Origin of the sequence: Rhizobium sp. BK399, from assembly GCF_014194695.1 — a bacterium.
Classification (GTDB): domain Bacteria; phylum Pseudomonadota; class Alphaproteobacteria; order Rhizobiales; family Rhizobiaceae; genus Rhizobium.
Map to the genome: position 1 here is coordinate 112,604 of NZ_JACIAH010000007.1, position 57,671 is coordinate 170,274.

The 57,671-nt window shown below is 60.9% G+C and carries 51 protein-coding genes (2 of these 51 running past the window's edge); 13 read left to right on the top strand and 38 right to left on the bottom strand.

The window, feature by feature from the left end:
* The 4 genes in view from FHT97_RS16525 to FHT97_RS16540 are tightly spaced (at most 33 nt apart) and all read right to left on the bottom strand, a layout consistent with a single transcriptional unit that may run on beyond the window.
* Positions 1-255, bottom strand: the start of a protein-coding gene (locus FHT97_RS16525; protein WP_183863670.1) for a 3-methyl-2-oxobutanoate hydroxymethyltransferase. It extends 543 nt beyond the left edge of the window; only the first 255 of its 798 coding nucleotides appear in the window; its start codon is at positions 253-255; the stop codon falls past the left edge of the window.
* A 29-nt stretch (positions 256-284) separates the two neighbouring features.
* Positions 285-1,511, bottom strand: a complete 1,227-nt coding sequence (locus tag FHT97_RS16530; protein ID WP_183863671.1) for an FAD-dependent oxidoreductase — start codon at positions 1,509-1,511, stop codon at positions 285-287.
* Positions 1,512-1,521: 10 nt separating this feature from the next.
* Positions 1,522-1,836: a MocE family 2Fe-2S type ferredoxin gene (locus FHT97_RS16535; protein WP_016556536.1), complete on the bottom strand. Its 315-nt coding sequence runs from the start codon at positions 1,834-1,836 to the stop codon at positions 1,522-1,524.
* A gap of 33 nt (positions 1,837-1,869) precedes the next feature.
* A complete protein-coding gene (locus tag FHT97_RS16540) occupies positions 1,870-2,958 on the bottom strand; it encodes a fatty acid desaturase family protein (RefSeq protein ID WP_183863672.1) in 1,089 nt (362 codons plus the stop codon).
* A 145-nt stretch (positions 2,959-3,103) separates the two neighbouring features.
* On the opposite strand from FHT97_RS16540, the gene FHT97_RS16545 reads away from it, so the two are divergent.
* Complete coding sequence (locus FHT97_RS16545) at positions 3,104-4,132, top strand: LacI family DNA-binding transcriptional regulator (protein ID WP_183755225.1); 1,029 nt, start codon at positions 3,104-3,106, stop codon at positions 4,130-4,132.
* Positions 4,133-4,264: 132 nt separating this feature from the next.
* Positions 4,265-5,893, top strand: a complete 1,629-nt coding sequence (locus FHT97_RS16550) for a phosphoethanolamine--lipid A transferase (protein ID WP_183863673.1) — start codon at positions 4,265-4,267, stop codon at positions 5,891-5,893.
* Here FHT97_RS16550 and FHT97_RS16555 read toward each other — a convergent pair whose 3' ends face one another.
* Positions 5,894-6,538: a ThuA domain-containing protein gene (locus FHT97_RS16555; RefSeq protein ID WP_183863674.1), complete on the bottom strand. Its 645-nt coding sequence runs from the start codon at positions 6,536-6,538 to the stop codon at positions 5,894-5,896.
* A 188-nt stretch (positions 6,539-6,726) separates the two neighbouring features.
* Between FHT97_RS16555 and FHT97_RS16560 the strand changes: the two genes are divergently transcribed.
* Entirely contained in the window at positions 6,727-6,873 is a 147-nt protein-coding gene (locus tag FHT97_RS16560; RefSeq protein WP_183863675.1) for a hypothetical protein, read from the top strand.
* 7 nt (positions 6,874-6,880) lie between these two features.
* Here FHT97_RS16560 and FHT97_RS16565 read toward each other — a convergent pair whose 3' ends face one another.
* Complete coding sequence (locus FHT97_RS16565; RefSeq protein WP_183755222.1) at positions 6,881-7,147, bottom strand: BON domain-containing protein; 267 nt, start codon at positions 7,145-7,147, stop codon at positions 6,881-6,883.
* 191 nt (positions 7,148-7,338) lie between these two features.
* Between FHT97_RS16565 and dxr the strand changes: the two genes are divergently transcribed.
* On the top strand, positions 7,339-8,532 hold the full coding sequence (gene dxr / locus FHT97_RS16570) for a 1-deoxy-D-xylulose-5-phosphate reductoisomerase (RefSeq protein WP_183863676.1): 1,194 nt from the start codon (positions 7,339-7,341) through the stop codon (positions 8,530-8,532).
* Between the two features lie 33 nt (positions 8,533-8,565).
* Here the strand turns inward: dxr and hemA are convergent, their stop codons facing one another.
* From hemA to FHT97_RS16590, 4 genes are all read right to left on the bottom strand, one after another.
* A complete protein-coding gene (hemA, locus tag FHT97_RS16575) occupies positions 8,566-9,780 on the bottom strand; it encodes a 5-aminolevulinate synthase (RefSeq protein WP_183863821.1) in 1,215 nt (404 codons plus the stop codon).
* Between the two features lie 193 nt (positions 9,781-9,973).
* Positions 9,974-10,771: a xanthine dehydrogenase family protein subunit M gene (locus FHT97_RS16580; protein WP_183863677.1), complete on the bottom strand. Its 798-nt coding sequence runs from the start codon at positions 10,769-10,771 to the stop codon at positions 9,974-9,976.
* Positions 10,772-10,783: 12 nt separating this feature from the next.
* Entirely contained in the window at positions 10,784-13,129 is a 2,346-nt protein-coding gene (locus FHT97_RS16585) for a xanthine dehydrogenase family protein molybdopterin-binding subunit (protein ID WP_183863678.1), read from the bottom strand.
* 82 nt (positions 13,130-13,211) lie between these two features.
* Complete coding sequence (locus FHT97_RS16590; protein WP_183755217.1) at positions 13,212-13,703, bottom strand: (2Fe-2S)-binding protein; 492 nt, start codon at positions 13,701-13,703, stop codon at positions 13,212-13,214.
* 268 nt (positions 13,704-13,971) lie between these two features.
* Here FHT97_RS16590 and FHT97_RS16595 point away from each other — a divergent pair, with 268 nt between their 5' ends.
* The 3 genes from FHT97_RS16595 (at position 13,972) to FHT97_RS16605 (ending at position 22,515) form a co-directional block, all read left to right on the top strand.
* Entirely contained in the window at positions 13,972-14,235 is a 264-nt protein-coding gene (locus FHT97_RS16595) for a glycine zipper domain-containing protein (RefSeq protein ID WP_183755331.1), read from the top strand.
* 169 nt (positions 14,236-14,404) lie between these two features.
* Positions 14,405-16,336: an autotransporter assembly complex family protein gene (locus FHT97_RS16600; protein ID WP_183863679.1), complete on the top strand. Its 1,932-nt coding sequence runs from the start codon at positions 14,405-14,407 to the stop codon at positions 16,334-16,336.
* A 56-nt stretch (positions 16,337-16,392) separates the two neighbouring features.
* On the top strand, positions 16,393-22,515 hold the full coding sequence (locus FHT97_RS16605) for a translocation/assembly module TamB domain-containing protein (RefSeq protein WP_246712658.1): 6,123 nt from the start codon (positions 16,393-16,395) through the stop codon (positions 22,513-22,515).
* On the opposite strand, the gene FHT97_RS16610 is transcribed toward FHT97_RS16605, so the two are convergent.
* Positions 22,512-22,940 carry an Lrp/AsnC family transcriptional regulator gene (locus tag FHT97_RS16610; protein ID WP_183755215.1) on the bottom strand — a complete coding sequence of 143 codons (429 nt, stop codon included), beginning with the start codon at positions 22,938-22,940 and terminating at the stop codon, positions 22,512-22,514. The two genes, FHT97_RS16605 and FHT97_RS16610, sit on opposite strands and share 4 nt — an antisense overlap.
* Before the next feature lie 128 nt (positions 22,941-23,068).
* Between FHT97_RS16610 and rocF the strand changes: the two genes are divergently transcribed.
* The 4 genes from rocF (at position 23,069) to FHT97_RS16630 (ending at position 28,020) form a co-directional block, all read left to right on the top strand.
* Positions 23,069-24,004, top strand: a complete 936-nt coding sequence (gene rocF / locus FHT97_RS16615) for an arginase (RefSeq protein WP_183863680.1) — start codon at positions 23,069-23,071, stop codon at positions 24,002-24,004.
* A gap of 12 nt (positions 24,005-24,016) precedes the next feature.
* On the top strand, positions 24,017-25,216 hold the full coding sequence (gene rocD / locus FHT97_RS16620; RefSeq protein ID WP_183863681.1) for an ornithine--oxo-acid transaminase: 1,200 nt from the start codon (positions 24,017-24,019) through the stop codon (positions 25,214-25,216).
* 265 nt (positions 25,217-25,481) lie between these two features.
* Entirely contained in the window at positions 25,482-25,958 is a 477-nt protein-coding gene (locus FHT97_RS16625; RefSeq protein ID WP_183863682.1) for a chemotaxis protein CheW, read from the top strand.
* Between the two features lie 307 nt (positions 25,959-26,265).
* Complete coding sequence (locus FHT97_RS16630; RefSeq protein WP_183863683.1) at positions 26,266-28,020, top strand: methyl-accepting chemotaxis protein; 1,755 nt, start codon at positions 26,266-26,268, stop codon at positions 28,018-28,020.
* A 75-nt stretch (positions 28,021-28,095) separates the two neighbouring features.
* Here FHT97_RS16630 and FHT97_RS16635 read toward each other — a convergent pair whose 3' ends face one another.
* The 19 genes from FHT97_RS16635 to FHT97_RS16725 form a co-directional block, all read right to left on the bottom strand.
* Positions 28,096-28,341 (bottom strand): formate dehydrogenase subunit delta, encoded by a 246-nt coding sequence (locus tag FHT97_RS16635; RefSeq protein WP_016556555.1) that lies wholly within the window; start codon positions 28,339-28,341, stop codon positions 28,096-28,098.
* Complete coding sequence (gene fdhD, locus FHT97_RS16640) at positions 28,331-29,155, bottom strand: formate dehydrogenase accessory sulfurtransferase FdhD (protein ID WP_183863823.1); 825 nt, start codon at positions 29,153-29,155, stop codon at positions 28,331-28,333. Before fdhD ends, FHT97_RS16635 begins: the two co-directional genes overlap by 11 nt.
* Before the next feature lie 2 nt (positions 29,156-29,157).
* Entirely contained in the window at positions 29,158-32,037 is a 2,880-nt protein-coding gene (gene fdhF / locus FHT97_RS16645) for a formate dehydrogenase subunit alpha (RefSeq protein WP_183863684.1), read from the bottom strand.
* A 4-nt stretch (positions 32,038-32,041) separates the two neighbouring features.
* Complete coding sequence (locus FHT97_RS16650) at positions 32,042-33,598, bottom strand: NADH-quinone oxidoreductase subunit NuoF (RefSeq protein ID WP_183863685.1); 1,557 nt, start codon at positions 33,596-33,598, stop codon at positions 32,042-32,044.
* Positions 33,595-34,074 carry a formate dehydrogenase subunit gamma gene (locus tag FHT97_RS16655; RefSeq protein ID WP_183755208.1) on the bottom strand — a complete coding sequence of 160 codons (480 nt, stop codon included), beginning with the start codon at positions 34,072-34,074 and terminating at the stop codon, positions 33,595-33,597. Before FHT97_RS16655 ends, FHT97_RS16650 begins: the two co-directional genes overlap by 4 nt.
* 169 nt (positions 34,075-34,243) lie before the next feature.
* Positions 34,244-35,137 (bottom strand): LysR family transcriptional regulator, encoded by an 894-nt coding sequence (locus FHT97_RS16660; protein ID WP_183755207.1) that lies wholly within the window; start codon positions 35,135-35,137, stop codon positions 34,244-34,246.
* A gap of 70 nt (positions 35,138-35,207) precedes the next feature.
* Positions 35,208-35,549 carry a metalloregulator ArsR/SmtB family transcription factor gene (locus FHT97_RS16665; RefSeq protein ID WP_183863686.1) on the bottom strand — a complete coding sequence of 114 codons (342 nt, stop codon included), beginning with the start codon at positions 35,547-35,549 and terminating at the stop codon, positions 35,208-35,210.
* A 106-nt stretch (positions 35,550-35,655) separates the two neighbouring features.
* Entirely contained in the window at positions 35,656-36,426 is a 771-nt protein-coding gene (locus tag FHT97_RS16670; RefSeq protein ID WP_183863687.1) for an SDR family oxidoreductase, read from the bottom strand.
* Between the two features lie 64 nt (positions 36,427-36,490).
* A complete protein-coding gene (soxR, locus tag FHT97_RS16675) occupies positions 36,491-36,958 on the bottom strand; it encodes a redox-sensitive transcriptional activator SoxR (protein WP_016556563.1) in 468 nt (155 codons plus the stop codon).
* Positions 36,959-37,102: 144 nt separating this feature from the next.
* Positions 37,103-37,510 (bottom strand): F0F1 ATP synthase subunit epsilon, encoded by a 408-nt coding sequence (locus tag FHT97_RS16680; protein ID WP_016556564.1) that lies wholly within the window; start codon positions 37,508-37,510, stop codon positions 37,103-37,105.
* On the bottom strand, positions 37,510-37,746 hold the full coding sequence (locus FHT97_RS16685) for a hypothetical protein (RefSeq protein ID WP_016556565.1): 237 nt from the start codon (positions 37,744-37,746) through the stop codon (positions 37,510-37,512). Before FHT97_RS16685 ends, FHT97_RS16680 begins: the two co-directional genes overlap by 1 nt.
* Entirely contained in the window at positions 37,746-39,194 is a 1,449-nt protein-coding gene (gene atpD, locus FHT97_RS16690) for a F0F1 ATP synthase subunit beta (RefSeq protein WP_183863688.1), read from the bottom strand. The genes FHT97_RS16685 and atpD overlap by 1 nt, the downstream gene beginning before the upstream one ends.
* Before the next feature lie 23 nt (positions 39,195-39,217).
* Positions 39,218-40,102, bottom strand: a complete 885-nt coding sequence (locus tag FHT97_RS16695) for a F0F1 ATP synthase subunit gamma (RefSeq protein WP_183863689.1) — start codon at positions 40,100-40,102, stop codon at positions 39,218-39,220.
* A gap of 25 nt (positions 40,103-40,127) precedes the next feature.
* Positions 40,128-41,657 carry a F0F1 ATP synthase subunit alpha gene (gene atpA, locus FHT97_RS16700; RefSeq protein ID WP_016556568.1) on the bottom strand — a complete coding sequence of 510 codons (1,530 nt, stop codon included), beginning with the start codon at positions 41,655-41,657 and terminating at the stop codon, positions 40,128-40,130.
* Complete coding sequence (locus FHT97_RS16705) at positions 41,657-42,217, bottom strand: F0F1 ATP synthase subunit delta (protein WP_183863690.1); 561 nt, start codon at positions 42,215-42,217, stop codon at positions 41,657-41,659. The genes atpA and FHT97_RS16705 overlap by 1 nt, the downstream gene beginning before the upstream one ends.
* A gap of 260 nt (positions 42,218-42,477) precedes the next feature.
* Positions 42,478-42,867 (bottom strand): DUF4345 domain-containing protein, encoded by a 390-nt coding sequence (locus FHT97_RS16710; protein ID WP_183755201.1) that lies wholly within the window; start codon positions 42,865-42,867, stop codon positions 42,478-42,480.
* Between the two features lie 77 nt (positions 42,868-42,944).
* Positions 42,945-45,161, bottom strand: a complete 2,217-nt coding sequence (locus tag FHT97_RS16715) for a primosomal protein N' (protein ID WP_183863691.1) — start codon at positions 45,159-45,161, stop codon at positions 42,945-42,947.
* A gap of 60 nt (positions 45,162-45,221) precedes the next feature.
* Complete coding sequence (locus tag FHT97_RS16720) at positions 45,222-46,358, bottom strand: AAA family ATPase (protein WP_183863692.1); 1,137 nt, start codon at positions 46,356-46,358, stop codon at positions 45,222-45,224.
* Between the two features lie 21 nt (positions 46,359-46,379).
* Positions 46,380-47,327 (bottom strand): 1-acyl-sn-glycerol-3-phosphate acyltransferase, encoded by a 948-nt coding sequence (locus FHT97_RS16725; protein ID WP_183863693.1) that lies wholly within the window; start codon positions 47,325-47,327, stop codon positions 46,380-46,382.
* 141 nt (positions 47,328-47,468) lie between these two features.
* Here FHT97_RS16725 and FHT97_RS16730 point away from each other — a divergent pair, with 141 nt between their 5' ends.
* Together FHT97_RS16730 and FHT97_RS16735 are read left to right on the top strand one after the other, a co-directional pair.
* A complete protein-coding gene (locus tag FHT97_RS16730; protein ID WP_183863694.1) occupies positions 47,469-48,404 on the top strand; it encodes a tyrosine recombinase XerC in 936 nt (311 codons plus the stop codon).
* Between the two features lie 80 nt (positions 48,405-48,484).
* Entirely contained in the window at positions 48,485-49,564 is a 1,080-nt protein-coding gene (locus tag FHT97_RS16735) for a TraB/GumN family protein (protein ID WP_183863695.1), read from the top strand.
* On the opposite strand, the gene FHT97_RS16740 is transcribed toward FHT97_RS16735, so the two are convergent.
* The 8 genes from FHT97_RS16740 to FHT97_RS16775 form a co-directional block, all read right to left on the bottom strand.
* Positions 49,561-50,064, bottom strand: a complete 504-nt coding sequence (locus FHT97_RS16740) for a cytochrome b/b6 domain-containing protein (protein WP_183863696.1) — start codon at positions 50,062-50,064, stop codon at positions 49,561-49,563. The two genes, FHT97_RS16735 and FHT97_RS16740, sit on opposite strands and share 4 nt — an antisense overlap.
* 95 nt (positions 50,065-50,159) lie before the next feature.
* Positions 50,160-51,566, bottom strand: coding sequence for a dihydrolipoyl dehydrogenase (gene lpdA / locus FHT97_RS16745; RefSeq protein ID WP_183863697.1), 1,407 nt, complete (start codon positions 51,564-51,566; stop codon positions 50,160-50,162).
* A 26-nt stretch (positions 51,567-51,592) separates the two neighbouring features.
* Complete coding sequence (locus FHT97_RS16750) at positions 51,593-52,231, bottom strand: LysE family transporter (protein ID WP_183863698.1); 639 nt, start codon at positions 52,229-52,231, stop codon at positions 51,593-51,595.
* Positions 52,232-52,251: 20 nt separating this feature from the next.
* Positions 52,252-53,004: an SDR family oxidoreductase gene (locus tag FHT97_RS16755; protein WP_183863699.1), complete on the bottom strand. Its 753-nt coding sequence runs from the start codon at positions 53,002-53,004 to the stop codon at positions 52,252-52,254.
* Positions 53,001-53,453 (bottom strand): hypothetical protein, encoded by a 453-nt coding sequence (locus tag FHT97_RS16760; RefSeq protein WP_246712659.1) that lies wholly within the window; start codon positions 53,451-53,453, stop codon positions 53,001-53,003. The genes FHT97_RS16755 and FHT97_RS16760 overlap by 4 nt, the downstream gene beginning before the upstream one ends.
* 150 nt (positions 53,454-53,603) lie before the next feature.
* Positions 53,604-54,845 (bottom strand): 2-oxoglutarate dehydrogenase complex dihydrolipoyllysine-residue succinyltransferase, encoded by a 1,242-nt coding sequence (odhB, locus tag FHT97_RS16765; RefSeq protein WP_183863701.1) that lies wholly within the window; start codon positions 54,843-54,845, stop codon positions 53,604-53,606.
* Between the two features lie 29 nt (positions 54,846-54,874).
* On the bottom strand, positions 54,875-55,192 hold the full coding sequence (locus tag FHT97_RS16770) for a YciI family protein (RefSeq protein WP_183755189.1): 318 nt from the start codon (positions 55,190-55,192) through the stop codon (positions 54,875-54,877).
* Between the two features lie 12 nt (positions 55,193-55,204).
* On the bottom strand, positions 55,205-57,671 hold the 3' portion of the coding sequence (locus FHT97_RS16775) for a 2-oxoglutarate dehydrogenase E1 component (RefSeq protein ID WP_183863702.1). The gene runs 518 nt beyond the window's last position; 2,467 of the gene's 2,985 nt are visible here — the last part of the coding sequence; its start codon lies beyond the right edge, outside the window — the gene reads right to left on this strand; its stop codon occupies positions 55,205-55,207.

Here is a 57,671-nt window from a genome sequence, read left to right on the forward strand (position 1 = left end):
CACGGCGGAGCGCAGGATCTCATCCGGGGTCGCACCGCTCTGGCCGTATTCGCCGCCGGGAATCGCAAAGCGCCCGGGGGCGGCATCACGAAATCGCGGATCGAAGAGGAGTTCTGGCGGGACGGAAATCAGGTCGATGCCGGCCGCCTCGGCGGCCTCGGCCTCCTCGAGTGACACGACGCGCAACATGCTGAGCTGCCGCTTGCCCTTCATCGACAGGAGATCATGCACAGTCGGTCGCAGTTGTTTGCCCATCACCAATACCTTGAGAATGCCACCGCCCGTCAGGCGGCCAGGAGAGATTTCAGTTTGACGCTGCTTGCGACCAGCGCGGCCGGATCCGGATGCGCGCGCGCCGCGATCAGCATCTCGGCAAGCCGGATATCGCGGGCGACGATGTTGCCGCGACCGATGCCGCTGGCCGCCAGCAGCCGGCCGGCCTGATCGAGATGAAAGAGAATGAAGGCGCCGTCGCCGAGGTCCCGGCGCAAGTGCTGGACGGCGCCCTCTGCCAGGCCGGCAATCTGCAGCGTTACGTCATATTGGTCGGACCAGAACCAGGGAACGGCGGACACGGCTTCGCCGAGCCCCATCATGTTGGCGGCGGCCAGAGCCCCCTGCTCCTGCGCATTCCGCCAGGATTCGAGCCGTACGCGGCGGCCGCCATAGATCGCCAGCGGAAAAGAGCAGCAGTCGCCGGCTGCGTAGACATCAGGCGCCGAACTGCGCAGAAATTCGTCCACGGCAATGCCATTGTCGATCTGGAGACCGGCGCGCGCCGCAAGCTCCGTATTCGGTGTGGCGCCAATCCCGACGAGCACGAGATCCGCGCTGATCGTGTCGCCATCGGCGAGGTGGATGATCGCCTTGCTACCCTCCTCGGCCATCGCCGTGATCGCGACGCCACAGCGGATGTCGACGCCCTCAAGCAGATGCCGCTCGCAGATCGCGCCTGCGACCTCCTCCGCCACGCCGCGCTTCAGCACGCGCTCCAGGCCTTCGAGAACCGTCACCTCGGTTCCGAGCGCGCGCGCCGTTGCGGCAAGCTCGAGGCCGATAAAACCGCCGCCGATGATCAGGATATGCTTTCCGGGCATCATCGCTTTGCGAAGAGCTTCCGCGTCCGCATGGGTGCGGAGCGCGCGGATGTGCTTGCTATTCTCGGCAATCCCGGGAAATGCCCGCGCGCGAGCGCCGGTCGCGAGCAGAATCCTGTCATAAGTGATGGAGCTGCCGTCGGAAAGCGTAACCGCCTTTGCCTCGGGATCAACGTCCTCTACCGTCACGCCGGTCAGCAGGCGGATGCCACTCGCCGCATATCTCTCCGGCTCGGCGATAAACTTCGGCCCCGCGGCCCCTCCAACGACCGCCTTTGAAAGCGGCGGTCGTTCATAGGGCGCAAGGGATTCGCTTCCAATCAGCGTGATCTCGCCGTCAAACTCTTTTTCGCGCAGGGCAAACGCCGCGCGTGCGCCGCATTCCCCGGCCCCGACGATGACGAAATGGGTCATGACGGCCTCCTCAGATGGAAATGAAGACAGCGCCGTCTTCGACCTTCACGGGGTAGGTAGCGAGGTTGACGCAGACCGGCGCTCCCTTGGCCTGCCCCGTCTTGTAGTTGAAGCGGCCATTGTGCTTGGGACACTCGATGATCTCGTCCATGACGAGGCCATCGGCCAAATGGACCTGCTCGTGGGTGCAGAGCCCGTCTGTTGCGAAGAACTCGTCATCCGGACTGCGGTAGACGGCAAACGTTCTGCCCTGATGATCGAACCGCATGACATCTTCCTCGTCGATGTCCTCGACCGCACAGACCTCGATCCAATTTCCGCTCATCTTGTCCTCCCATGCTTCATGTCTGGTGCTGCTCTATTGGGCGGCCGGCGCAAGCTCGGCATGGAACTCCTCGCGATAAGGCCGCGCTGTCGTTGGCAGCTCACGCTTGAGGAAATAGTCTTCGTTGCGCAGCTGGCGCAGGAACGCCGGGATCATCTCTCGATAGCCTGACCACATCGACGGGTTTGCCGCGGGCAGGTCGTGCTTGATCATGGCATGCAGGCGCGGCAACGCATGATAGGGCACCATCGGGAACATGTGATGCTCGACGTGGTAGTTCATGTTCCAGTAGATGAACCGGCTGATCGGATTCATATGGACGGTGCGGCTGTTCAGACGATGGTCGATGACATTGTCAGCGAGGCCACCGTGCTGCAGCAGGCCGGTCAATACGTGATGCCATGCCCCATAGAGCCGCGGCAGACCGATCAACACCAGCGGCAGGACAGACCCCATCGCAATAGCGGCGGCAATCGCCACGACATAGATGGCGAGCCAGATGCGGGCGATGAAGATGGCGCGCGGCTGCTCCATCTCGGGGATGAAGGTTTTCTCTTCCGCACTGATGACGCCGAAGGCATTGCGCAGCATGTCCACCATGGCATGCCAGACATCGAGAATGCCGAAGAAATTGAGGATCAGCCGCAGCAGATCCGGCGGGCGCATCACGGCAATTTCGGGATCCCGGCCAACGATCACCGTATCGGTGTGATGGCGCGTATGGCTCCAGCGCCAGGTCACCGGATTGCGCATGATCATGAAGCAGGCGATCTGATAGACCGCATCGTTCATCCAGCGCGTCTTGAAAGCTGTGCCATGACCGCACTCATGCCAGCGGCTATCGGATGCCGAACCGTAAAGCACTCCATAGGCAAGGAAAAAGGGCACACAGAGCCAGGAGCCCCAGAAATAGACGCCAAGCCCGGCAAGTAGAATCATCGCACCGAGCCAAATGATCGTGTCGCGAATGGCCGGCGCGTCGGAGCGCTGCATCAGCGCCTTCATCTCCTTGCGCGGAACCTCGGTGTGATACCACTCGGCGGCCGCCAGGCCCATATCGACGGCCGTCCGGCCGCTTTCGCCGAGCAGGCTATAGTCCCGCTTCCTCGTCTGATCCGCCATCGCAACCTCCCGCATGTCATTCCTCCCGGCCTGTGCAGACGAGAGTATGTTGACTTTCACCAAGCGACAATGCAGCCTTGATGTATTCTATCAAAACCCATCATTGCGACACCTCTCAATGATGGATTCTTGCAAAGGGCCGACGGTGAAGCGACCAACGATCCAGGATCTGGCGGATGCCTCCGGCGTCAGCGTAGCAACAGTCGATCGCGTGCTGAACGGTCGTCATCGCGTTCGTGAGGAGACGGCGCGAAGGGTCTATAACGCAGCTGCCTCAATCGGCTACCATGCGGTCGGCCTGCTCAGACAGCGCGTTTTTCAGGATCTCCCGCACCATCGGCTGGGCTTTCTTTTGCAGCGTCCGACGCAATCCTTCTATCAGACGCTCGCCCGCGAAATCGAACATGCCGCGCATGCCCACACAACGTCTCGCATCACCGCTCAGGTCGAATATGCGACGGCATCGACGCCGGCCGCGATAATCGAAACCTTGAAGCTTCTTGCCAGCCGCAACCAGGCCATCGCCTTGGTCGGCCCCGACTATCCTGCCGTCGCCGCCGAAGTGGAAGCGTTAAAGGCCAGGGGAATCCCGACCTTCTCGATCCTGTCCGATCTCGCAAGCGGCGTGCGGCAGGGCTACGTCGGATTGAACAATCGAAAGGTCGGTCGCACCGCAGCCTGGATGATCGCAAAGGCCGCCAAGCGGCCAGGAAAGGTCGTCTGTTTCGTCGGCAGCCACCGCTACCACGGACACGAGTTGCGCGAGATCGGCTTCCGCTCGTATTTCCGCGAGAACGCTCCTGAGTTCGAAGTTCTCGAGACGCTGATCAATCTCGAAACGCCCGAGATAACCCATGAGGCCACCGTCAATCTCCTCAAGGAACATCCGGATCTGGTCGGATTCTACGTCTGCGGTGGCGGAATGGAAGGCGCGATCTCTGCTGTGCGCGAGGAGGGCCTCGCAGGCAAGCTCGTCGTCGTCGTCAACGAACTGACGCCGGATTCGCACTCGGCCCTCGCCGATGATGTTGTGACCATGGCCATAGCCACGCCCGTCAAAAGCCTATGCAGCGAACTGGTCACCTTGATGACGGCATCCATCGGATCAGAAGGCGACGCTGTCCCCGGACAGTCGTTTCTGCCGTTCCACATCTACACTTCAGAGAATATTTAGCTGCCCTCAACCAATTTCGACTGCGCTCGGCCCCTTCAGGTATGCGTCAGTTTTATGACAGATAGTAAGCAACTGCTGCGGTGAACTGAAGTTCGCCCGTGCGAACAACAAGACACCGAAGGCCCCCGCCTCTTGAAACGACAGTCGCCTTATCGGCCACAAATTGGCAGCATTTCGCTGTCCGCCATCACGGCGCTCTATCTCGTCCTGTTCACCAACCGGACTTTCTGGGGAAAGGTTCACGCCTACCTCGGCGCGACACCGATCGCGGTCGCCGCCCTCTACCTCGCGGTATCTGTTCTGTTCGTGGCCTTTGCCACGGCCTTCTCGGCAAAGTACGTCATCAAACCGGTCCTGATCTTCCTCGTTCTCGCGGCTTCGCTTGCCGCGTGGTTTACCGACTCCTTCGGCGTGATTGTCGATTCGGACATGATCCGAAACGCGATGGAAACCACACCTGCAGAAGCAAATCACCTGATCACGCCGGATTTCCTTTGGCATGTCCTTCTGTTCGCTGTCATCCCGATCGTGTTGATCCTGTGGGTCAGGGTGGTTCACCGCCCGGTGCTGCAGAAGCTCTGGTGGAACAGTGTGACGATCGTCGGCTGCCTCGTGATATTCGGCGCCGTCGCGGGCGTCTACGCCAAGGAATACACCGCGGCAATCCGGCAGCACCGCGATATCGTTAAGAGCCTGAATCCCGTCACCCCGATCGTTAGCACCACACGATACTTTATCCAGGCCCGCAAGGAAGCGCGGCTTGTCGTCAAGCCGCTCGGCACCGACGCCAAAGTCGTTCCAGTCATGGACGCCCACAAGCCGCGCGTGACGATCATCGTTGCTGGAGAGACGGCAAGGGCGATGAACTTTTCGCTCGGCGGTTACCGTCGCGACACCAACCCCGAGCTTCGGAAGCAGGGCGTTACCTACTTCCCGCAGACGACGAGCTGTGGCACTGCGACGGCTACGTCGATCCCTTGCATGTTCTCGCAGTTCACGCGCGCGAACTTCACCCACACGAAGGGTATGGAGAACGAGGGCTTGATGGATGTCCTCGCCCACGCTGGGATCGATGTGGCCTGGTTCGACAACAACACCGGCAGCAAGGGCGCCGCAGCGCGCATCAACTTCGTCAACCTCGCGAATTCGACCGACCCACGTTTCTGCAAGAACCGTGAATGCCAGGATGGCATCTTTTTCGACAAACTGGACGCATGGCTGAACGGCGTGACGAAGGATAGCGTGCTTGTGCTGCATCAGATCGGCAGCCATGGGCCAGCCTACTATCTGCGCTATCCAAAGGAATTCCGGAGGTTTATGCCTGAGTGCGAGACGGCCGAGCTAGGGAAGTGCAAGGACGATGAGATCGTCAATGCCTATGACAACTCGATCCTCTACACCGACCATTTCCTTTCCACCGTCATCGATAGGCTCAAGGCCCGCAGCGACAAGATCGCCAGCGGATTGATCTACATGTCGGATCACGGCGAGTCGCTCGGCGAAAAGGGTCTCTACCTTCACGGCACACCCTACATCCTTGCTCCCGAGGAGCAGACACACGTTCCGTTCCTCGTCTGGCTCGACCCCGATTTCACGGCTTCGATGGCGCTCGACAAGACATGTCTTGGCCAGTCGGCTGCGCAGCCCACATCCCACGACAACCTGTTCCACAGCGTGCTCGGGATGATGAATGTCTCGACATCCGCCTATAACGCGAAGCTCGACGTCTTTGCTGGATGCAGGACAGGCCGGACCTCCTAGCTAGGAGCGCGCCGCCCACGAAAGACCGCGACGAAGAATGAGGCGCATGTAAGGGTGATCGAACTCGCTCGCGACATGGCCAAGTGCCGTGTAGAACACGCGTCCCGCGCCGAAGTGGCGCTTGAAGGCGACCGGCATCGTGACGTTGCGGGCGGCCGCATCATACTTCCCGGAAAAGCTCGTCGTCGCCAGAATATCGACCGACGGATCATAGTGAAGATAATATTGCTCTGACCGGTAATCGAAATCGGGAATACCTTCCATCACCGGGTCGTGCTGGCGCGTCACGTTGACGCGAAAGTCGATGATGTTGCCGGGATGGGCGACCCAGGTAACGCCGGAGACATAGCGGAAGGGCGCACTTTCCTTGAACGAGGTCGCAAGCGCCCCGTGATGTCCGCCGAGGCCGAGACCGCCACGCACGGCCTCCACCAAGCCATCGGCATGCGCTTTCTCGAGCTTCTCGCCGGTAATCACGGGCACAAGCAAATCGGCCTTCGCGATCGCGGCCGAGCCAAAGATGTCCAGCTCGGGGGTCACCTCGACGGCAAAACCATCGTCTCGCAACAGTTCGGCGACACGGTGCGCACAGGCTTCAGGTTCATGACCGCTCCAGCCGCCCCATACGATAATCGCTTTGCGCATACCCACCTCCATTTGCAAATGCATCAAGCCACGGCGTTGAAACAGGTGGCCCTATCTTTACCCTTTACGACAGGAGCGGCGACACAAGCCAGTGCCAGGCGAGGAGATCACATTTTCTGACAGCCATCGGAAGTCGGAACTTTCCGACCTGTACGGCGTTTGAGGCGTAAAAGAGAGGAGTGCTCGACATGCGTATGAAGCTGACGTTGCTTGCATTCGCATATCTTGTTGTCAGCGGCCTGCTGCTCGCAACCGCCTACAAATCGACAGGGCCAATTACCACGCCGAAGACGGACAGAGTGGCCGTTTTCGAAATGGAACGCTTCGCTGGCTGAGGGTTAGCTACGCTATCTTGATATCATTGCGCACGGGTCGTGTTCCGGCGATGGCTCGTGCGACGGCCGTTGCGCGCTCGATTTCTGCCGCGGTGGCAACCAGGCCGGTCAATACAACAGCGCCATCATCGAGCGTCACGTTTACATCCGCAGCGTCAATCCCACCAGCGACAGCCAGAGCATTCGCCACGGCCTCCTCGAGCGCTGCATCCTTGTCAGCCCCGGACTCCGGCTCATAAGGCTCGCCAAAGAACGTCGGTTGCTTGAAAACCATCTGCCTTCCTCCTGCTTCGACCATAACAAAACGCGGCAATCAGCCAGTTGGTTTCGCTCCGCGGCAAGAGATCGCTGACGAAGGCAGTGACATCCTGCTGGGCGTCAGATTTCTGCTGCGCCGCACACTTGCCGCCTATTTCAATCCCCTGTACAGCCAGAGCCAATGCAAGTGTTTTGGCGAAATCACCGATGATAGCAGGCGAAAGCGCGCCGAGGCGCCTTAGTATTTTTGGCTCAACCGGCTCGATCGGACAAAATACGCTCGACGTTGTCGAGCAATTGGGCGGACGGGACTGCTACGAGATCGCTGTCGTCACCGGCAACGAGAACGTCCAGTTGCTGGCGCAGCAGGCAAAATCGTCTGGCGCCAGGTTTGCGGTCACCGCAAGCGACGACAAGTATCACTCGCTGAAGGAAGAACTGTCCGGCAGCGGCATCGCCGTGGCTGCCGGCGTATCGGGCCTGGCGGAAGCCGCGGACCTCGAGGCGGATTGGGTCATGGCCGCCATTGTCGGTACGGCCGGACTGGCGCCGACGCTTGCCGCGGCCCGTAAGGGCGCCACGATTGCGCTCGCCAACAAGGAATGCCTGGTGTCGGCCGGCGATCTGTTCGTCGATGCCGTGGCGAAGGGCGGCGGACGGCTGATCCCGGTCGACAGCGAACACAGCGCGATCTTCCAGTCTCTGGACGAGGATCAGCGGCACGCCGTCGAACGGATCATCCTGACGGCTTCGGGCGGTCCGTTCCGCACCTGGTCGCGCGCCGACATGGCGAATGTGACTGCGGCGACGGCGCGAGCGCACCCCAACTGGTCAATGGGATTGAAGATCTCGGTCGGCAGCGCCTCGATGTTCAACAAGGCGCTGGAGATGATCGAGGCGAAGCATCTCTTCGGCGTGCGGCCCGATCAGATCGAAGTAATCGTGCATCCGCAGTCGATCATCCACTCCATGGTCGGCTACACCGACGGGTCGATCATCGCGCAGCTCGGTTGCCCCGACATGCGCACGGCGATCGGCTACGCGCTCGACTACCCGCGCCGACCAACATTGAATGTCGAGCGGCTGGATTTCGCCAAGCTCTCGCGCTTGGACTTCGAGGCACCTGACGAAGAACGCTTTCCGGCACTGAGGCTGGCGCGCACCGCGCTGGAGCGCGGCGGACTGCAGGGCGCCATCATGAACGCGGCCGAGGAAATTGCGTTTCATGCCTTCGTCGAGGAACGGATCGGTTTCCTTGCGATGGCCGATATTGCCGAAGCGGTGATGGACAAGATGATCGCAACCGGCGAAGCGACGACGATGGACGACGTCTTTGCTGCTGACGCCGAGGCCCGCAGGCTTGCCGCAGAACTGGTAGCCTTCAACGAAAAGGCCGCCTGACGGCGGCCTTGCTTTCCCAAATAACGCGAACCCTTAGGCCACGTGCCGGGCCAATGCACAGCGCGACCAGAGCGAATGCAGCGCCTCGACCAGATGTTCGATGTCCGTATCGCTGTGCAGCGGCGTCGGGGTGATGCGCAGGCGCTCGGTCTTCTTCGGCACCGTCGGGTAGTTGATCGGCTGGACGTAGACACCGCAATTGTCGAGCAGCAGATCCGAGATCCACTTGCACTTGGCGGCATCGCCGACCATCACCGGCACGATATGGCTCGGGTTCGGCATATGCGGAATGCCGCGCTGATCGAGCAGTGCCCTCAGCTTGCGGACCCGCTCCTGATGCCGCGCCCGCTCGAACGGGCTGACCTTCAGATGCTGGATCGAGGCAACCGCACCGGCGGCAAGCGCCGGTGGCAGCGCCGTCGTGAAAATGAAGCCGGAGGCGAAGGAGCGGATGAAGTCGCAGAGCGCCGTCGAGGCAGCGATGTAGCCGCCCATGACGCCGAACGCCTTGCCGAGCGTGCCCTCGATCACCGTCAGGCGATCCATCAGGCCTTCGCGCTCGGCAATGCCGCCGCCGCGCGGTCCGTACATGCCGACGGCATGGACTTCGTCGAGATAGGTCATTGCACCGTACTTGTCGGCGAGATCGCAGATTTCCTTGATTGGCGCGATATCCCCATCCATCGAATAGACGGATTCGAACGCGATCAGCTTCGGCGCCTTCGGATCGGCAGCCGCCAGCTTGGCTTCGAGATCGGCGACGTCGTTGTGCTTCCAAATCACCTTGTCGCACTTGGCATAGCGGATGCCTTCGATCATCGAGGCGTGGTTCAGCGCGTCCGAGAAGATGATGAGGCCGGGGATCTTGGCACCGAGCGTACCGAGTGCCGCCCAGTTCGAGACATAGCCCGAGGTGAAGATCAGCGCCGCTTCCTTGCCGTGGAGGTCGGCCAGCTCGCGCTCAAGCAGAACGTGGTAGTGGGTGGTGCCAGAGATATTCCGGGTGCCTCCCGCACCCGCGCCACAGTGATCAATGGCATTCTTCATTGCCTCGATCACTTTCGGGTTCTGGCCCATGCCGAGATAGTCATTGGAGCACCAGACTGTGACGTCCTGCGGGCCGTTCTCCGTGTGTCGCGTGGCGCGCGGAAAGCTGCCGCGGTGACGCTCAAGATCGGCAAAAACGCGATAACGGCCTTCCGTGTGAAGCCCATCCAGCTCGTTTTTAAAGAACGCTTCGAAATCCATCATCTGCTCCAGTATCGTGCGAGCGTTTTTTTGCCAACGGACGCGCGCACGTCAACCCTTTGCCCTCGCTTTACCATTAACTGCGTCAAAAGGCCCATACTCTTGAATTATTTTAATTCGAAAAAGCTCATTTTGAGGCAGATGGCAGAAAAATGCGAGGCAGCTTGCCTGCCTCGCATTTGCGCGGGTTCCGTCAAGTGGCGGCGGAAACGGCGCGTTTAGCCATCACTTTGATGAGGTTGGCGCGGTATTCCGCACTGGCATGCAGGTCCGACATCAACCCTGTCGGATTGACATCGACACCAGCGACGGAGCCGGCAGACCAGTTGGCGTTAAGAGCTGTTTCCATGGCCGGCTCGCGGAAGACGCCATTCGAACCAGCCCCAGTGACGGCGACCCTTACGCCCCCAGCACCTTTGGCAACGAAAACCCCGGTCATTGCGTAGCGCGACGCCGGATTTGGAAACTTCGAATAGCCGGCCTTGTCGGGAGCCTCGAAGCTGACCGCAGTGAGCAGTTCGCCGTCCTCCAATGCCGTCTCGAACAGACCCGTGAAGAAATCGTCGGCAGGGATCTCGCGCTTGTTGGTGATGATGCGGGCATTGAGCGCCAGCATGGCCGACGGGTAGTCCGCAGCAGGGTCGTTGTTGGCGATCGAGCCGCCGATCGTGCCCATGTGCCGGACATGCGGATCGCCGATCATGCCGGCGAGGTCGCAAATCGCGGGACAAACCGCACGCAGAGCCGCCGATGCGGCAACTTCGGCATGCGGAGTCGCCGCCCCGATGGTCACCTTGCGACCATCGACCTTGATTCCCTGCATCGCGGGAATATGCCTGAGATCGACGAGATCGCTCGGCGCGGCGAGGCGTTGCTTCATCGTCGGGATCAGTGTCATGCCACCGGAAACATATTTGCCCTCCGATGTGCCCGAAATCATCCTCACGGCTTCATCGACCGAGGACGCACGGTGATAGTTGGTCTGATACATCGTCGTTCCTCCTCAATGAACCGCGCGCGCTGCCATCCACACCTTCTGCGGCGTGGCCGGCATCGTCAGCATGTTGTTGCCGATGGCATCGGTGATGGCGTTGATGAGCGCCGGCGGAGATCCGATGGCACCAGCCTCGCCGCAGCCCTTGATACCAAGCGGATTGCTCGGGGACGGCGTTACCTGATGCGAGACCTTGAACGACGGCAGATCATCGGCGCGCGGCATGGCGTAATCCATGAAACTTGCCGTCAACAGCTGCCCATTCTCGTCATAATGCACGGCCTCGAGCAGAGCCTGACCGATGCCCTGTGCGATACCGCCATGCACCTGGCCTTCAACGATCATCGGGTTGATGATGTTGCCGAAATCGTCCGCCGCGACGAACTGGATGATCTCCGTCTTGCCGGTTTCCGGATCGACTTCGACTTCGCAGATGTAACAGCCGGCCGGGAAGGTGAAGTTGGATGGGTCGTAGAAGGCGGTCTCCTTCAGCCCCGGCTCCATGCCGCTCGGCAGGTTGTGTGCGGTGTAGGAGGCGAGCGCCACCTGGAACCACGGCAGGCTCTTGTCGGTGCCGGCAACCTTCACCTCGCCGTTCTCGATGACGATATCGCCCTCGTCGGCTTCCATCAGGTGAGCGGCGATCTTCTTGGCCTTGGCTTCGACCTTGTCGAGCGCCTTGACCACGGCCGACATGCCTACGGCGCCGGAGCGTGAGCCATAGGTGCCCATGCCCATCTGCACCTTGTCGGTGTCGCCGTGGACAATCGACACGCTGTCCAGCGGAACACCGAGACGATCCGAAATGAGCTGCGCGAAGGTCGTTTCATGCCCCTGTCCGTGGCTGTGCGACCCGGTGAGCACCTCGATGGTGCCAACCGCATTGACCCGTACCTCGGCGGATTCCCATAGACCGACGCCCGCACCAAGCGAGCCGACCGCCTGCGAGGGAGCGATGCCGCACGCCTCGATGTAGCAGCTCATGCCGAGGCCGCGCTTCAGGCCGCGGCTTGCCGCCTCTGCCTTGCGCGCCGCGAAGCCGTTCCAGTCGGCGGCCTGCATGGCGGCATTGAGTGATGCCTCGTAGTCACCGGCGTCATAGTTCATGATGACAGGCGTCTGGTGCGGGAAGGAGCGGATGAAGTTCTTCCGCCGCAGCTCGGCCGGCGAAATGCCAAGCTCGCGGGCTGCCGTTTCCATCGTCCGCTCGAGCAGGTAGGTGGCCTCGGGGCGACCAGCGCCACGATAGGCATCAACCGGCGCGGTGTTGGTATAAACCGTACGCACATTGGCATGGATGGCCGGAATATCGTACTGGCCGGACAGCAACGTTGCGTAGAGGTAGGTCGGAACCGCCGACGAAAACAGCGACATGTAGGCACCGAGATTGCAGATGGTATCGACTTTTAGCCCAATGATGCGGTGGTCGCTGTCAAAGGCCATCTTTACCTTGGAGACATGGTCGCGGCCATGGGCGTCTGTCAGGAAGGCCTCGGTTCGGTCCGAATTCCATTTCACCGGCACGCCTGTCTTCTTGGAAGCCCAGAGACAGACGATCTCTTCCGGGTAGATGTAGATCTTCGATCCAAATCCGCCGCCAACGTCAGGAGCAATCACCCGCAGCTTGTTCTCGGGCGCGACGTTGTAGAAGGCACTCATCACGAGACGGGCGACGTGCGGGTTCTGGCTAGTCGTGTAGCAGGTGTAGTGATCTTCGGCGGCGTCGTAGATCCCGAGCGCAGCACGCGGCTCCATCGGATTGGGCGACAAGCGGTTGTTGTGGATCTCTATTTCCGTGACATGCGCCGCTGCGGAAATAGCCTTGTCGGTTGCAGCACCGTCGCCGAGTTCCCAATCGAAGATCAGATTGTTCCGAGCTTCCGGATGGATCTGGGGTGCACCGGACTTCAGTGCGTCGACAGCCTCGACGACAACGGGCAATTCGTCGTAGTCGATTACGACGGCCTCTGCGGCGTCCCTGGCCTCTGCGAGCGAGTCGGCAACCACGATGGCAACAGCATCGCCAACGTAGCGGACAGTCTCGACCGCCAGCGGACGCCAAGCCCCCATCTTCATTGGCGAACCATCCTTCGAATGAATCATCCAGCCGCAGATGAGGTTGCCGATGCCGTCTGCAAGCAGCTGCTTGCCGTCAAGCACGTCGATGACGCCCGGCATGGCCTTGGCCGAAGCCGCATCGATTCCCGTGATCCTGGCGTGTGCATGTGGACTGCGGATGAAATAGGCGAATTTCATGCCCGGCACGACCATGTCGTCCGTGTAGCGGCCCTTGCCGGTCAAGAACCGTTTATCTTCCTTGCGTGCGACGCGTGCACCAATTCCTTCAACACCCATGATGTCCTCCCAATGGGGTTTCGGGCCTGGCATTCCGCCAAAGCGAATCGTATTCGGCAGTCAGCCAGACAATTCCTGAGAGCTATTCGGCCGCCTGCTTGGCGGTGCCGTGCATCTGTTCGTTGGCAGACAGGACGGCTTTGACGATGTTGTGATAGCCGGTGCACCGACAGATATTGCCGTCGAGTTCATGGCGGACCGTCTGTTCGTCCAGCTGGCCGCCGTGGCGCGAAATCATGTCGACGGCCGTCATCACCATACCCGGCGTGCAGAAGCCGCATTGCAGACCGTGATGCTCCTTGAAGGCGGCCTGGACAGGATGCAATTCACCGTTGCTGGCGAGCCCCTCGATAGTGGTGACCGTGGAACCCGACGCTTGGACAGCAAGGATCGAACAGCTCTTCACCGACTTGCCATCCATGTGAACGACACAGGCACCGCATTGGTTTGTATCACAGCCGACGTGGGTTCCCGTCAGGCCGAGTTTTTCGCGAATAAAATGGACAAGAAGCGTACGCTCTTCACAGTCACCGCTGACTGCCCGGCCGTTCACCGTCAGTTTCACTTTCGCCATGATTTCCTCCTCGCGCCTCCTCCAGGCACGGACGGTATCATTTGACGTTTTCGCTTTAGGATCAACCACTACTTTCGGGAGGTTAGTTAAATTCGCCGTGTCCGGTTGCGTCGAATTTGGACGAAAGTTGCAGCTCCATTGTGCGAAAGGTGGGCATCGAAGGCAGGCTGCTCTTTTTGCGCCACAGTTTGACGACTAGCATGACAAAAACAAGAATCAGGGACGGCCACCGCTCTTTCGAGGGCGACCAACCTAGGAGAAGAATTTGATTAAGAAGATTGTTGCATTCGCTTTGATTGGATTTTCGATTGCAAGCTGCACGCCGACCCAGCAGGGCGCCGGTATCGGCGCTGCCTCCGGCGCAATTATCGGGGGTGCAGTAACAGGCAATGTTCGTGGCGCTGCGGTTGGCGCGGCGATCGGCGGTGTATCTGGCGCCCTCATCGGCCGTGTCGCCGAGCAGCCGGGACAGTGTTATTACCGCGACCAGTACGGTCGCCGGTACATCGACGATTGCCGCGGCGGCTATTGAGCGGCGCAAAACTGTCTCGAAATCCCGGGTGTGAAGCCCGGGATTTCTCGTTTTTTCCACCATTTCAGCGGCCAGGCGATTTAAAACGGTACACGCCGAGGAAATTTGCCGCTAAGGTTGCCGCCGGCCGGGGGGCGCGAAGCAATTCTAGTGTAACCAAAAGCGGCGGATGCAGATTAGAGGGCAGGCACCGAAACCGGGTATAGCGTATCGGCGCGCAGGCACCATACTGGTGGTCGCGGCGGCATTCGCGTTTTCGCCGGCTTTGATCTCGGAGGCTTTCGCCTTCAAGCTTTTCGGCATCACATTGTGGGGCAAGGATGACGACTCGGCGGCCGACCAAGTGCCTGATCCTGTCCGCTACGATGTCACGCTCACGACCGACAGCAGCGATCCGGATCTCAAGGAAGCACTGGAAAACAGTTCACGTCTGGTGGGCGACAAGGATCGACCCGTGTCGGGCGACCTCGGCGTCGTCGTCAAGGCCAGAGACGATCGCGAACGGCTGATCGCCGCCCTTTATGAGAAGGCGCGCTACGGCGGCGTGGTGACAATCAGAGTCGACGGCAGGGATATCGACGCTCTTCCGCCCAATCCGACCTTCAATCGCTCACGCCCTGTCCCGGTTACGATCAACGTTGCTGCGGGTCCTGTCTTCAAAGTTCATGAGGTTCAGTTCGGCGGCGACGCCGCGCGCCGCAACCCCGCAGACTACGATCTTGCTCCCGGCGAGACGGCTGGCTCGTTGACCATCATCAAGGCCGGCGACACGATTGTCGAACAGTTGAAAAGCGAAGGCCGGCCGCTGGCGAAGCTGACGACTCGCAAAGTCGTCGCTGACCACAGGACGAACACCGTCGACATTGTTCTCGCCGCCGAAGGCGGTCCGGTCGCGCCGGTCGGCGACGTCGACGTCACGGGCGCAAAGGCCGTAAGACCGGGCTTCATCCAGCGCTACTCGCGGCTGAACAGGGGCGAGCAATATTCGCCCGAAGCATTGAAGAAAGCCGGAGAGCGACTGCGCGCATTGGGGGTCTTCTCCAGCGTGACCATTCACGAGGCAGACGCTCTGGCACCGGACGGCACATTGCCGATGACGATCGAGGTATCGGAGGGAAAGCAACGCTATCTCGGTATCGGCGCCCAGTATTCGACCACGGACGGCTTCGGGATCAACGGCTATTGGGGTCACCGCAATCTCTTCGGAGAAGCGGAAGCACTGCGCATCGAAGGGTCGGTGGGCCGCCTGGGCGAAACGACCAACGTTGGCGATCTCGACTATTCAGCAGGTGTCACCTTTACCAAGCCCGGCGCGTTCGTTCCGGCCGCGACCCTCCGGGCCAGCATCCTTGCCAAAACCGAGAACCCCGATGCCTACACCGCAAAGCTCGTCACTGCGTCCCTCGGCCTTTCCTACGAACTGTCCGACTTGGATACAATAACCGGCGCCGGCGAGGTGAGCTGGGAACGTGATGACGATGCCTTTGGCAACAACAGCTACCTGACCTTCTCACTGCCCTTGCAGTACGACCGCGACGCACGCGACAACAAGTTCGACCCGACCGAAGGCTATCGGGGAATGCTCAAGGCGACGCCAAGCTACGAGGCCTACAACGGCACCTTCTTCTCGAGCGTCGAGGGCTTGATCACCGGATATCACGCGTTGGGAGCGGAGGACCGCATCGTTCTTGCCGGCAAGCTTTCCGCAGGCTTTCTCGTAGGGGCAGACGACCTCCAGAACATTCCTGCTACACGCCGATTCTTCGCTGGCGGCGGCGGCTCGGTTCGCGGCTTTAGCTACCAGGAGATCTCGCCCAGGAACGCGGACAACGAAGAGACCGGCGGAGCATCCTATGTCACTGCATCGTTCGAGACCCGCGTAAAGATCACCGATACGATCGGCATAGTGCCGTTCATCGATGTGGGGACGGTTTCAGCCGACATCGCGCCCGATTTTTCCGACATTCGGGCGGGTGCGGGCATCGGCATTCGCTATGCGACGCCGTTTGGTCCATTGCGGCTTGATTTTGCCGTGCCACTCAACAAGTACGAGGATGGCACGGATTACGGTATCTACGCCGGCATCGGCCAGGCATTCTAACATACTGGCAACCCGCGGCGCCTTCGTGTGCCTTGAGCCGCCACAGAAACGGAGTAATGTCCGCGCCCATGCAGACACTGGCGAAAATCTTGAACTGGATCGTGCGGCTGCTCGGCTATTCCGTCGGCACCCTCCTCATCCTGCTTGCCATCGCCATCGGTGTTTTCGGCTTCACATCCTTTGGCGCGCGCATCATCACCGACAGGGTCGCCTCCAGCATCTCCAACCGGGACATGACCATCAAGGTTCAGGAGCCGGAGGGACTGCTGACGGGTGGCCTGCGGGCGAGCCAGATTGTGCTCTCCGACACCAAGGGCGTCTTCGCTCAGGTCGATGGCCTTGCCATAAGCTGGAATCCGCTCGCGCTCCTTACCGGCAGGTTCCATGCAAGAAGCATTGAAGCTACGGCTATTCACGTGCTGCGGCAGCCGGTGCGCACGCTACCGTCGCGCCCGGCCGCAACAGGCGAAGCCGACACCGGCTTTTCGTTGCCGGTCAAGATCGACATCGACAAGATCGCCCTGCCGGAAATCAACCTTGCTCAACCTCTGATCGGACGGGCTTTCTCGCTTGCCGCGGACGGCAGCATGCGGGCCGACAATGACGGGGGCAATGCGTCGATCAACGTGCATCGGCACGATGCCCCGGATGCCAAGCTGATCGCAGATGCCGCCTTCCTACCGGACCGCAATCAGTTGCGGCTCAAGGCAAAGCTGACGGAACCGAAGGGTGGGCTGCTCGCTGGCCTGCTGGGGCTGCCTGGCAACCCGGCGGTGGAGATTGGCTTGACGGGAGACGGACCCCTCTCGGATTGGCGGGGACAGCTGCAGGCCGCTCTCGATGGACAGCAACGCGCCTCGATCGAGGCGCATCACACCCTGACGCCGGAGAACCTTCATCACCTTGACCTGAAGGGCGGCGGCGACCTCAGCTCGCTGCTGCCGGCCGCCTTCCGTCCGCTCTTTGCGGGACAGACGAACATCGACGTCGCCGCGAACTTCGACAATAGGGGCAAGATCGACATCCAGACCGGCAATCTGGCGACCGGCGCCGTTGTCATCGCGGCATCAGGCACGCTCGATCCAAAAGGCAACAACAGTCTTAACGCCAATCTGTTGGGAACGTCCGGGCCGGTTGATTTCCGCTGGCCTCTGGCTGACGGTGAAGCCCGTCTCCTGGTAGCGGGTATCAATCTTTCGTTGACGGGCGACGCGAAGGCTTCCCGCCTTAATGCCAGCGCCTCGCTCGATTCGGCCGCCTTGCCACAGGCGACGATGGGCAACGTGAAGCTGACCGCCAAGAGCGACAACTTCAATCTCGCCGGTCGCACGGGAAGCGTTCAGATTACGCTTGCCGCAGGTGACACGTCATTCGTCAATCCCGACATCGATCGTGCCATCAAAGGCCCGGTCACGATCACGCTGCCGTTGCAGATCTCCCCGGACGCGCTCGGCTTCAACGGTGCCACGATCGAAAGCGCGGCAGCGAATGCAAACCTCAACGGCTCCTATAAGCTGAGCGCCAGCGCGATTACGGGCAACATCAAGCTGACTGCTCAACCGGCCGTACTGCCGCCGGCGGTCGCAACCCGTTTCAATGCTCCGATCGTCATCGAGGGTCAGGTTGCGGGAACGATTCCCTCGAAGTTCAACATCTCGAACCTCTCCATCAAGTCGAACGCGCTCGAAGCGACCGGCCAAGTGGTGCTCGACGAGGAGAACCTCGACGCCAACCTTTCCGGTCGCATTCCCAACGTTCAGGCGCTGCTGGAAACCGCATCGGGCGAGCTGAACTATCAGCTGAGCGCAAAGGGGAATGTCTCTGCTCTCGCGGTAGCGGCTAACATCAAGGGGCCGTCGCTCGTGATGGCCGGGCGTCAGGTCAAGCAACTCGAGCTCAATCTTTCCGGAACGGCCGACCCTAATGCGCCAAAGGCGCAAATCACGGCGAGGGGCGCGATCGACAACCAGCCAATCAACGTCGCCACGGCAGTTCAGATCGTCCACGGGAAGGTGCAGCTTCCGTCGATTGCCGGCGACGTTGGCAAAAACCGACTGACCGGCCACCTCGAACTGTCACCTGCTTTCGAGCCGACCGGACAGGCGACGTTTGACTTTCCGGATATCGGCCTTCTCGCGGCACTGGGCGGACAGAAGGCGGAAGGTGACCTGAAGGGATCGGTCGATATTGCCAACGACAGCGGTAAGATCGCCCTCAAAGTCGTCGCATCCGGCAGCGGCCTGAAGCGCGATACCTTTGCAATCGTCGGCCCCGATATCAACGTCGCTGTTACCGACCTCAAGGCTTTTGCCGCGACGGGCACAATCACCGCGCAGGAGCTTGCCTCCGGGCCTAACAAGGCGGAGAGCCTGGCGCTCAATTTCACGCAGCAGCAGAACCGGACAAACTTCGATCTCGGCGCCACCTATGACGCCAATCCGTTGGTCGCATCCGGCAGCGTCGAAGTGAACGCCGGCACGACGCTGCTTCGCCTGGACCGCTTCTTGGCCAAACCCCGCAACATCCAGGTAGAGCTTGCATCGCCGTCAGAGGTGTCGATCAGTGGCAGCACGGTGACGCTGAGCGCCGTCGAACTGAAGACCGGCGACGGCTCGGTTCACGTCAGCGGCACGGTCGGCGAAACTCTCGATATCAAGGCTGACATCCGGAACCTGCCCGCAAGCCTGGCCAATAGCTTCGTTCCGAAGCTCGATGCCGCAGGCACGATCTCGGGCAAGGTTGCCGTGACCGGAACGCCAGCGGCACCCATCGCCAATTTCGACCTGGATTGGAAGGACGCGGCCACGAGCCAGACAAAGGGCGCCGGCCTTTCGCCCCTGGCGATCGATGCAAGCGGGACGTTTGCCAACAACACGCTGGACTTTGAAACGAACGCCAACGGCAAAGGCGGAGTCTCGCTGAAAGCCGCCGGCAGTGTCGTCACTGGCGGCCCGGATGCGCAATCGCTGAAGGTCGATGCGGATATCATCAACATCCCAGCGGGCTTGGCGAACGCATTCGTTCCGGACCTGGCTGCCGAAGGTTCGATCTCGGGCAACGTCACCGCAGCCGGAAAGCTGCCAGCACCGACGCTGGACTTCAAACTGAATTGGAAGAATGCCGCAACGAGCCAGACCCGAAGTGCGAAGCTCTCATCGCTTGGGCTGACGGCGAGCGGCAATCTCAAGGACAACATTCTCAACTTCGATGCCGACGCACGTGGCAGCGGCGGCATGTCACTGCAGGCAAGCGGCAATTTCGTCGTCGCCGGCGCCGAGGCTCAAACACTGAAACTCGATGGGCAGATCGCCAACATTCCGGCCGCTCTCGCCAACGGGTTTGTTCCGAATCTTGCCGCAGAAGGCATGATATCGGGAACCATATCGGCCACCGGCAAGTTGCCGAAGCCAGCGGCAACCTTCGATCTCACCTGGAAAGACGCCGCCACCAGCCACACCAGGGCAGCGCGCCTTTCGGGCATGCGCTTGGCAGCGAAGGGCAACTTCGCCGATGAAAAATTGAACGTCCAGGTCGACCTTACGGCCAATGGCGGTATGGCGCTGAACGCCTCCGGCAATGTCTCGCTGGCAGGAACGACAATCGAAAACCTCACTGCTGATGCAACGATACGCAACGTTCCAGCGAGCCTCGCAAACGCCTTCGTATCCGGTCTCGGCGCCAGCGGCACGGTCTCGGGCACGGCATCCGCGTCAGGTACACTGCAACGGCCGACGGCAAGCTTCGACCTGACTTGGAAGGACCTCGCGACTGCCCAAACCAAGGCTGCTCGGCTCTCTAGCCTCGTGCTCGGCGCCAAGGGCACATTCGCCAACAATGTGCTCGACTTCCAGACAAATCTGACTGGCGATGCAGGTTCCGCTCTGTCGGCGAACGGCAAGGTTACTCTCGAAGGTACGACCGTGAAGAGCCTGCAGGCGGATGCGACACTGAGCAACCTTCCCGCCGCGCTGGTGAACAACTTTGCCCCCGATCTTGGTGCCGAGGGAACGATATCGGGCACGGCGACCGCGTCCGGCTCCCTCCCGATTCCCGCCGTCGATTTCAAGCTCAACTGGAACAATGCAGGGACCCGCCAGACCAGGGCGGCCGGCCTTTCGGGCCTCACGCTGAATGCGTCCGGCAATGTCGCGGATAACAAGATCGCCTTCGATGCCACCCTGACCAGCAGTCGCAGCAGCCTCCTGAGGGCAAAGGGAACGGCAAACCTGCAGGGAGCGAGCGTCCAGGGTCTATCGGTCGATGCCGACATCGCGAATCTTCCCGCGAGCCTCGCCAACGGATTTGTCCCTGGTCTGGGAGCGGAAGGGACCATCTCAGGCACGGCAAAGACGTCTGGGACTCCGAGCAATCCGATCATCGACTTCAACCTGGATTGGAAGGACGCGGCAACCACGCAGACACGGGCATCCGGCATCCGGCCGCTTTCAGTAAATGCAGGCGGAAAGCTTGCGAACGGTAGGCTCGATTTTACGACGAACCTCAGCGGCACCGGCGTGTCGATGAAGGCCGGCGGCAACTTCATCATCGCCGGGCAGAACGCCCAATCGCTGACGGTCAATGCTGACATCTCCAATCTTCCCGCCGGGCTTGCCAACGCATTCGTTCCTGGGCTTGCGGCCGAAGGCAATATTTCGGGCACCGTCAGGGCATCGGGCAGGCTGCCGGTGCCTGCTGTGGACTTCAACCTTGACTGGAGAGGGGCAGCGACTAGCCAGACCAGAAGTGCTGGGCTTTCGCCGCTTAGCATCGCTGCGAACGGAAGACTGCAGGACAACCGGCTGACCATCGACACCAATGTGGCCGGCGACAGCGGCCTATCCCTGCGCGGCGGCGGCAGCGTCACCATTACCGGCAATCGCGCCTTGGACATGCGCTTTTCCGGCAGTCTGCCATTCGCGGTCCTCGGCTCACAACTCGCGGCCCAGGGTTTCGTCGCCGATGGCACTGCCAACCTCAATCTGCAGATCGCCGGAACCGCCGCCGCCCCGTCCATCAACGGGACCGTGGCGACCAGCGGCGCGAGGTTCGTCGATGTCCGGCGCAACCTTGCGATCAACAATCTCGCGGCAGACATCCGGTTCAACGGCAACGAAGCCGTCATCTCCCGGCTCACCGGTCAGCTCGCCAGCGGCGGCAGCATCTCGGTTTCTGGCAGCGTCGGGATACAGCCCGCTTCCAATTTCCCCGCCAATATCGACGTCAGGCTCGATAGGGCCGTCTATGTCGATGGAACGCTCGTCGTGGCGACCGTCGATGGCACGATCGGCTTGCGCGGTCCGCTACTCGCAAACCCCACCCTGAACGGCAGGCTGCGGCTCGAAAGAGCCTCGATCACCGTCCCAGAGAGACTGCCGACCTCGCTGCGTGAGATCGACATCAGGCACATAAACGCCCCGAAAAGTGTTCTCGCCCAGCTGCGCGACGAGACCCAGCAAGGGGCACGCGCGAAGTCCAACACCATCAATCTCGATCTTCAGTTGGACGCACCCTCGCAGATCTTCGTGCGCGGCCGCGGTATCGATGCTGAACTCGGTGGTAGCGTCACGATTCGGGGAACGGCGGCGGCGCCGATCGTTTCGGGTGGTTTCACCATGCGGCGCGGGCGCATGACGATTCTCAACCGGCGCCTCGATTTCACCAACAGAAGCCGGATCAGCTTCGCCGGCGATCTCACCCCCGCCCTCGATATGGAAGCCAGCTCGACGTCCGGCTCAACGACACTGACGGTCAATGTGGCGGGACTGGCCACGGACCCCTCAATCACCTTCTCGTCGTCGCCGGCCTTGCCGCAGGACGAGGTTCTGGCGCAGCTGATCTTCGGCCAGTCGATGTCCAGGCTGTCGCCGGTTCAAATCGCCCAGCTCGCCGATGCAGTCAGCCAGCTGGCCGGCGGCCGTTCCGGATCGTTGTTCCAGGGCCTTCGCAACCAGCTCGGCGTCGATGACTTCGACGTCAGTACCGATGCCAAAGGCCGCACCAGTGTCAGCGTTGGCCGCTATCTCAACGACCGGACCTATTTCGAACTGCAGCAGACCACCGGCAAGGGCGGCGCCAAGGCGATCATCAATTTCGATGTCGGCCGCGGCGTGAAGTTGCGTGCCGGCGCAGGTGGAGATGGCGAGGGAGAGGCGGGCGTCGTCTACGAGCACGAGTATTAAAAGCTGGTCTTGCTGGTCTTCAGTAGGATATTGGTTTCCGTGGTATTGATCCCATTGATCAGCCGGATGCGCCTCAGCGTTTCGTCGAAGGCGACGAGATCGCGATCCTCGAGTTCGGCGATGAAATCCCATTTGCCGTTGGTGCTGTGCAGGGCACGCACTTGCGGCAAACCGCGAAGCTGATCGGCGACCTTGTCCGCCAGCTTCCCGAGTACCTCGATCATGACAATCGCGCGCACGCCCGCGGCGCGGGTTTCATGGCCGGTGCGCACGGTGAATGCCGTGATGGTGCCATTAGCAACCAACCGATCGATGCGGGCTGCGACTGTCGCGCGAGATGCACCCGTCATTGCCGCTAGCGAAGAGACTGGCGTACGTGCATTGTGCCGCAGAGCGCTGAGAAGTTCCTGATCGAGATCGTCCATGGCTGCCACTTTGTCAAAATGCACTTATCAAACTGATCAATCGTAGCGCATTATCGGCACTTTTTCATCTTTTTGTCGCCGTGCCGATATTTCAATATGCTTTCCGAAACGCGAGCTGGAGAAGACGCATGCAGCCACAAGCAAGATCGGTCACGCTCATCGGAGCACCGCTGGAAGAGGGTTCGGGACGCAGGGGCGCCGCGATGGGTCCGGCCGCACTTCGCATCGCAGGCGTCGACCAGACGCTGATCGATCTTGGTCATGATGTCGTCGATGCCGGTGACGTGCATGTCATTCCGGCACGCGATCTGCCGAACCATCCGAAAGCACATAATCTGCGCGTCGTCGGCGCATTCACCCGCGCGCTCGAAGCTGGCGTCTACGAGGCCGCGACGGCCGGGCGCTTTCCGCTGATTCTCGGTGGCGATCATAGCCTGTCCATGGGCACCGTATCCGGCATGGCTCGCTATGCGGCAGAGCAAGGTAGGCCGCTCTTCGTGCTGTGGCTCGATGCCCATTCCGATTTCAATACGCCTGCGACGTCGCCCTCCGGCAACATTCACGGCATGCCGGTCGCTTATTTCTGCGGCAAGGCCGAACTCGCGGAAATCCTGCCGAAGGACCGTCCGTTCGTCGATCCCCAGAACGTCTTCCAGGTCGGTATCCGATCGGTGGATGCGCCGGAGCGGGATCTGATCAAGGAACACGGCGTCAACGTCTTCGACATGCGCTGGCTCGACGAACAGGGCGTTGCCGCGGCGATCCGCCAGGTGCTCGGCGCGGTCTCCGATGCAAACGGTCTGCTGCATGTGAGCCTTGATGTCGATTTCCTCGATCCCGAGATCGCCCCTGGCGTCGGTACAACAGTGCCTGGCGGTGCAACCTTCCGGGAGGCGCATCTCATCATGGAAATGCTCTGCGACAGCGGCCTCGTCTCCTCGCTCGATCTTGTCGAACTCAACCCCTTCCTCGACGATCGCGGTAAGAGCGCGCGGATCCTGGTGGAACTGACGGCAAGTCTGTTCGGCCGCCGCATCTTCGACCGTCCGACCCGCGCTGCCTGAGGAGAGCCGACCATGAGCAATTCCAAGAATCTGATCGATACCGAACAGCGCCTGGGCGCCCACAACTACAAGCCGCTCGATGTCGTGCTGACCCGGGGCGAAGGTGTCTATGTCTGGGATACGGACGGCAAGCAGTATCTTGATTGCCTATCGGCCTATTCCGCAGTCAACCAAGGGCATTGCCACCCCAAGATCCTGGCGGCAATGGTCGAGCAGGCCGGCAAGCTGACGCTGACCTCGCGTGCCTTCCGCAACGACCAGCTCGCGCATCTCTACGAGGAACTCGCGGCGCTGACAGGCTCGCATAAGATCCTGCCGATGAACTCGGGCGCCGAGGCTGTCGAAACCGCCATCAAGGCTGTGCGGAAGTGGGGCTACGAGGTGAAGGGCGTGCCTGAGGGCAAGGCCGAGATCATCGTTTGCGCCGACAATTTCCATGGCCGCACGCTAAGCATAATCAGCTTCTCGACCGACCCCGACGCCCGTACCGGCTTTGGCCCCTACACGCCCGGCTTCCGGACAATACCTTTCGGCGACGCCGACGCATTCGCTGCCTCCATCAACGAGAACACGGTCGCAGCGCTGATCGAGCCGATCCAGGGCGAGGCCGGTGTCATCATCCCGCCGTCAGGTTACTTCAAGCGCGTGCGCGAACTCTGCACCGAAAACAAGGTGACTCTGATCCTTGACGAGATCCAGACTGGCCTCGGACGCACCGGCAAGCTATTGGCCGAAGAGCACGAGGGAATCGAGGCCGACGTCACCCTGATCGGCAAGGCGCTCTCCGGCGGCTTCTATCCGGTTTCAGCGGTGCTTTCCAATTCCGAGGTGCTTGGTGTTCTGAAGCCTGGGCAACATGGCTCGACATTCGGCGGCAACCCGCTTGCCTGCGCCGTGGCGCGCGCCGCGCTCAAGGTGCTGACCGAAGAAGGCATGATCGAGAACGCCGAAAAGATGGGCAACTATTTCCTGGAAGGGCTGCGCTCCATCCGCTCCAACATCGTCAAGGACGTGCGCGGTCGCGGACTGATGATGGCGGTCGAGCTCGTGCCGGAAGCCGGCGGCGCCCGCCAGTATTGCTACACCCTCAAGGATCGCGGCCTACTCGCCAAGGACACCCACGAGAACACGATCCGCCTCGCCCCGCCGCTGGTCATCACCAAGAGCCAGGTCGACTGGGCCGTCGAGCAGATCGAGAAGACCCTCGCCTGAGGCAGCGAACGGACAATGCGGCGGGAAGGTCATCCCGCCGTTTCCACGTAGCTTCTCCTCATTCCGAGATCCAACCCAACCGAGCGCCTGACCAGAAATCAGCTGCCTCAGTTTAGATTTGGGCAACACTCTTTCGTTAAGGTCCGGAGTAACCGTATCGTTAATCCTTCCTCGGGAGACACGCGCGGTTTGAAGGCAAAGTCCATCCGCGCCAATGGTGGCGCGGTTGCTTCTGCCCTGGCTTTTGACGGTTGGGACAATACTCATGGCTACGATCAATTCCACGAACTTCAGCGGCGATACGCTGGAGATCATTGCCTTCAGACTGCACGATCAGGAATTCTGCGTTAAGACGACGACAATTCGCGAAATCCGCGGCTGGGCACCATCGACACCGATTCCGCATGCGCCGGCGGACGTCATCGGCGTCATGAACCTCCGCGGCTCCGTCATCCCGATCATCGACCTCGCGTTCAAGCTCGGCATGAAGAGCACCGTGGCCAACGAGCGCAGCGCCATTGTCGTGGCCGAGGTCCACAACATGGTCATCGGCATGCTGGTCGATCGCGTCTCGGATATCCTGACGATCTCTTCCAGCCAGGTGCAGCCGGTTCCGGAAGTCACAGCGTCCTTTGACCGGGCTTATTGCGAAGGTATCATCGCCTCCGAAAATGGCATGATCTGCTTCCTCAACCTCGCCAAGATGTTCAAGGAAAGCGAAACCGACGAGCTCGCCGCCTGACACCATCACTGGACCCAAAGATAAAAGCCCCTCTTCGAGAGGGGCTTTTTGTTGACAGATACAATCATTATAAGAAATCGATCACAAGTTCTACTGTAGAACGAATATTAAATTCGCTATTTCTTATACATATCTCATTAACCGCCCCCACTTCATCATCGGTTGTGAAGTCGCTGGTTATTCTCCCTCTATAGTAGGCGCCGCAGGACGGATCGGTCTCCCTTGTGTATCCCTTGAGGTTAATGTGCCCGCGAGCTTCTTCACTGGCTGACGCCGAAATCGGCGCCTGCATCACGAGGGATGGGGAATGTTCGGTCTATCGCCTGATTCTAAGTATGTTCTTGATGCCATTTCGAAGTCACAGGCCATCATCGAGTTCGACCTGAAGGGCAACGTACTCGCGGCCAATGAGAATTTCTGTGGTGCGCTTGGCTACAGCCTACCGGAGATCGTCGGCAAACATCACAGCATGTTCTGTGATCCAGCTTACACCGCCACTGCGGAATACCGCGAATTCTGGGCCCGTCTCGGCCGTGGCGAATATGATGCCGGCGCCTACAAGCGGCTTGCGAAGGGTGCCCGCGAAATCTGGATCCAAGCCTCCTACAACCCGGTCTTCAAGTACGGCAGGCCCTACAAGGTCGTCAAGTTCGCGGCTGATATCACGGACGTGAAGAAGAAGTCCATCGACGATGCGGGCAAGCTGGATGCCATTTCGCGGTCTCAGGCTGCCATCGAATTTACCCCTACCGGCGAAATCCTGACGGCAAACGAGAACTTTTGCAGTGCGATGGGTTACTCGCTCACTGAGATCACCGGCAAGCATCACGGCATGTTCTGTGACCCGGCGTATACCCGGACGGAGGAATACGCAAACTTCTGGCGCCGTCTCGCACAGGGCGAGTTCATCTCCAACGAATTCGTTCGTTACGGCAAGGGCGGCAAGGAAATCTGGATCCAGGCAGCCTATAACCCAATCAAGGACGCAAACGGCAAGGTCTACAAGGTCGTGAAGTTTGCGACCGACGTAACCCAACGAATGAGCGCGATTAGCCAGCTCGGCGAAGCGCTGCGCCATCTCTCCGAAGGCGATCTGACGAAAACGGTCGACTTGCCCTTCGTGCCGTCGATGGAACAGCTTCGCCATGACTTCAACGCGACTGTCATCAAGCTCGCCGAGACCGTGAAGACCATCGGCGAAAGCGTCCATGCGATTGCCGCCGGCTCCCGTGAGATCGGTTCCGCCGCCGATTCGTTTTCAAAGCGTACGGAACAGCAGGCCTCATCGATTGAGGAAACCGCTGCGGCGCTCGAAGAGATCACCACCACGGTCAATGACTCCAGCCACCGCGCCGACGAAGCTGGGAAACTGGTTGCCAAGACGAAGCAGGGTGCCGAACAATCCGGCCTGGTTGTCCGCAATGCCGTCTCTGCCATGGACCAGATCGAGCAATCTTCACGTGAGATCACCAATATCATCGGCGTGATCGACGACATTGCTTTCCAAACCAATCTCCTGGCGCTGAACGCGGGCGTCGAAGCAGCCCGCGCCGGTGAGGCTGGCAAGGGCTTTGCCGTCGTCGCTCAGGAAGTCCGCGAACTCGCGCAACGCTCGGCAAGTGCGGCAAAGGAGATCAAGTCCCTGATCACGACGTCAAGTGAGCTGGTGAGAAACGGCGTCAATCTGGTCGGCGAGACCGGAAAGGCGTTGGAGACGATCGTGGCGCAGGTTGGCGATATCAACGTGAATGTGGCAGCGATCGTCGAAGGCTCCAAAGAGCAGGCGACCGGTCTCAAGGAAATTAATCAGGCCGTTAATTCCATGGACCAAGCAACACAAAAGAATGCAGCCATGGTCGAAGAGAGCACGGCAGCAAGCCACAAGCTGGCTGGCGAAGCGGAGGCACTGCGCCGGCTGCTGGCTCAATTCCGCCTTGACGAAGCCCATAGTCCAAGGACCGTGCAGAAACATCCGGCCTCTCCGGCACGTCATCTGATCGCTCGCGTTGCCAAGGCGCATGGGGCCGCCCTTCCGGCCGTCGGCAGCTGGGAAGAATTCTAGATCACCCAAAACGCTCGATTAAAAACGGCCGGCAGCGAAACTCGCTGCCGGCTGTTCTGCACCCACCGAAGCACTCTAGTGCGATACTGTCGCCGCAGCCTCGGGGCGTTTGATCAAAGGGGCGGCCTGCACGACGAGCGGATTGAGGCCATGGCTTTCCCGTTCCATGATCTCGAACAGTTGCCGCCGCATGCGCGGCTCCCAGAATTTGTTGATATGCGTCGCCACACCCTCCGCGGCTTCGCTCTCCGGCTGGCTCTTGAAGAACGTCGCGATCTGATTGGCCATATAAACCAGTTTGGACTGCGTATCATGCGACATCGGAGATGGTTCCCGGTTGGATGCGCTGTGGATGCGTGAAAACTTCGAAATCCTCGCCGCGCACCAAGGCGACGAGGGTCATGCCGGCCTCATCGGCCGTTCGGATGGCAAGCGCGGTCGGTGCCGAGATAGCCACGAGCACCGGACTGCCGAGGATGGCCGCCTTCTGCACCATCTCGACGGACAGACGGCTGGTGACGGCGACGATGCCCTCAGCTCCCGGCTGCGGTTGGGCAATCACCGCGCCGCAAAGCTTGTCGAGTGCATTGTGACGACCGACATCTTCGCGCACCGCAAGTAGTCCCTTGCCCGGCACGTAGAAGCCGGCTCCATGTACCGCGCGCGTTTCGCGATGCAGCGGCTGTGCGCCATTCAGCAGCGAAACGGATTCGATGATGTCTCGATGGGTAATCTTAAGAGGGACTGCCGCCACATCGGGCACCTTGCGAACAGCCTGTTCGATCGACTCTATGCCGCAGAGGCCGCAGCCGACCGGTCCGGCCATGCTGCGTCTCCGTGCTGTCAGTGCCGTAGCGACCTCATCGACCAGCGTGATCTGAACGTCGATGCCCTTATCGCCCGCGACAATCTCGACTCCCGCGATCTGATCGACTTCGGAAATGATCCCCTCGGTGAGGCTGAAACCAATCGCAAAATCCTCGAGGTCCGCAGGTGTTCCCATCATCACCGCATGCGTGCTGCCACCATAGGAAAAGGCGATCGGCACCTCCTCCGGAACGATCCGCTCGCCGGGCGTGACGACACCGCCGCTACAGGCGGTGCGCTTCACGGCAACGCGGTTCGGCCGGTCAATCGTCACTCTGCGGGCTCCAGTTTGCTGACGATCCGACGGCTCTGCCGTGCCTGCTCGTCGTAGTCACGTTGCCAATCGGTCGGGCCGTTCGAGGGCGAAACCTGCACAGCCGTGACCTTGTATTCCGGGCAGTTGGTGGCCCAGTCGGAGAAATCTGTCGTGATGACGTTCGCCTGCGTGTCTGGATGGTGGAAGGTTGTGTAGACGACACCGGGCGCCACGCGATCGGTGATCAGCGCGCGCAGGGTCGTATCGCCCGAGCGGCTCATCAGCTTGATCCAGTCGCCATCGCGAATGCCGCGCTGTTCGGCATCGTGTGCATGGATCTCCAGACGGTCCTCCGGATGCCAGACGACGTTTTCTGTACGGCGCGTCTGCGCGCCAACATTGTACTGACTGAGGATGCGGCCCGTCGTCAGCAGCAGCGGGAAGCGCGGCCCGGTCCGCTCATCGGTTGCAACGTACTCGGTGCGGATGAACTTGCCCTTGCCGCGGACGAAGCCATCGACATGCATGATCGGCGACCCCTCGGGATGCGCTTCGTTGCAGGGCCATTGCACAGAGCCCATCTTGTCGAGATAGTCGTAGGAGACGAGCGCAAAGCTCGGCGTCGTCGCGGCGATCTCGTCCATGATCTCGGAAGGATGCGTGTAGTTCCAACCAAGGCCCATGGCCTGCGCCATCTTCTGCGTGACCTCCCAATCGGCATAGCCGTTGCGGGGGCTCATGACCTTGCGAACGCGGTTGATACGGCGCTCGGCGTTGGTGAACGTCCCATCCTTCTCCAGGAAGCTGGAGCCCGGCAGGAAGACATGCGCGTAGTTCGCCGTCTCGTTCAGGAAGAGGTCGTGAACGACGACGCACTCCATGGCGGCAAGGCCGGCCGCGACGTGCTTCGTATCGGGGTCTGACTGCAGGATATCCTCACCCTGGACGTAGAGGCCCTTGAACGACCCATCGACCGCTGCATCCAGCATGTTCGGAATGCGCAGCCCCGGCTCATTGCTGATCTTGACGCCCCAGAGCTTCTCGAAGATGTCGCGCGTCGCGTCATCGGAGATGTGACGATAGCCGGGCAGTTCGTGCGGGAAGGAGCCCATGTCGCACGAACCCTGAACATTGTTCTGGCCGCGCAGTGGATTCACACCGACGCCGGGACGACCGATATTGCCGGTCACCATCGCAAGGTTGGCGATCGCCATGACAGTTGTCGACCCCTGGCTGTGTTCGGTTACACCGAGACCATAATAGATTGCGCCATTACCGCCCTTGGCATAGAGACGCGCAGCGCCGCGCACGCGATCGGCCGGGACGCCGGTGAATTTCTCCGATGCTTCAGGGCTGTGATGCGGTTCGGCGACGAAACTTGCCCAGTCCTCGAATTCGGACCAGTCGCAACGCTCGCGAATGAAGGCCTCGTTGAACAATCCCTCGGTGACGATGACATGCGCCAGCGACGTCAGGATCGCGACGTTCGTGCCGGGCTTCAACGGTAGATGATAGGACGCCTCGACATGGGGCGAACGCACGATATCGGTGCGGCGCGGATCGATGACGATAAGCTTGGCGCCATGACGCAGCCGCTTCTTCAGGCGCGAGGCAAAGACCGGATGGCCGTCGGTCGGATTAGCGCCAATGATGACGACGACGTCGCTCTGCTCGACGCTGTCGAAGTCCTGCGTGCCGGCGGACGTGCCGAAAGCCTGGCCGAGGCCGTATCCGGTTGGCGAATGGCAGACGCGAGCGCATGTATCGACGTTGTTGTTGCGGAAGCCGGCACGCACCAGCTTCTGAACCAGATAGGTCTCCTCGTTCGTGCAGCGAGACGAGGTGATGCCGCCGACCGAGTCGCGGCCATACTGATACTGGATGCGGCGGAATTCGGAGGCGACATGCGCGAAGGCCTCGTCCCAGCTCACTTCGCGCCAGGGATCGGTGATCTTCTCGCGGATCATCGGATTGAGGATGCGCTCCTTGTGGCTGGAATAGCCATAGGCGAAGCGCCCCTTGACGCAGGAGTGGCCGCGGTTCGCCTGCCCGTCCTTCCAAGGCACCATGCGCACCAGCTCTTCGCCGCGCATCTCCGCCTTGAAGGAGCAGCCGACGCCGCAATAGGCGCAGGTCGTAACGACGGAATGCTCCGGCTGGCCGATCTCGATGACCGACTTTTCGATTAGCGTCGCTGTCGGGCAGGCCTGCACGCAGGCGCCGCAGGAAACGCATTCAGACGAGACGAAATCCTCATGCATGCCGGCCGAAACGCGCGAATCGAAGCCGCGGCCCTCGATGGTCAGTGCGAACGTACCCTGGACTTCCTCGCAGGCGCGCACGCAGCGCGAGCAGACGATACACTTCGCGGGATCGAAGGTGAAATAGGGGTTTGATTCGTCCTTCGGCGCCCATTTGAGATTGAGGTCGCCGTTGTTGCGCGCTTTGACGTGATTGTCGCCATCATAGCCATAGCGCACGTCGCGCAGGCCGACGGCTCCCGCCATGTCCTGCAGCTCGCAATCGCCGTTGGCAGCACAGGTCAGACAGTCGAGCGGATGGTCGGAGATGTAGAGCTCCATCACGCCCTTGCGAACGTCCTTCAGCCGGTTCGTCTGCGTCGAGACCACCATGCCCGGCGCAACGGGCGTCGTGCAGGACGCAGGAAGGCCCGCGCGCCCCTGGATCTCGACCAGACAGAGCCGGCAGGAGCCGAAAGCATCCATCATGTCGGTGGCGCAGAGCTTCGGAATTTCGATACCCGCATCCATCGATGCGCGCATGACGGACGTTCCCTCGGGCACAGTCACCTGGTTGCCGTCGATGGTGAGCGTCACCATCGTTTCGGAGGTCGAGGCCGGCGTGCCGTAATCGGTTTCATGGACGAGAGGCATGGTCTTACTCCGCCGCTTCGATGAGAGGTGTGGGAACGAAATCTTCGGGGAAGTGCGTCATCGCGCTCATGACCGGATAAGGCGTGAAGCCCCCGAGCGCGCAGAGCGACCCGAATTTCATGGTGTTGCAGAGATCGGCAAGCAGCTCGCGATTCTTTTCCGGTTCGATGCCGCGGGCAATCTTGTCCGCCGTTTCGACGCCACGCGTCGAGCCGATGCGGCAAGGCGTGCACTTGCCGCAGCTTTCGACGGCGCAGAATTCCATCGCGAAGCGGGCCTGCTTCAGCATGTCGGCACTTTCGTCGAAGACGACGATCCCGGCGTGGCCGATCAACCCATCCTTCGCCGCGAAAGACTCGTAGTCAAATGGCGTATCGAACAGGGCGCGCGGGAAGTACGCGCCAAGCGGACCGCCGACCTGAACTGCCTTCACCGGCCGCCCGGATGCGGTTCCGCCAGCAATGTCATCGATCAGCTCGCCGAGCGAAATGCCGAATGCGGTCTCGAACAGACCACTATGTTTCACATTGCCGGCGATCTGGATCGGAATGGTGCCGCGTGAGCGGCCAAGGCCGAAGTCGCGGTAGTAGGCTGCTCCCTTGTCCATGATCACGGGCACGGAAGCGAGAGAAATGACATTGTTGATGACGGTTGGACAGTCGAAGAGGCCCTTGTGGGCCGGTAGCGGCGGCTTGGCGCGCACGATGCCGCGCTTGCCTTCAAGGCTGTTCAGGAGCGCCGTCTCCTCGCCACAGACATAAGCGCCCGCGCCGGTGCGGACTTCCATATCGAAGGTCTTGCCCGAGCCCAAAACCGACGTACCGAGGATGCCGGCACTGCGCGCGATATCGATTGCCCGGCTCATCGCCGCGATCGCATGCGGATATTCCGACCGCGTGTAGATGAAGCCCTTGGTGGCGCCCGTCGCAAGGCCGGCAATCGCCATGCCTTCGATCAGCACGAAGGGATCGCCTTCCATGATCATCCGGTCGGCGAAGGTGCCGCTGTCGCCTTCGTCCGCATTGCAGACGATGTATTTGCGCTCGCCAGGCGCGTCGAGCACCGTCTTCCACTTGATACCAGTCGGGAAGCCCGCGCCACCGCGGCCACGCAGGCCGGAATCGGTAACTTCCTTGACGACATCAGTCGGCAGCATCGAAACCGCGCGACGCAGGCCGGCGAGGCCACCGTGAGCCTCGTAGTCATCAAGCGAGAGCGGATCAGTGATGCCGCAGCGGGCAAAGGTCAGGCGTGTCTGGCGCTTGAGGAACGGCAGTTCGGCCACTTCGCCAAGACAGAGGGGATGACCCTCGCCCGTGGCCAAGCCCGCATCGAACAGCGAAACGACATCCTTCACCTTGACGGGACCGTAACCGATGCGCTTTCCGGAGACTTCGACCTCGACCAGCGGCTCCAACCAGTGCATGCCGCGCGAGCCATTGCGCACGATCTTGGCATCGAGGCCACGAGCGGCAATCTGCTCGGCGATCGCTTTAGCGACGCGTTCTGCACCCAGCGCCAGGGCCGCCGCATCACAGGGAACATAGATCCGGACGGTCATCGACGTGCCTCCGAAATCAGCGCCTCGAGATCGGCGGCGTCTACTCGGCCATGTACCTCGCCGTCCATCATCGCGGACGGCGAGCACGAACAGAGCCCAAGACAGAAGACGGGCTCGAGGGTGATCGCTCCGTCAGGCGTCGTGCCGTGCCAGTCGACGCCAAGCAGAACCTTCACGCGCTCGGCCAGCGCGTCGCCACCCATCGATTGGCAGGCTTCTGCACGACAGAGCTTCAGCACATGCCGGCCGGCGGGATGATCGCGATAATCATGATAGAAGCTGACGACACCATGCACCTCGGCGCGCGAAAGGTTCAGCTCGTTCGCGATAACGGGCAGCGCCTCTTGCGGGACATAGCCGAACTCATCCTGAATCTCGTGCAGGATCGGCAGCAACGGCCCTTCGAGATGCTTGAGTTGATCGATGATCGCGATCGTGCGCGTTGCGATATCGCCCTTGGCGACGTGGATGTTCATCAGCAGCCCTCCCACGGCCTGCAAATTGCACGTGGCGACGCTGGGCAGGCGGGCTTTCCTCAGAACCCTATGGCCGACAGAACCGCTCACGTCTGTTCATTATAGAACTTTCTCAGGGATGGACGAAGCGATCAATAATGCTGTTCCGTCAAACGATAGGAGATTCCTATCAGAATTCCGGTTCTTCGGCGAGAATTCGGGCCTCATGCAACAGAGCCGAGACCAACGGCGTGAACGGCTCACGATGCGTCGCAACCAGGCCGACAAGGTGATGCGCTCGCGGCTCGGTGATTGGAATCATCCGTATTTCTGCCGGAAAGCCAAAGGATTTCGCGACATTGCGCGGCATGATGCTCGCCCAGCGCCCAGTACGAACATGGGAAAAGAGCACGATCATCGAGTTTGACTCGAGCGTCGGATGTGCCGTAACACCGGCTTCAGCCAGGTGATGATTGATGATACGGCGGTTCTGCATGTCCGCCGTCAATAGGCAAAGCCGAAGACTACCCACTTCCTTCCAGGTAACGCTATCGCGATCGGACAAAGGGCTGCCGGCGGCGGTAATCAGGTTGTACTGCTCGGCATAGAGCGGCACGCTCGTCACCCGCCCAAGGGGCTCATTCTCCAGATAGGTGATCCCCGCATCAATCTCGAGATTTTCCAGCATGCTGAGCACCTGCAGGGAATTGCGGGAGACGATGGAAAACGTCACATCGGGGTGCCGCTCCTGAAATGGCGTCGTAATGCGCGGCAGCATCGCCAGCGCTGTCGGGATGACGGCGATCTTGATATGGCCTGAAAGCCCCTTGCGCGCCGCCCGCATCTCCTCGCGCATCGTGCGGGCATCGCCGACAATGCGCCGCGCCCATTCGAGCACGCGTTGGCCCTCAGGCGTCAGCCCCTGGAAGCGCGAGCCGCGTTGCACCAGCATCACGCCGAGCTGATCCTCGAGCTGACGAATGGCGGCGGACAACGTCGGCTGCGAAATACCGCATTCCTCGGCTGCGCGGCCGAAATGTTTCTCGTTGGCGAGCGCGATAAAGAATTCCAGCTTGTCGATCATCCGGCCTCCGCGCCGAACTGCGGCACACCGTCATCTTCACGTCCAGCGGACCGGTCCGCAAGGCCGGTTGTCAGTTGTCCTGCTTCCCCGGAAACATCGCCAACAGGAAACGTAGCAGCCCCGTCGTATCGGGATGGGCAACACTGTAATAGATGAGACGTCCGTCCCGGCGGCTGGAGACGAGACCATCCAAACGCAAGCGCGCCAGCTGCTGCGACACCATTGCTTGCTGAATGCCAAGGCTCTCCTCGAGCTCGCCCACAGTCTTCTCTCCCTCCGTCAGAAGGCAGAGAATGATCAGCCGCGTATGATGGGAAAGTGCCTTGAGAAAGTCGCTCGCTTCCCGCGCTCTAGCAGAGAGCTTCTGCAGATCCCGATCGGCCATGCCCGATCCCGGTGTAGGCAAATGCATTCTTTATCTCTGGTTGCATAAACAATATGTATGAAGCGTGACAATAACATATTCGCAGCAACCAGCTGTTTGGATCTGTCAAAATGCCAAAAAAAGTCCCGCCAGCTCAGCAGATCAGCTGGCCACCATTGATCTCAAGCACTTGACCCGTGATGTAACCGGAAAGCGAAGGCGCCGAAAGGAAGAGATAGGCGGGTGCGCAATCTTCCGAGGTGCCCAATCGCTGCAGCGGAATGGTCTTGCGGGTCTGCTCAAGCTTTTCTGCCGACGAATACCGTTGGTGGAAGTCGGTTTCGATCGTTCCCGGTGAAACGCAGTTGACGCGGATGCCGTCCGGCGCGAGCTCCCTTGCTAGCGCCTTCGAATAGGTTGCTACAAATGCCTTCGACGCCGAGTAGATCGCGGAACCGGGGCTGCCGCCCGTCAGCGCCGAAATCGAGACCGTGTTGACAATCGCCGCCTGCTGCGATGCACGTAGCGCCGGCAAAAGAGCTCGCGTTACCTCAACCACCGAGGTCTGGTTCAACCGGACGATCGTCTCGTATTGCTCGTCGGTCAACGCATCGGCGGGAAAGCGTCCGACCATGGTGCCGGCATTGTTGATCAATGCGTGGACGCGATCGAACGTGGCGCGCACCTTTTCAGCGAATCCTGTCGTGCCACCCGGTGTCGAAAAATCGGCTGTAACAAGAAACGCCCGGCGGTCCTCCTCCGCCGTCAGCAAGAAGTCCGGCAAATCACGCTCGGCGCTTCGCCCGAGGTGCACCAGCACGCGGGCGCCGCAATCGAGAAATTGCCGCGCGACTTCGAGGCCAATGCCCCTGCCGCCGCCGGTGACCACCACATTGCGGCTTTCGAACAGCTTGGGGTGAAACATTCATTCCTCCGGGACGCGCCGTCTACGGCTTCCATAGTGTGTTAATACGCAAGGGGAACGTCACTTAGACGTCGTTGGTTTCCAGCAGACGCGGACCCGGCCCATCTTTAGCCAGCCGGTCATACGGATTGCGCAGTGGGCAGCTTTCAACCGAGAGGCAACCACAGCCGATGCAATCCGTCAACCGATCGCGCAGGGCGACGAGCCGATCAATGCGAACATCGAGGTCTTGCTTCCATAGGAGGGACAGGCGCTGCCAATCGCCAGCGGTCGGCGTGCGGCCCTGAGGCAATGTTTCGAAAGCCGCCTGAATCTCCGCCAGGGGGATGCCTACGCGCTGCGCGACCTTGATGATCCCGAGGCGACGAAGCACATCACGGCCGAAGCGGCGCTGGTTGCCACGCGAACGAATACTGGAGATGAGACCCTTCGCTTCGTAGAAATGCAGCGCAGAGACGGCAAGACCGCTGCGCTCCGCGACCTCGCCAACCGTCAGCAGCTTTCGGAACGGATTGGGGGAGCCCTCTTCCATGACATCGACCTCAATGTAACTTGAGGTGTTGTAGCCGAACGTTCGCGTGACCGAAAGGCCATCGGAACACCGGGAGCCAAGGGGTCCCGGAAAACAAAAAGGCGGCCCTAAAAGGCCGCCTCATGACACCGTGACGGGCACGGGTTAGTCTTGGTCGATCACACCCCGAAGGTGCGTCAGTTCCATGATGTAGTGTTCGAGGCGCGACTTGTGCTCGTGATGAACGGCATCTGCGATTTCTCTTTGTGCCGCCTCAATGCGCAGCGTCAGTTCGTCCTTGGAGAGATCCTGAACAATGACGGCAGACTCTGCCAGCAGCGTGCAGCCTGTCGGCAGAATGTCGGCGAAACCGCCGAAAACAACGTAGTCCTGCTTCGAGCCGTTGGCCGAACGAACGCTGACGATGCCTGGCTTGATCGTCGTCATCGTCGGGGCGTGGTTCGCCATAACGGTCATCTCGCCGTCGGTTGCCGGAATGACAACTTCGGTCACCATCTCCGAAAGGAGCAGACGCTCGGGAGATACGAGTTCAAAATTGAAATTGTCAGCCATCAGTGACTTACCTTCTCGGCAGCTTCTGTATCTTGCAAATTGGTCCCGCAGAACGGGCAGTGCACTATCGCTTGATCAAGATACCCAAGACCCTCTTCGGTCTGGATCAATCCCACCACCATCATCATCTTGCCGTCGTCCGATCTGTAGATCGTCGGGGCAGCAGGGGCGGGAAGCTCTGCTGCGACCTCCCGAAGGGCGTCGCAGCAGAAGATCTCGTTGAGAGCGTCGCTCATCAGGCAGCTGCGGACAGCTTCTTGGCCTTCTCGATAGCTTCTTCCATCGAGCCGACCATGTAGAAGGCAGCTTCCGGCAGGTGGTCGTATTCGCCGTTGACCAGGCCCTTGAAGCCCTTGATCGTGTCTTCGAGCGCTACGAGCTTGCCCGGCGAACCGGTGAAGACTTCAGCGACGAAGAACGGCTGCGACAGGAAGCGCTCGATCTTGCGGGCGCGGGCAACGGCCAGCTTGTCCTCTTCGGACAGTTCGTCCATGCCCAGGATCGCGATGATGTCCTGCAGGGCCTTGTAGCGCTGCAGCGTCGACTGAACCTTACGAGCCACTTCGTAGTGCTCTTCGCCGACGACGATCGGGTCGAGCATGCGCGACGTGGAGTCGAGCGGGTCAACGGCCGGGTAGATACCCTTTTCAGCGATCGAGCGCGACAGAACGGTCGTTGCATCAAGGTGGGCGAACGACGTTGCCGGAGCAGGGTCGGTCAAGTCGTCGGCCGGAACGTAAATGGCCTGAACCGAGGTGATCGAGCCCGTCGTCGTGGTCGTGATGCGTTCCTGCATCTGGCCCATGTCGGTGGCGAGCGTCGGCTGGTAACCAACGGCGGAAGGAATACGGCCGAGCAGAGCCGACACTTCCGAACCTGCCTGGGTGAAGCGGAAGATGTTGTCGACGAAGAACAGAACGTCCTGGCCCTTGTCGCGGAAGTCTTCAGCGATCGTCAGACCGGTCAGAGCGACGCGAGCGCGAGCGCCCGGCGGTTCGTTCATCTGGCCATAAACGAGGGCTGCCTTCGAGCCTTCGCCACCGCCATGCTTGTTGACGCCCGACTCGATCATTTCGTGGTAAAGGTCGTTGCCTTCGCGGGTACGTTCACCCACGCCTGCGAAGACCGAGTAACCACCATGCGCCTTGGCGACGTTGTTGATCAGTTCCATGATGAGAACGGTCTTGCCAACGCCCGCGCCGCCGAACAGGCCGATCTTGCCGCCCTTTGCGTAAGGAGCGAGAAGGTCAACGACCTTGATGCCGGTAACGAGGATCTGTGCTTCGGTCGACTGGTCGACGTAGGCAGGCGCATCCTGGTGGATGGCGCGCTTGCCTGATGTAACGAGTGGACCAGCTTCGTCAACCGGCTCGCCGATGACGTTCATGATGCGGCCGAGCGTTTCCGGACCAACCGGAACAGTGATCGGGCCACCGGTGTCGGAAACCGACTGACCGCGAACCAGACCTTCGGTCGAGTCCATGGCGATCGTACGGACTTCGTTTTCACCAAGATGCTGCGCCACTTCGAGCACGAGGCGGTTGCCGCCGTTCGTGGTTTCGAGCGCGTTCAAGATCGCCGGCAGTTCGCCTTCGAAAGCAACGTCCACGACGGCGCCGATAACCTGCGTAACCTTGCCGGCGGAGCCTGCCGCGGCCTTCTTGGGGGTAGCTGCCTTAGCCATCTTCTTACCCTCTTTCCCTAACCTCAGAGCGCTTCCGCGCCCGAAATGATTTCAATGAGTTCCTTGGTGATCTGAGCCTGGCGCTGACGGTTGTAGGAAAGCGTCAGCTTGTTGATCATTTCACCAGCGTTGCGCGTTGCATTGTCCATGGCGCTCATCTTGGCACCCATTTCACCGGCGACGTTCTCAAGGAGCGCGCGGAAAATCTGGACCGAGATGTTGCGCGGAATCAGATCCTCGAGGATCGATGCCGGATCCGGCTCGTATTCGTAGACTGCGCCGGCATGCTCCGCATCCTGGACAACTGCCGTGGGGGCCGATGCCGGGATGAGCTGCTGTGCCGTCGGAACCTGCGAAATGACCGACTTGAATTCGGAATAGAACAACGTGCAGACGTCGAACTCGCCGGCTTCGAACATCTCGATGACGCGCTTGCCGATCTGATCCGCATTCTCGAAGGAGACCTTCTTCACGTCGCGCAATTCCTTGCGCTCGGCGATGAGCGAGGCGAATTCACGGCGCAGAACGTCGTAACCCTTCTTGCCGACGGTGAAGAACTTGACGGTCTTGCCTTCAGCAATGAGCTTGCGAGCGTGATCGCGCGCGAAACGCGAGATCTGCGAGTTGAAGCCGCCGCACAGACCGCGCTCGGCAGTGCAGACGACCAGCAAGTGAACCTGGTCCTTGCCGGTGCCGGTCATCAGCGCAGGCGCACCGTCGGCTTCCGTCATCGCACCGGCGATGTTTGCCAGAACGGCACCCATGCGCTGCGAGTACGGACGGGCGGCCTCGGCCGCCTCCTGGGCACGCCGAAGCTTCGCCGCGGCGACCATTTTCATCGCCTTGGTGATCTTCTGCGTCGCCTTGACGGAGGCGATCCGGTTTTTCAGATCCTTAAGTGAAGGCATCCGTTATCCGTCCTTTGGGGTCCGATTAGGCGAAGGACTTCGCGAAGCTATCGACGGCAGCCGTGAGCTTGCCCTTCGTATCGTCGCTGATTGCCTTGTCCGTGCGGATCGTGTCGAGGATAGCCGAGCCTTCCGAGCGAAGGTACGACAGCAGGCCCTGTTCGAACTTGCCGACCTGGTTGACCGGGATCTTGTCGAGGTAGCCGTTGACACCTGCGAAGATGACCGCAACCTGCTCTTCCGTCTTCAGCGGCGAGAACTGCGGCTGCTTCAGGAGTTCGGTCAGGCGTGCACCGCGGTTGAGCAGGCGCTGCGTGGAAGCATCGAGGTCCGAACCGAACTGGGCGAAGGCGGCCATTTCGCGATACTGGGCGAGTTCGCCCTTGATCGAGCCGGCGACCTGCTTCATGGCCTTGACCTGAGCGGCTGAACCAACGCGCGAAACCGACAGACCGACGTTAACGGCCGGACGAATGCCCTGGTAGAACAGGTCGGTTTCGAGGAAGATCTGGCCGTCGGTGATCGAGATCACGTTGGTCGGAATGAACGCCGAAACGTCGTTGCCCTGGGTTTCGATGACAGGCAGAGCCGTCAGAGAGCCAGCACCCTTCTCGTCGGAGAGCTTTGCAGCGCGCTCGAGGAGACGCGAGTGAAGGTAGAAAACGTCGCCAGGATAAGCTTCGCGGCCCGGCGGGCGGCGCAGCAGCAGCGACATCTGGCGATAAGCAACAGCCTGCTTGGACAGGTCGTCGTAGCCGATCAGCGCGTGCTGACCGTTGTCGCGGAAGAATTCGCCCATCGTGCAGCCGGCGAACGGTGCCAGGTACTGCATCGGAGCCGGATCGGAAGCCGTTGCAGCAACGACGATCGAGTACTTCATTGCGCCGCGTTCTTCGAGAACCTTGACGAACTGGGCAACGGTCGAACGCTTCTGGCCGATAGCGACGTAGACGCAGAACAGCTTGTCGCCGTCCGGGCCGTTGTCGTGAATGGCCTTCTGGTTCAGAATCGTGTCGAGAATGATCGCGGTCTTGCCGGTCTGGCGGTCACCGATGACGAGCTCGCGCTGGCCACGACCGACCGGGATGAGCGCGTCGATGGCCTTGAGGCCGGTCGACATCGGCTCATGAACCGACTTACGCGGAATGATACCAGGAGCCTTGACGTCGACGCGCGCACGGCGGGTCGCGTTGATCGGGCCCTTGCCGTCGATCGGGTTGCCGAGAGCGTCGACAACGCGGCCGAGCAGCTCCGGACCAACCGGAACGTCAACGATGGCGCCGGTCCGCTTGACGGTGTCGCCTTCCTTGATGTCGCGGTCCGAACCGAAAATAACAACACCGACGTTGTCCGATTCCAGGTTCAGCGCCATACCACGGATGCCACCGGGGAATTCGACCATTTCGCCTGCCTGAACATTGTCCAGACCGTAAACGCGAGCGATACCGTCACCGACGGAGAGAACCTGACCGACTTCCGAGACTTCTGCCTCTTTACCGAAGTTTTTGATCTGGTCTTTGAGAATTGCGGAAATTTCCGCAGCGCGGATATCCATCAGCCGACCTCTTTCAATGCAAGCTTAAGGGTAGAGAGTTTTGTACGAAGAGACGTATCAATCTGACGGGACCCGACCTTCACGATCAGACCACCAAGAATTGACGGATCAACCGTGACGTTGATCGCCACGTCTTTGCCGGTGACGCCCTTGAGCGCCGCCTTCAATTCAGTTTCCTGCGCTGCAGTGAGCGCATGCGCCGCAGTAACGTCGGCAGTGATTTCGCCACGCTGGTTTGCAGCAATGATGCGGAAGGCCTTGATCATGCCCGGGAGGGCAAAGAGGCGACGGTTACGCGCCACGACCTTCAGGAAATTCGCGAAGAAGCCGCTGATGCCAGCCTTCTCACTGATGGCAATGATTGCCTTGAGCTGATCGTCGGCCGAGAAAACAGGGCTCGAAACGAAACGCTTCAGGTCTTCGCTCTCGTCGAGCATCGCCTGGAACCGATCGAGGTCCTTGGTGACGACCTCAACGGCGCCCTGCTCGAGCGCAAGCTCGAACAACGACGAGGCATAGCGCTCTGCAACACCAGAAGTAAGCTGGGATGTGTCTGCCACTGGCCCAAATTTCCCTGATTTCAACCCAAGAATCCGGTCCTCGGCGGGCGCCTGACCTATAATCTTGAATTCGTTATGATTTCCCCCAGAAATCGCAAGAAAAGCCTCTTGCTTCTTCCGAAATTCGGGGTCCGTCTAACATAGGATGTTCGGACTCGCAACACGCGTAACGCCCGAATACTGCTTTCCTATCGATTTCTAACGCAAAAATGCTCGAGCCCCGGCAGGGAAGAGCTTAGCGCGAGCGATATCCGCTCAACTCAAGCGGAAAAGAAACCGAAAACATAGGCGAGAGGAAGCGCCGCCAGAATGATTTGCACAACCAGGAGTAAATAGTTGAGAATTGTGCTCCCCTTATCTGAAAGGAGCGAAATGATGCGTGCAAACGCCGCCATGGCGAAGGCGCCGCCGAGCGCCATGTAGATCCAGTTCTGCGCCAGCATGATGGCCGAGAGGCCGAAGCCGAGATAGAAGCCGCCGACGGAGCGTTGCTCCGCATAACCGTCACGCCGACCCTCGCGAGGCATGATGCCGAACAGCCGCATCGCGTATCCCGGCGCAAACATGATGACAAAGCCCACAAGCGCCGTGAAAGCGGCCGCTCCGAAGGCGAGTTGTTCGCCAAACTCCGTCGGAAAATAAAAATCCATAGTCGACCCCGAATCCCCTGCTTCGCCGTCCTTATGGCATGATTGCCGTGCCGGGCAAAAGCCCGCAAGGCAGCGATCTACAGGAAGCTTTGAGGGTCGACGTCGAGCTGTACATGCACCGACCCACGCTCCTTCGGCGCCTGCGCAAGCATAGTCCTCAGAAACGCCTGCATGTCGGAGTTCCGCCGCCCGTGTACGAGAAGCCGAAAGCGATAGCGGCCGCGCACCAGGGCAAGTGGCGCTTCCGCCGGGCCGAGGACGGCGATGCCAGAGACATGAGGTGCCGCGTTCCTGATCCCGCGGGCATGGTTTTCCGCATCGTGGCGCGCTTCCGCCGAGACGATGATCGATGCCAACCGTCCGAAAGGGGGAAGAATGGCGCGCTCGCGTTCGGCGATCTCGCGTTCGTAGAATGCGCTCGCATCGCCGGAGACGATCGCTTGCATAACCGGATGCTGCGGCTGGTAGGTCTGTAACAGTCCGTGGCTCTTCAGGCCGGTACGCCCGGCGCGGCCTGTCACCTGCGACAGGAGCTGGAAGGTCCGCTCGGCGGCGCGTGGATCGCCGTTGGCAAGGCCGAGGTCGGCATCGACGATACCAACCAGCGTCATCAGCGGGAAATTGTGACCCTTGGCGACAAGCTGCGTCCCGATGACGATATCGGCCTCGCCCTTGGCGATGGCTTCGAGCTCAAGACGCAACCGTTTGACGCCGCCCATCATGTCGGACGAGAGCACGATCGTCCGTGCCTCGGGAAAATGACGTTCCACCTCTTCAGCGATACGCTCGACGCCCGGCCCGCAGGCAACGAGGTGATCAAGTGTGCCACATTCGGGACAGGCTTCCGGCGTCCGCTCGGCATGACCGCACTGATGGCATTGCAGCTGCCTCTTGAATCGATGCTCGACGAGCCAGCTGGAGCATTGCGGGCATTGGAAGCGGTGACCACAAACGCGGCAAAGCGTCAGCGGCGCGTAGCCCCGCCGGTTCAGGAAAAGAAGCGCCTGTTGCTGCTTCTCAACCGTCTTGCCGATCGCTCGAATCAGCACTGGCGAGAGGAAGCCGCCGCGCTCGGGCGCATGACGGCGCATGTCGATGAGATGCAGATCCGGCAGCGCCGCGTCACCGAAGCGGGTCGGCATGTGAATGGTGCTGTAACGCCCGCTCTGCCCATTGACCTGGCTCTCGACCGACGGCGTGGCCGAAACCAGAACCACCGGGAAATCGCCAATGCGGGCGCGCACGACCGCCATGTCGCGCGCATTGTAATAGACACGATCTTCCTGCTTGTAAGCGGGATCGTGTTCTTCATCGACGATGATCAGCCCAAGGTCCTCGAAAGGCAGGAACAGCGCCGAGCGCGCGCCGGCGACGACGCGAACCTCGCCCGTGACTGCCTGACGCCAGACCTTTTCGCGCATGCGTGGCGCCAGATCGGAATGCCATTCCGCCGGCTTGGCGCCGAAGCGATCCTGGAACCGCTCCAGAAAGCTGGCCGTCAAGGCAATCTCCGGAAGGAGAATCAACACCTGCTTGCCGCGCTTCAGCGTTTCCGCGATCGCTTCGAAATAGACTTCGGTCTTGCCCGAACCGGTAACTCCGTCGATCAGCGAGACTGCGAACTCGCCCTTTCGAACTTCGGAGAGGATCTCGTTCGCCGCTTCCTTCTGGGGACCTTCGAGCCGCGCGGCCACAAAATCCGGATCCGGTCTGGCGACCACTGGCGGGGGCGGCAGGAACACCGTCTCGAAAATGCCCTGACTGATCAAACCATCAACGACGCTGGTCGACACACCGGCGGCGTGGGCCAGCCCGCTTCGCGTCCAGGACAAGCCATCCCCGGCAATATCCAGCACCCGGGCGCGCGCCGGCGTCATCCGTTCCGGCGCGCCGCCGGCGAAGCGCAATCCCTCCACCATCGGCTCGGGCTCGAAGGCGTTGGGTGCACGCAGCGCCATCCGCGCCACGAGCCCAGGTGGAGAAAGTGTGTAACTCGCCACCCAGTCGATGAAATCGCGCATCTCCTTGGTCAGCGGCGGGCAATCGAAGACATGACTGATCGGCCTGAGCTTCTTCGGGTCGACACCGTCCTCGCCACCGTCCCAGACGACGCCGATCACCTGCCTCGGACCGAGCGGCACCTGCACGACCGAGCCGGGCTCGACCGCCATCCCTTCCGGCACTGCATATGAATATGGCTTCGGCGCGGGCATGGGAACGAGCACCGGAACCGTACGGTTTGCCGGCGGCGCCTCAAACAACGCTCCAAAGAGATCTGACGAATCTGTGCTCATCGGGCGTGACCATGCCCGGATCGACACGAAAAGAAAACCTGTAAGACTGGTGCCACCGGTTTACTCGTCGTCATCGATAACGCCCGTTAGCCGCATGCCCTCGATCCACGTTGCGCCGTCCTGCCGCACCACGTGGCGAGCACGGGCACCGCATTTTTCGCGCACGGCGGCCGCCAGCGCTTCGGAATGCGTAACGATCCAGATCTGGCTGCTGCTGGCGGCCTCCGCGATCATGTCCGCCAGAGGGGGCAGCATGTCGGGATGGAGGCTTGCCTCTGGTTCGTTGAGCGCAATCAGCGGCGGCAGCCGATAGGACATCAGTGCGGCCGCAAGTCCCAGAAAGCGGATCTGTCCGTCCGACAGCTCGCGCGGCTTGAACACCCGATTTGGAAACTCGGAAAAGGAAAGGCCGAAAGACGCCGTCTCCTCGGGCAGCGGCATAACGAGCCGCGCACCGCCAAGGGCCGCGGCCACGGCACGATCGAGATCGACCGTATCCTCCCGCGTATGCGCCAGCGTCGCGAAGACGGCAGCAATGTTGCTGCCATCCTCATCGAGCAGCGGCGCGGTGACAGCAAGACAAGGGGAGCGCAGTGGTGACAGGCGATCAGTCCGGAAGCCGTGAAAGAAACGCCAGCCGTCGATTGCACGGCGGAACGTTCCGATCTCGGGATACTGGCCGGCATCACCGAGCAGCGCGATCGCGGTTTCCGATGTCAGCGCCTGCTCCGGATAATCCTGCATCCGCCCATTCGGTCCACGAACCGAAATGGCCGGGCCGGCACGCTTCATCATCGTCACCGGCCGCGTTCCCGTCTCGATCGACAACTCTTCAGCCTTGATCTGAGGCTCAAAGGGAAATCCCGCCGCAGCCGCCGGCGGCCGCAACCCGGCCTCGACGCGATAACGGAAGGTAATCGCTCGTTCCTCGTCGACAAGTTCGGCTTCCAGGCGAATCCGGAAGGGTCCGTCGGCATCCCGGCGCGGGCCCGACCACAGCGCCGAAAACATCCCGCCCTCGGCGGCGATCTCATGCGCCAGGCGCCCTCGCGTTGCCGCTTGGATGAGCTGGAGAGCGCGGTAGAGGTTGGATTTTCCGACGCCGTTCTCGCCGATGAAGAGGTTAATCCCGGAAAGATCCATACGGATCGATCGCAGGGACCGGTAATTCTGTGCAAACATCGAGCGGAGCAGCATGCCTCGCTTTAGCCTATCCAATCAGCGAATTGAATGGGCGCTGGCCAGTTCCCGTTCCGCGGGCGGGACCAGCGGCAGGAATTGTGCTCCGCCATCCGCGGCAAGCGCGTGGACGGTGTGGTCTTCCAGCGCCTTGGTTACCTCGTTGATGTCGCCGTCGAGGTGTTCCACGGGGATCGGGTTGCCGACCACGAAGTCGAAGCGATCGCCGCGCTTGTTGAGGAGCTCGTGGAAGACGGTCATGTCCCGGAGCTCGGTCGACCATTTCGCAAGCCAGTAGAACAGGCCGGAGTTCCGAGCCGTCATATGAACGGGAAGGATCGGCAGATTGTACTTGCGGGCAAGGCCGACCGCCGAGGTTTTCCACGGGCGTTCATTCAGCCGTCCGTTCGCCCAGTAGGCGATGCGGCCAGAGGGAAAGAGCACTGTTGCCTTGCCTTCCCTGACCGCACGGTTGGTGATCTGCAGCGTTTCGCGGGTCTTGAGCTTGCTTTTGTACTCCTCGCGCCACTCGACGGGGATAATGACCTCGGCAAAACGCGGATTGACGCGCACGGCGTCACGGTTCGCAAACACCATCACATCCGGTCGCTTATGCTTCAGGAGGTCGAAGACGGCGACACCATCGGCAATGCCGGTCGGATGATTGCTGACGAGAATGAAGCCGCCGGTCTCGGGAATGCGGTCGCCATGCCTGACATTGATGTCGAGGTTCAGCAGGTTGCTCATATACTCGAAGCACTGCAAACCCGGCATGTTCGCAACATCGTTGGCAAAGCTGACCGCCCGGTTGTAGCGGAGCAGCGTATAGAGAAACGGCCGCATGATCGGCCAAAGCGGATGCTTCACGATCCGCTGCCCGCGTTCGGCGATCAACGTGTCGACGATGTGACCCGGCTTGCCATGGGAGACGAGTGCGATCGCTTCCGCGAATTGTCCAAAAGCGGTCGTGGGTTGGCGCCGTGGCATTCAAGATCCTGCGTCGTTGGGAAACCGGTTACGTGGAATGATATGATGGGAGCATGACAAGCACTTGGCCGGCATTAGGAATTCCATAACTATCGCTCCCTCAGAATTGGCGGCAGGATTGGCAAATTCAAGGCCGAATACGTGAACGAACTCCTGATCATCGCCGACCCACGCCTGATGGCCGAGCGCTCGGCTTGGCTCGATAGCCTCGCGCGCGAACGACGCCTTTCAGAGCACACGCTCGATGCCTACGAGCGTGATACGCGTCAGTTCCTGACCTTTCTGACTGGGCACCTCGGCGGGCCCGCAACGCTGAAAGATATCCACGCACTCAGGCCTGCCGACTTCCGTGCGTTCCTGGCCGCACGGCGCAAGGAAGGCTCCGGTGCCCGTTCGCTTGGCCGCAATCTGGCCGGGCTGCGTTCACTGCTGCGTTACCTGGAAAGGAAGGGGCTGGTAAATGCCGCCGGCGTTGGCGCAATCCGCTCGCCGAAACAACCCAAATCGCTGCCGAAGCCGTTATCCGACCGGCAAGCCATCAACGTCGTCAGCGACGAGGCGCAGTTGCACGAGGAGCCCTGGATCGCCGCCCGCGACGCCGCCGTCTTTGCTCTGCTCTATGGCTGCGGACTGCGCATCTCTGAAGCCCTCGATCTGACGCCCGGCGATTTCAACCGCGGTGCTGCCACGCTGCGCATCACCGGCAAGGGCAACAAGACCCGCCTTGTGCCGCTGCTGACCCTGGTCTTCGACGCCGTCGAGAAATACCGGGCGCTCTGCCCCTATCACCTCGAAGGCAACGAGCCCCTTTTCCGTGGCGCGCGCGGCGGCAAGCTGCAGGCTGCGATCATTCAGCGCACCATGCAGAAGATGCGCAGCGCCTTCGGCCTTCCCGAAACGGCGACACCGCATGCGCTGCGCCATTCCTTTGCGACCCACCTGTTGGCCGGCGGCGGTGACCTCAGAACCATCCAGGAATTGCTCGGCCACGCCAGCCTTTCCACCACCCAGGTCTATACAGGTGTGGATTCCTCACGATTGCTTGAAGTTTACGACCGTGCCCATCCTCGGGCGTAATCTTTTGTTAACGGCTTCTCTTAAAGGAATATCCGCACGCTGGGCGTAGGCTTGGCGATCATAGTGACCGGAACACCACCATGACGATCTCCATCGGCCGTCGCAGCCTGCTCATTGCATTGCCGGGCAATATCCTTCTCTGGCTGATTGCCGCGTTTCACATGCTGCTTGCGGCAACCCTGATCGCCGTGCTGTTTTCGGTGTCGCCGGTGGCTGCCGCGAGCGACGATGCCTGTACCGGCCACAACATCCTGACCGATCTCAAACAGAGTGATCCCGCCCGATACGCCGAAGTCGTGAAGGAGGCCGATGCCGTGCCGAACGGCAAGGGCATTTTCTGGAGAATCGAGAAGGCGGGGATAGCGCCGTCCTGGCTGCTTGGCAGTATGCATGTGACCGATCCCCGCGTGCTGAACTTGCCGCCGCGCGCGCAGACTGCCCATGATGCTGCCGATACCATCATCATTGAATCCGACGAGATCCTCGACGAAAAGAAGGCGGCGGCTGCGCTGCTGATACGGCCGGAACTGACGATGTTCACCGACGGCACGACCATCGAGAAGCTTCTTTCCCGCGACGACTATACGCGGCTGGAAGCCGGTCTGAAGCTGCGCGGCATCCCGCTTGCGGCGGTTTCTCGCATGCGCCCTTGGATGATCTCGAGCGTGGTTGCCCTTCCCGGCTGCGAAATGGCTCGCAAGGCGAAAGGCGTTCAATTCCTCGACCAGAAAATCGCGGCGGATGCCGCCGCTGCGGGCAAGCAGGTCAAGGGCCTCGAAACGCTGGCCGAACAACTGCAGGCAATGGCTGAGCTGCCCACCGAGTTCCACCTGAAATCGCTGATCGAAACGCTGGCTCTCGGTTCTAAGATGAACGATGTCGTCGAGACCATGACCGATCTCTATCTTTCCGGTGATATCGGCATGACGATCCCCATGCTGAAGACCGTGTCACCCGACGGCGAGGACGAAGATAGCGACTACGCCGCCTTCGAGCAGCGCATCATCCTTGATCGCAACAAGGTGATGGCCGAGCGCGCCGCGCCGATCCTCGCCAAGGGCAACGTCTTCATGGCCGTCGGCGCCCTGCACCTACCAGGCGACGGCGGCGTGATCGAACTGTTGCGCAATCAAGGCTTCACCGTCACCGCCGTTAACTAGCGCCCGACGGTCATACGCTTGAGAACATTGGTCTTCCAATAGAACTGGTGAACGAGCGCGCCCGCGACATGCGCCGCGACAAACACCCAGAGGACGACCTTCAGCACATCGGCGTGAAGCGATCCGACGGCATCCATCCCAAAATAATAGGCGGCAATTCCAGTTAGCGGCATCACGAAGATGAAGGCATAAAGGCCGAAGTGCACGACCTTGGCCGCGAGGCGAAATATTGCAGGCTCGCCCGCGATTTCGATCGGTGCACCCTGGGAAGAACGCAGGCAAACCCGGATAATCGCGAGCGCCAGAATGGCAATACCGACATAGGCGTGAATGTTGGCCGCCGCGACCTGGTCGGCAGTGGCAATGCCGGTGCGACGCATGGCGCGATGCCATTCGTTCATGCCGTCAGGAAATAGGAGGTTGAAGAAGATGAGCAGTGCCATACCCCAGTGAAGCAGGCGTTGCGGCAAGCTGTAAGCATCGACGGGTGCGGATTGCATCGGCTCTCCTTTCGAACGACTTTAGAACCATTCAAAAGTAAAACGGCCACCTGTCGGGAGACAAGCAGCCGTTCGCACATTGCCGAAATTTAATATTACATATGGATCGGCTTGAAGAAGGCGGCGAGAGCCGCTTCCTTGACCGCTTCCGACATGGTCGGGTGTGCGTGGCAGGTACGGCCGAGATCTTCCGCGGAACCACCGAACTCCATCAGAACGGCGATCTCGTGGATCATCTCGCCGGCGCCGAAGCCGACGATGTGGCCGCCGAGAACGCGATCGGTTTCCTTGTCGGACAGGATCTTCACGAAACCATCGGTGGCAAGCATTGCGCGGGCGCGGCCGTTTGCCGTGAACGGGAACTTGCCGACCTTATAGGCGATACCAGCGGCCTTCAGCTCTTCCTCGGTCTTGCCGACGGAAGCGACCTCAGGCTGAGTGTAGACGACACTTGGGATGACGTCATAGTTCACATGGCCATGCTGGCCGGCGAGAATTTCGGCGAGTGCGACGCCTTCGTCTTCCGCCTTGTGAGCCAGCATCGGACCCTTCACCACGTCGCCGATCGCGTAGATGCCGGCAACGTTGGTCCGGAAGTGACCGTCGATTTCGACGCGGCCACGGTTATCGAGCTTGACGCCGGCTTCTTCAAGGCCAAGGCCGGCCGTGTAGGGCGTGCGGCCGGTCGCAATCAGAACGACCTCGGCTTCGAGTGTCTGTGCATCACCGCCCTTGACCGGCTCGAAGGTCACCTTGGCACCCTTGCCACCCTTCTCAACGCCCGTCACCTTGGAGCTGAGGTTGATGGCGACGCCCTGCTTGGCGAGCATCCGCTGGAATTGCTTGGAGACTTCGCCATCCATGCCGCCGAGAATCGTGTCGAGATATTCGACAACCGTGACCTTGGCGCCGAGGCGCGACCAGACCGACCCGAGCTCAAGGCCGATGACGCCACCGCCGACGACGATCATCGTTTCCGGCACCTTCTCAAGCGCAATTGCGCCTGTCGAGGAAATGATCACCTTCTCGTCGATATCGACCTTGACGCCGGGAATGCCGGCGACGTCGGAACCGGTGGCGATGACGATGTTCTTGCCTTCGATTTCCTGCACCTTGCCGTCTTCGGCGGTCACGGAAACCTTGCCCGCCGAAACGATCTTGCCGGTGCCCTGGAAAGCATCGATCTTGTTCTTCTTGAAGAGGAAGGCAACGCCGTCGACATTGGCCTTCACAGTCGCATCCTTGTGCGCCAGCATCTTTTCAAGGTTCAGCTTTGGAGCGGCGACCTCGATGCCGAGCGCATCCATGCCGTGGCCGGCCTGATGGAACATTTCGGAGGCATGCAGCAGCGCCTTGGACGGGATGCAGCCAACGTTCAGGCAGGTGCCGCCGAAGGTTGCCCGCTTTTCGACGACGGCGACCTTGAGGCCGAGCTGGGCTGCCTTGATGGCAGCAACATAGCCGCCGGGGCCGGTTCCGATAACGATCACATCGTAGGACATTGTTTCTTTTCCCTTTCGTTATTTGCTTAGTCAGCCGCGCGGGCGAGCGCGAGGCGGAAACCGAAGCCGACCAGAGCGGCGCCGGTGATGCGGTTGAACCATTTGCCGCTTGCGATGAAGCGGTCGCGAATGGGTTTAACGGTGAAGAAGGTGGAGACGCCGGCGAACCAGGCGACGAGCGCGGTGGCCATGCCGATGCCATAGCTGAACTGGATCAGTGCCGGGGTATCGTGATGCACCAGCGTCGAGAACAGCGACAGGAAAAACAGGACTGGCTTCGGATTGAGCGCGTTGGTGATGAAACCCATGCCGAGACACTTGAGCGCCGAGATCGGCCTGCGGTCTTCCTCCGTCACCTCGATCTGATTGACCTTGAAGCCCGGCTCGCGGAAGGATTTGATGCCGAGGTAGACGAGATAGGCGACGCCCGCCCACTTGATCATGGCAAACAGCATCAGCGATTTGGAGACGATCAGGCCGAGGCCGAGTATCGTGTAGCTGATGTGAAAGAGCAGCGAAAAACCCATGCCGAGGCCGGTCATCATGGCGGCCCCGCGGCCGTGCACGATGCTCTGGCGCAGGATGACCGCAAAGTCGGCGCCCGGTACGACGATGAAGATCGAAAAGACGGCCATGAGGCCGAGAAATTCGAAGAAGTATTGCATGGCGATATGGTCTCCGCGTCCTAACGGCCGCCGCTGACGTTGAGTATGGCGCCCGTTATATAGGAAGCCGTCGGCGAGAGAAGGTAGAGGGCCGCATCGGCGATCTCCTCTGCCGTACCGGGCCTCTGCATCGGAATGCTCGGCGCGAGATCTCGTGCGCGGTTCGGCAGGCCGCCGGATGCATGAATGTCGGTATCGATGACGCCGGGGCGGATGGCGTTCACGCGCACGCCCTCGTTTGCCACTTCTCGCGACAGGCCGATGGTGAAGGTATCGATCGCGGCCTTCGATGCGGCGTAGTCGACATACTGCGAGGCCGAGCCCAGAACTGCTGCCATCGACGAGATGTTGACGATCGCCCCGCCCTTGCCGCCATGCCTCGACGACATGCGGCGGACGGCTTCGGCAGCGCAGAGGATCGAGCCGGTCACGTTGACGCGCATCATCCGTTCAAGTCGCTCGACGCTCATCTCGTCGACGCGCTGCTGGGCATCGACGATGCCGGCATTGTTGACCAGTCCATCCAGCCGCCCGAAGTGCTTGTCGACAGTCTGGAACATCGAAACGATATCCTGCGCGCTGCCGACATCGCCCTTGATCGCGATGGCATCGCCACCCTCTGCCTTGACATCAGAGACGATAGCGTCGGCGGCAGCGCGGTTCGCGGCGTAGTTGACGGCGACGTTCCAGCCCTGGCGGGCAGCGAGGCGGCTGACGGCCGCACCGATGCCTCGGCTGCCACCGGTAACGAGAAGAACCGGTCGTTCTGTCATTTCGCGCACTCCTTGAATGCCAGGACATCCCACGGCGCAACCGTCGCCTTGCCGTTGCCCCATATCTGCGATTGGCGGATCGCCGGGCCGACACCCGGCAGAAAGACGTTCTCAGCGGCGGCTGCGGCTTCGGGCTGCAAATTATCGATCTCGCCCTTGGCGTTTACGCTATAGACCGCGCCCCGCCAGATCGTACAGGCGTCCAGATCCGCGCCGGTCACGTCACCGCCGGGGCATTTGAACATCAGGATACCGACGGCGCGTTCCGGATCGTTGAATGGCATGACATAGCCGTCCAGCTCGATCGACGTCTTGAGGACCTTGAGCGTGAACCGATTGCTGGCAGCCGCCGCGTCCGAATTTATTGGCGTAAAGCGAAGCTCGTAGGCGCCATCCCGGTCGGCATAGACCGCACTCGCCTGCCGGCAGCCAGGAGCAGCCACAGCCATCACGGGTGACAGCAGCAAAAGCGCGAACAAGGCTCCCACCCCGCCTTTAGCAAGGGGAGGCTTCATGATCATACGCCTTGTGGAGATTGCCAGCGACATTACGCGCCCCGCTGAGGTGGAAAGGGCCGCTCACGCGGCCCAGTCGAATGCTTAGAGATCGAGAACCAGACGCTCCGGATCTTCCAGGCTTTCCTTGACTCGAACGAGGAAGGTCACGGCTTCCTTGCCGTCGACGATGCGGTGATCGTAGGAGAGCGCGAGATACATCATCGGACGGATGACGATCTGGCCGCCGACGACAACCGGACGGTCCTGAATCTTGTGCATGCCGAGGATACCGGACTGCGGCGCGTTCAGGATCGGCGAGGACATCAGCGAGCCGTAGACGCCGCCATTGGTGATCGTGAAGGTGCCGCCCTGCATGTCGGCCATCGACAGCGAGCCGTCGCGGGCAGCCTTTGCCAGACGCGCCAGTTCCTTTTCGACCTCAGCGATCGACATCTGGTCGGCGTCGCGGATGACTGGGACGACGAGGCCCTTATCGGTGCCGACGGCCATGCCGATGTGGCAGAAGTTCTTGTAGATGATGTCGGTGCCGTCAATCTCGGCGTTGACGGCCGGCAGCTCCTTCAGCGCGTGCGTGATGGCCTTGGTGAAGAAGCCCATGAAGCCGAGCTTCACGCCGTGCTTCTTTTCGAAGACGTCCTTGTACTTGGCGCGCAGGTCCATGACCGCCTTCATGTCCACCTCGTTGTAGGTGGTGAGCATGGCGGCGGTGTTCTGCGCGTCCTTCAGGCGCTTGGCGATCGTCTGGCGCAGGCGCGTCATCTTCACGCGCTCTTCGCGAGCCGCATCCTCGACCGTCGACGGGCCACGAGCGGCAGCCGGAACGGCAGGTGCTGCAGCGGCTGCCGGAGCGGAGATGCCCTTGGCAACAGCGGCGATCACATCACCCTTCAGAACCTGCCCGCGCTTGCCTGATCCATCGATCTGATCTGCCGACAGGTTGTTCTCGGCGAGCATCTTGGCGGCAGCCGGGGCCGGCGGCATCGCAGAAGCAGCTGCTGCCGGAGCAGCGGCGGCTGCAACAGCCGGTTCGGCTACCTTTGCCGGAGTTGCGGCGGGAGCAGGAGCCTGGGCGGCGGCAGCGCCGGCGCCCGCGGCGATCTGGCCGAGCAGTGCGCCGAGACCGACGGTTTCGCCAGCCTGGGCAACGATTTCGGACAGCGTGCCCGAAGCCGGAGCCGGTACTTCGATGGTCACCTTGTCGGTTTCAAGCTCGAGAATCGGCTCGTCGGCCTTGATGGCGTCGCCAACCTTCTTGAACCAGGTGCCGACGGTTGCCTCGCTGACGGATTCACCGAGAGTTGGAACGCGGATTTCTGTGGCCATTGTTCAAATCCTGATTTGCTTGTGTTCGTTTATTCGTTTCCGGCAGCGAATGGCCGGAGAATGATCGAGGGCATTGGCAATATGTCGAAGCGAAACCCGTAACCGGACTGGATGATCGGATCGGCGTCGGCCATTGCCTGCGCTGCCTGCTGATCCTCCACCGAGACCACTGCCATGCCCCAGCCCCCTTCACCCTCGAAGACGGGACCGACGGCGATCGCCGATCCCTCTTCTGCGTTCTGGTGCCAGTAGGCGGCATGGCGTTTCATCGCGGCCATTTCCTCCCCGGTCGCGTCATGCGGGAAACGAGGGCGAGGCGGCACAAGTCTGAGGAAGAAATATGCCATTGCCCCGATCCCTTAGCCGCCCAACGCATCCTCGAGGAATGCGGCGAGCTGCGACAGATGCTTGGACATCAGACCCGTTGCCGGCGACGCGGCGGCCGGACGGCCGGTGTAGCGGACGCGCTGGTACTTCGCATCGATGTGGGCGAGCACCCACTCCAGATACGGGTCGATGAACGACCATGCGCCCATGTTCTTCGGCTCTTCCTGGCACCAGACCATCTCAGCGTTCCGGAAGCGGGAAAGCTCGTTGATGAGCGCCTTTGCCGGGAACGGATAAAGCTGTTCGACGCGCAGCAGATAGATGTCGTCGATGCCGCGCTTTTCGCGCTCTTCCAGAAGGTCGTAATAGACCTTGCCGGTGCACATGACGACACGACGGATCTTCGCATCCTTCTGCAGCTTGATCGGGCCGTCCTTGATCACCTCGGCATCGTCCCAGAGCAGGCGATGGAAGGAGGACTCTCCGGCCAGTTCCGCGAGCGTCGACACAGCCCGCTTGTGACGCAGAAGCGACTTCGGTGTCATCAGGACGAGCGGCTTGCGGAAGTCGCGCTTCAACTGTCGGCGCAGGATGTGGAAGTAGTTCGCCGGCGTCGTAACGTTGGCGACCTGCATGTTGTCCTCAGCGCAGAGCTGCAGGAAGCGTTCGAGGCGGGCCGAGGAGTGCTCCGGACCCTGACCTTCGTAGCCATGCGGCAGCAGGCAGACGAGACCGGACATGCGCAGCCACTTGCGTTCGCCGGACGAGACGAACTGGTCGAACACGACCTGCGCACCGTTGGCGAAATCGCCGAACTGGGCTTCCCAGAGCGTCAGCGCATTCGGGCGAGCCAGCGAGTAACCATACTCGAAGCCGAGGACCGCTTCTTCCGAAAGCATCGAGTTGATGACTTCATAGCGAGCCTGGTTGGGCGACAGATTGGCCAGCGGAATGTAGCGCTCTTCGGTTTCCTGATCGTAGAGAACCGAATGACGCTGCGAGAAGGTGCCGCGTTCGCAATCCTGGCCGGAGAGGCGGATCTTGTGGCCTTCGACAACAAGCGAACCGAAAGCAAGTGCTTCCGCCATCGCCCAGTCGAGGTTCTCGCCCGTCTGGATCATGTTGGCGCGGTTTTCCATGAAGCGCTGGATCGTTCGATGCGCCCGGAAGCCTTCCGGAATCTCCGAAAGCTTGCGGCCGATGTCCTTGAGCGTCTTCATCGGCACGGCGGTCTTGCCGCGGCGCTGTTCGTCCGCATTGTCGGCAGTACGCAGCCCCGACCACTCGCCGTCCAGCCAGTCGGCCTTGTTCGGCTTGTAGCTCTGGCCGGCGTCGAATTCCTGCTCGAGATGCGCGCGCCAGTCAGCCTTCATCTTCTCGACTTCGCCGTCGGTCAGAAGACCTTCGGCGACAAGCCGATCCGCATAGATCTGCAGGACCGTCTTGTGAGCGCGGATGACCTTGTACATCTTCGGCTGCGTGAAGGACGGCTCATCGCCTTCGTTGTGGCCGTAGCGGCGGTAGCAGAACATGTCGATGACGACGGGCTTGTGGAACTTCATACGAAATTCCATGGCGATCTTGGCAGCATAGACGACCGCCTCCGGATCGTCACCGTTCACGTGGAAGATCGGCGCCTCGATCATCTTGGCGACGTCCGACGGATAGGGCGACGAACGTGAGAAGGCCGGATTGGTGGTGAAGCCGATCTGGTTGTTGATGATGACGTGCATCGTGCCGGCAACGCGGTGACCACGCAGGCCGGACAGGCCGAGGATTTCGGCAATGACGCCCTGGCCGGCAAAGGCCGCGTCGCCGTGGATTAAGAGCGGCAGAACCTTGGCGCGCTCCGACAGCGGAATGGTATCCCCGTCCCAGACAGTGGCGCCCATATCCTGCTTGGCGCGAGCCTTGCCCATGACTACAGGGTCAACGATTTCAAGGTGCGACGGGTTGGCCGTCAGCGAGACGTGGATCTTGTTGCCATCAAACTCCCGGTCAGAGGACGCGCCGAGGTGGTACTTGACGTCGCCCGAGCCTTCGACTTCGTCAGGCGCGTAGGAGCCGCCTTTGAACTCGTGGAAAATGGCGCGGTGCGGCTTGCCCATGACCTGGGAGAGCACGTTAAGGCGACCGCGGTGGGCCATGCCGAACACGGCCTCGCGAAGGCCGAGATGGCCGCCGCGCTTCAGGATCTGCTCGAGCGCCGGGACGAGTGATTCTCCGCCATCGAGACCAAAACGCTTGGTGCCCTTGAACTTCACGTCGAGGAACTGCTCGTAGCCTTCGGCTTCGATGATCTTGGACAGGATCGCCTTCTTGCCTTCTGCGGTGAAAGCGACGCCCTTGTCCGGACCTTCGATGCGCTCCTGGATCCAGGCTTTTTCTTCCGGGTTGGAGATGTGCATGAATTCGACGCCGAGGGTCGAGCAGTAGGTGCGCTCGAGGATCTCGATCATCTCGGGAAGGGTGGCGTATTCGAGGCCGAGAACGTTGTCG

Bases quoted from the DNA above. Each gene is read 5' to 3' on its own strand.
- FHT97_RS16560 (WP_183863675.1), top strand. From the start codon at position 6,727: ATGCGTATGAAGCTGACGTTGCTTGCATTCGCATATCTTGTTGTCAGC.
- FHT97_RS16565 (WP_183755222.1), bottom strand. From the start codon at position 7,147: ATGGTTTTCAAGCAACCGACGTTCTTTGGCGAGCCTTATGAGCCGGAG.
- FHT97_RS16555 (WP_183863674.1), bottom strand. From the start codon at position 6,538: ATGCGCAAAGCGATTATCGTATGGGGCGGCTGGAGCGGTCATGAACCT.
- FHT97_RS16695 (WP_183863689.1), bottom strand. From the start codon at position 40,102: ATGCCTTCACTTAAGGATCTGAAAAACCGGATCGCCTCCGTCAAGGCG.
- FHT97_RS16735 (WP_183863695.1), top strand. From the start codon at position 48,485: ATGACGATCTCCATCGGCCGTCGCAGCCTGCTCATTGCATTGCCGGGC.
- FHT97_RS16760 (WP_246712659.1), bottom strand. From the start codon at position 53,453: ATGGCTGTGGCTGCTCCTGGCTGCCGGCAGGCGAGTGCGGTCTATGCC.
- rocD (WP_183863681.1), top strand. From the start codon at position 24,017: ATGAGCAATTCCAAGAATCTGATCGATACCGAACAGCGCCTGGGCGCC.
- FHT97_RS16610 (WP_183755215.1), bottom strand. From the start codon at position 22,940: ATGGACGATCTCGATCAGGAACTTCTCAGCGCTCTGCGGCACAATGCA.
- FHT97_RS16605 (WP_246712658.1), top strand. From the start codon at position 16,393: ATGTCCGCGCCCATGCAGACACTGGCGAAAATCTTGAACTGGATCGTG.
- atpD (WP_183863688.1), bottom strand. From the start codon at position 39,194: ATGGCTAAGGCAGCTACCCCCAAGAAGGCCGCGGCAGGCTCCGCCGGC.
- dxr (WP_183863676.1), top strand. From the start codon at position 7,339: ATGATAGCAGGCGAAAGCGCGCCGAGGCGCCTTAGTATTTTTGGCTCA.
- FHT97_RS16530 (WP_183863671.1), bottom strand. From the start codon at position 1,511: ATGACCCATTTCGTCATCGTCGGGGCCGGGGAATGCGGCGCACGCGCG.
- fdhF (WP_183863684.1), bottom strand. From the start codon at position 32,037: ATGCCTCTCGTCCATGAAACCGATTACGGCACGCCGGCCTCGACCTCC.
- FHT97_RS16770 (WP_183755189.1), bottom strand. From the start codon at position 55,192: ATGGCATATTTCTTCCTCAGACTTGTGCCGCCTCGCCCTCGTTTCCCG.
- FHT97_RS16580 (WP_183863677.1), bottom strand. From the start codon at position 10,771: ATGTATCAGACCAACTATCACCGTGCGTCCTCGGTCGATGAAGCCGTG.
- atpA (WP_016556568.1), bottom strand. From the start codon at position 41,657: ATGGATATCCGCGCTGCGGAAATTTCCGCAATTCTCAAAGACCAGATC.
- FHT97_RS16670 (WP_183863687.1), bottom strand. From the start codon at position 36,426: ATGTTTCACCCCAAGCTGTTCGAAAGCCGCAATGTGGTGGTCACCGGC.
- FHT97_RS16540 (WP_183863672.1), bottom strand. From the start codon at position 2,958: ATGGCGGATCAGACGAGGAAGCGGGACTATAGCCTGCTCGGCGAAAGC.
- FHT97_RS16725 (WP_183863693.1), bottom strand. From the start codon at position 47,327: ATGCCACGGCGCCAACCCACGACCGCTTTTGGACAATTCGCGGAAGCG.
- rocF (WP_183863680.1), top strand. From the start codon at position 23,069: ATGCAGCCACAAGCAAGATCGGTCACGCTCATCGGAGCACCGCTGGAA.
- FHT97_RS16655 (WP_183755208.1), bottom strand. From the start codon at position 34,074: ATGAACATCCACGTCGCCAAGGGCGATATCGCAACGCGCACGATCGCG.
- FHT97_RS16710 (WP_183755201.1), bottom strand. From the start codon at position 42,867: ATGGATTTTTATTTTCCGACGGAGTTTGGCGAACAACTCGCCTTCGGA.
- FHT97_RS16590 (WP_183755217.1), bottom strand. From the start codon at position 13,703: ATGGCGAAAGTGAAACTGACGGTGAACGGCCGGGCAGTCAGCGGTGAC.
- FHT97_RS16660 (WP_183755207.1), bottom strand. From the start codon at position 35,137: ATGATCGACAAGCTGGAATTCTTTATCGCGCTCGCCAACGAGAAACAT.
- soxR (WP_016556563.1), bottom strand. From the start codon at position 36,958: ATGGAAGAGGGCTCCCCCAATCCGTTCCGAAAGCTGCTGACGGTTGGC.
- lpdA (WP_183863697.1), bottom strand. From the start codon at position 51,566: ATGTCCTACGATGTGATCGTTATCGGAACCGGCCCCGGCGGCTATGTT.
- FHT97_RS16630 (WP_183863683.1), top strand. From the start codon at position 26,266: ATGTTCGGTCTATCGCCTGATTCTAAGTATGTTCTTGATGCCATTTCG.
- FHT97_RS16665 (WP_183863686.1), bottom strand. From the start codon at position 35,549: ATGCATTTGCCTACACCGGGATCGGGCATGGCCGATCGGGATCTGCAG.
- hemA (WP_183863821.1), bottom strand. From the start codon at position 9,780: ATGGATTTCGAAGCGTTCTTTAAAAACGAGCTGGATGGGCTTCACACG.
- FHT97_RS16650 (WP_183863685.1), bottom strand. From the start codon at position 33,598: ATGACCGTCCGGATCTATGTTCCCTGTGATGCGGCGGCCCTGGCGCTG.
- FHT97_RS16740 (WP_183863696.1), bottom strand. From the start codon at position 50,064: ATGCAATCCGCACCCGTCGATGCTTACAGCTTGCCGCAACGCCTGCTT.
- FHT97_RS16685 (WP_016556565.1), bottom strand. From the start codon at position 37,746: ATGAGCGACGCTCTCAACGAGATCTTCTGCTGCGACGCCCTTCGGGAG.
- FHT97_RS16720 (WP_183863692.1), bottom strand. From the start codon at position 46,358: ATGCTGCTCCGCTCGATGTTTGCACAGAATTACCGGTCCCTGCGATCG.
- odhB (WP_183863701.1), bottom strand. From the start codon at position 54,845: ATGGCCACAGAAATCCGCGTTCCAACTCTCGGTGAATCCGTCAGCGAG.
- FHT97_RS16755 (WP_183863699.1), bottom strand. From the start codon at position 53,004: ATGACAGAACGACCGGTTCTTCTCGTTACCGGTGGCAGCCGAGGCATC.
- FHT97_RS16635 (WP_016556555.1), bottom strand. From the start codon at position 28,341: ATGTCGCATGATACGCAGTCCAAACTGGTTTATATGGCCAATCAGATC.
- FHT97_RS16625 (WP_183863682.1), top strand. From the start codon at position 25,482: ATGGCTACGATCAATTCCACGAACTTCAGCGGCGATACGCTGGAGATC.
- FHT97_RS16600 (WP_183863679.1), top strand. From the start codon at position 14,405: ATGCAGATTAGAGGGCAGGCACCGAAACCGGGTATAGCGTATCGGCGC.
- FHT97_RS16715 (WP_183863691.1), bottom strand. From the start codon at position 45,161: ATGAGCACAGATTCGTCAGATCTCTTTGGAGCGTTGTTTGAGGCGCCG.
- FHT97_RS16535 (WP_016556536.1), bottom strand. From the start codon at position 1,836: ATGAGCGGAAATTGGATCGAGGTCTGTGCGGTCGAGGACATCGACGAG.
- FHT97_RS16680 (WP_016556564.1), bottom strand. From the start codon at position 37,510: ATGGCTGACAATTTCAATTTTGAACTCGTATCTCCCGAGCGTCTGCTC.
- FHT97_RS16750 (WP_183863698.1), bottom strand. From the start codon at position 52,231: ATGCAATACTTCTTCGAATTTCTCGGCCTCATGGCCGTCTTTTCGATC.
- FHT97_RS16585 (WP_183863678.1), bottom strand. From the start codon at position 13,129: ATGGGTGTTGAAGGAATTGGTGCACGCGTCGCACGCAAGGAAGATAAA.